This window comes from Agrobacterium sp. ES01, assembly GCF_050320885.1.
GTDB lineage: Bacteria > Pseudomonadota > Alphaproteobacteria > Rhizobiales > Rhizobiaceae > Allorhizobium.
In genome coordinates this window covers 1-57,671 of the sequence record NZ_JBNQTH010000006.1, presented here as the reverse complement: position 1 = coordinate 57,671, position 57,671 = coordinate 1, and the positions used below count along the sequence as shown (strand labels likewise).

At 57.5% G+C, this 57,671-nt stretch carries 52 protein-coding genes (1 of these 52 running past the window's edge); 27 read left to right on the top strand and 25 right to left on the bottom strand.

The annotated features are described in order from the left end of the window. The 4 genes in view from ACQQ2Q_RS17330 to dnaQ are tightly spaced (at most 7 nt apart) and all read left to right on the top strand, a layout consistent with a single transcriptional unit that may run on beyond the window. A protein-coding gene (locus tag ACQQ2Q_RS17330) for a Maf-like protein (RefSeq protein ID WP_428188377.1) crosses the window boundary here: on the top strand, positions 1–79 show its final stretch. Its footprint begins 521 nt before the window's first position; 79 of the gene's 600 nt are visible here — the last part of the coding sequence; the start codon falls outside the window, past its left edge; its stop codon occupies positions 77–79. Then, positions 72–932, top strand: a complete 861-nt coding sequence (locus ACQQ2Q_RS17325; RefSeq protein ID WP_428188376.1) for a shikimate dehydrogenase — start codon at positions 72–74, stop codon at positions 930–932. The genes ACQQ2Q_RS17330 and ACQQ2Q_RS17325 overlap by 8 nt, the downstream gene beginning before the upstream one ends. Then, a complete protein-coding gene (gene coaE, locus ACQQ2Q_RS17320; protein ID WP_428188375.1) occupies positions 929–1,519 on the top strand; it encodes a dephospho-CoA kinase in 591 nt (196 codons plus the stop codon). The genes ACQQ2Q_RS17325 and coaE overlap by 4 nt, the downstream gene beginning before the upstream one ends. A gap of 7 nt (positions 1,520–1,526) precedes the next feature. Further along, positions 1,527–2,231, top strand: coding sequence for a DNA polymerase III subunit epsilon (gene dnaQ, locus ACQQ2Q_RS17315; protein WP_428188374.1), 705 nt, complete (start codon positions 1,527–1,529; stop codon positions 2,229–2,231). Between the two features lie 53 nt (positions 2,232–2,284). Here dnaQ and secB read toward each other — a convergent pair whose 3' ends face one another. After that, a complete protein-coding gene (gene secB, locus ACQQ2Q_RS17310; RefSeq protein ID WP_428188529.1) occupies positions 2,285–2,800 on the bottom strand; it encodes a protein-export chaperone SecB in 516 nt (171 codons plus the stop codon). 51 nt (positions 2,801–2,851) lie between these two features. Then, positions 2,852–3,379 (bottom strand): FxsA family protein, encoded by a 528-nt coding sequence (locus ACQQ2Q_RS17305; RefSeq protein ID WP_428188373.1) that lies wholly within the window; start codon positions 3,377–3,379, stop codon positions 2,852–2,854. Positions 3,380–3,503: 124 nt separating this feature from the next. Here ACQQ2Q_RS17305 and ACQQ2Q_RS17300 point away from each other — a divergent pair, with 124 nt between their 5' ends. The 13 genes from ACQQ2Q_RS17300 (at position 3,504) to ACQQ2Q_RS17240 (ending at position 17,100) form a co-directional block, all read left to right on the top strand. Further along, positions 3,504–4,202 carry a Tim44/TimA family putative adaptor protein gene (locus tag ACQQ2Q_RS17300; RefSeq protein ID WP_428188372.1) on the top strand — a complete coding sequence of 233 codons (699 nt, stop codon included), beginning with the start codon at positions 3,504–3,506 and terminating at the stop codon, positions 4,200–4,202. Continuing rightward, positions 4,199–5,317, top strand: a complete 1,119-nt coding sequence (gene mltA / locus ACQQ2Q_RS17295) for a murein transglycosylase A (protein WP_428188371.1) — start codon at positions 4,199–4,201, stop codon at positions 5,315–5,317. The genes ACQQ2Q_RS17300 and mltA overlap by 4 nt, the downstream gene beginning before the upstream one ends. After that, positions 5,317–5,880, top strand: coding sequence for a Smr/MutS family protein (locus ACQQ2Q_RS17290; protein ID WP_428188370.1), 564 nt, complete (start codon positions 5,317–5,319; stop codon positions 5,878–5,880). Before mltA ends, ACQQ2Q_RS17290 begins: the two co-directional genes overlap by 1 nt. Beyond that, a complete protein-coding gene (locus ACQQ2Q_RS17285; RefSeq protein ID WP_428188369.1) occupies positions 5,877–6,230 on the top strand; it encodes a helix-turn-helix domain-containing protein in 354 nt (117 codons plus the stop codon). The genes ACQQ2Q_RS17290 and ACQQ2Q_RS17285 overlap by 4 nt, the downstream gene beginning before the upstream one ends. Before the next feature lie 162 nt (positions 6,231–6,392). After that, on the top strand, positions 6,393–8,828 hold the full coding sequence (gene gyrB / locus ACQQ2Q_RS17280; RefSeq protein ID WP_428188368.1) for a DNA topoisomerase (ATP-hydrolyzing) subunit B: 2,436 nt from the start codon (positions 6,393–6,395) through the stop codon (positions 8,826–8,828). Between the two features lie 419 nt (positions 8,829–9,247). Further along, positions 9,248–10,525: a polyhydroxyalkanoate depolymerase gene (locus ACQQ2Q_RS17275; RefSeq protein ID WP_428188367.1), complete on the top strand. Its 1,278-nt coding sequence runs from the start codon at positions 9,248–9,250 to the stop codon at positions 10,523–10,525. Positions 10,526–10,664: 139 nt separating this feature from the next. Then, positions 10,665–11,096, top strand: coding sequence for a DUF2852 domain-containing protein (locus ACQQ2Q_RS17270; protein WP_428188528.1), 432 nt, complete (start codon positions 10,665–10,667; stop codon positions 11,094–11,096). 93 nt (positions 11,097–11,189) lie between these two features. After that, positions 11,190–11,942, top strand: coding sequence for a M48 family metallopeptidase (locus ACQQ2Q_RS17265; RefSeq protein WP_428188366.1), 753 nt, complete (start codon positions 11,190–11,192; stop codon positions 11,940–11,942). 74 nt (positions 11,943–12,016) lie between these two features. Further along, entirely contained in the window at positions 12,017–12,691 is a 675-nt protein-coding gene (locus ACQQ2Q_RS17260; protein WP_428188365.1) for a phosphoribosylanthranilate isomerase, read from the top strand. Beyond that, positions 12,688–13,908, top strand: a complete 1,221-nt coding sequence (gene trpB, locus ACQQ2Q_RS17255) for a tryptophan synthase subunit beta (RefSeq protein ID WP_428188364.1) — start codon at positions 12,688–12,690, stop codon at positions 13,906–13,908. The genes ACQQ2Q_RS17260 and trpB overlap by 4 nt, the downstream gene beginning before the upstream one ends. A 4-nt stretch (positions 13,909–13,912) precedes the next feature. Then, positions 13,913–14,752 carry a tryptophan synthase subunit alpha gene (gene trpA, locus ACQQ2Q_RS17250; protein WP_428188363.1) on the top strand — a complete coding sequence of 280 codons (840 nt, stop codon included), beginning with the start codon at positions 13,913–13,915 and terminating at the stop codon, positions 14,750–14,752. A 41-nt stretch (positions 14,753–14,793) separates the two neighbouring features. Continuing rightward, on the top strand, positions 14,794–15,690 hold the full coding sequence (accD, locus tag ACQQ2Q_RS17245) for an acetyl-CoA carboxylase, carboxyltransferase subunit beta (protein WP_428188362.1): 897 nt from the start codon (positions 14,794–14,796) through the stop codon (positions 15,688–15,690). A 66-nt stretch (positions 15,691–15,756) separates the two neighbouring features. Beyond that, positions 15,757–17,100, top strand: a complete 1,344-nt coding sequence (locus tag ACQQ2Q_RS17240; RefSeq protein ID WP_428188361.1) for a bifunctional folylpolyglutamate synthase/dihydrofolate synthase — start codon at positions 15,757–15,759, stop codon at positions 17,098–17,100. 52 nt (positions 17,101–17,152) lie between these two features. On the opposite strand, the gene trxA is transcribed toward ACQQ2Q_RS17240, so the two are convergent. From trxA to ACQQ2Q_RS17180, 12 genes are all read right to left on the bottom strand, one after another. Next, positions 17,153–17,473: a thioredoxin gene (gene trxA, locus ACQQ2Q_RS17235; RefSeq protein WP_428188360.1), complete on the bottom strand. Its 321-nt coding sequence runs from the start codon at positions 17,471–17,473 to the stop codon at positions 17,153–17,155. 74 nt (positions 17,474–17,547) lie between these two features. Next, positions 17,548–21,084, bottom strand: coding sequence for a double-strand break repair helicase AddA (gene addA / locus ACQQ2Q_RS17230; protein WP_428188359.1), 3,537 nt, complete (start codon positions 21,082–21,084; stop codon positions 17,548–17,550). Then, positions 21,077–24,268 (bottom strand): double-strand break repair protein AddB, encoded by a 3,192-nt coding sequence (gene addB / locus ACQQ2Q_RS17225; protein ID WP_428188358.1) that lies wholly within the window; start codon positions 24,266–24,268, stop codon positions 21,077–21,079. The genes addA and addB overlap by 8 nt, the downstream gene beginning before the upstream one ends. A 5-nt stretch (positions 24,269–24,273) precedes the next feature. After that, positions 24,274–25,002, bottom strand: coding sequence for a nucleotidyltransferase family protein (locus ACQQ2Q_RS17220; protein WP_428188357.1), 729 nt, complete (start codon positions 25,000–25,002; stop codon positions 24,274–24,276). A gap of 5 nt (positions 25,003–25,007) precedes the next feature. After that, positions 25,008–26,534 carry a tRNA (adenosine(37)-N6)-threonylcarbamoyltransferase complex ATPase subunit type 1 TsaE gene (gene tsaE, locus ACQQ2Q_RS17215; protein WP_428188356.1) on the bottom strand — a complete coding sequence of 509 codons (1,527 nt, stop codon included), beginning with the start codon at positions 26,532–26,534 and terminating at the stop codon, positions 25,008–25,010. Continuing rightward, complete coding sequence (locus ACQQ2Q_RS17210) at positions 26,531–29,113, bottom strand: ATP-binding protein (protein ID WP_428188355.1); 2,583 nt, start codon at positions 29,111–29,113, stop codon at positions 26,531–26,533. The genes tsaE and ACQQ2Q_RS17210 overlap by 4 nt, the downstream gene beginning before the upstream one ends. Positions 29,114–29,312: 199 nt before the next feature. Next, on the bottom strand, positions 29,313–30,713 hold the full coding sequence (gene ahcY, locus ACQQ2Q_RS17205; RefSeq protein ID WP_428188354.1) for an adenosylhomocysteinase: 1,401 nt from the start codon (positions 30,711–30,713) through the stop codon (positions 29,313–29,315). Between the two features lie 177 nt (positions 30,714–30,890). Beyond that, positions 30,891–31,166, bottom strand: coding sequence for an HPr family phosphocarrier protein (locus ACQQ2Q_RS17200; protein WP_428188353.1), 276 nt, complete (start codon positions 31,164–31,166; stop codon positions 30,891–30,893). A gap of 21 nt (positions 31,167–31,187) precedes the next feature. Then, positions 31,188–31,589 carry a PTS sugar transporter subunit IIA gene (locus ACQQ2Q_RS17195; RefSeq protein ID WP_428188352.1) on the bottom strand — a complete coding sequence of 134 codons (402 nt, stop codon included), beginning with the start codon at positions 31,587–31,589 and terminating at the stop codon, positions 31,188–31,190. A gap of 108 nt (positions 31,590–31,697) precedes the next feature. Beyond that, positions 31,698–32,177 carry an HPr kinase/phosphorylase gene (locus tag ACQQ2Q_RS17190; RefSeq protein WP_428188351.1) on the bottom strand — a complete coding sequence of 160 codons (480 nt, stop codon included), beginning with the start codon at positions 32,175–32,177 and terminating at the stop codon, positions 31,698–31,700. Beyond that, on the bottom strand, positions 32,174–33,889 hold the full coding sequence (locus ACQQ2Q_RS17185) for a stimulus-sensing domain-containing protein (protein ID WP_428188527.1): 1,716 nt from the start codon (positions 33,887–33,889) through the stop codon (positions 32,174–32,176). Before ACQQ2Q_RS17185 ends, ACQQ2Q_RS17190 begins: the two co-directional genes overlap by 4 nt. Before the next feature lie 142 nt (positions 33,890–34,031). Beyond that, a complete protein-coding gene (locus ACQQ2Q_RS17180; protein ID WP_428188526.1) occupies positions 34,032–34,754 on the bottom strand; it encodes a response regulator transcription factor in 723 nt (240 codons plus the stop codon). A 332-nt stretch (positions 34,755–35,086) separates the two neighbouring features. Here ACQQ2Q_RS17180 and ACQQ2Q_RS17175 point away from each other — a divergent pair, with 332 nt between their 5' ends. The 4 genes from ACQQ2Q_RS17175 to ACQQ2Q_RS17160 all read left to right on the top strand — a co-directional run bounded on the left by ACQQ2Q_RS17175 (position 35,087) and on the right by ACQQ2Q_RS17160 (position 38,472). Further along, entirely contained in the window at positions 35,087–36,697 is a 1,611-nt protein-coding gene (locus tag ACQQ2Q_RS17175) for a phosphoenolpyruvate carboxykinase (RefSeq protein WP_428188350.1), read from the top strand. A gap of 125 nt (positions 36,698–36,822) precedes the next feature. Continuing rightward, complete coding sequence (gene arfB, locus ACQQ2Q_RS17170; protein WP_428188349.1) at positions 36,823–37,257, top strand: alternative ribosome rescue aminoacyl-tRNA hydrolase ArfB; 435 nt, start codon at positions 36,823–36,825, stop codon at positions 37,255–37,257. Positions 37,258–37,347: 90 nt separating this feature from the next. Further along, a complete protein-coding gene (gene lysM / locus ACQQ2Q_RS17165) occupies positions 37,348–37,809 on the top strand; it encodes a peptidoglycan-binding protein LysM (protein ID WP_428188348.1) in 462 nt (153 codons plus the stop codon). Positions 37,810–37,845: 36 nt separating this feature from the next. Beyond that, positions 37,846–38,472: an alpha-ketoglutarate-dependent dioxygenase AlkB family protein gene (locus ACQQ2Q_RS17160; protein ID WP_428188347.1), complete on the top strand. Its 627-nt coding sequence runs from the start codon at positions 37,846–37,848 to the stop codon at positions 38,470–38,472. A 15-nt stretch (positions 38,473–38,487) separates the two neighbouring features. Here ACQQ2Q_RS17160 and coaA read toward each other — a convergent pair whose 3' ends face one another. From coaA to hisB, 6 genes are read right to left on the bottom strand one after another with little or no spacing between them, the layout of a single operon-like run. After that, positions 38,488–39,483: a type I pantothenate kinase gene (gene coaA, locus ACQQ2Q_RS17155; protein WP_428188346.1), complete on the bottom strand. Its 996-nt coding sequence runs from the start codon at positions 39,481–39,483 to the stop codon at positions 38,488–38,490. A gap of 5 nt (positions 39,484–39,488) precedes the next feature. Continuing rightward, entirely contained in the window at positions 39,489–39,803 is a 315-nt protein-coding gene (locus ACQQ2Q_RS17150; protein WP_428188345.1) for a phosphoribosyl-ATP diphosphatase, read from the bottom strand. A gap of 23 nt (positions 39,804–39,826) precedes the next feature. Then, entirely contained in the window at positions 39,827–40,603 is a 777-nt protein-coding gene (hisF, locus tag ACQQ2Q_RS17145) for an imidazole glycerol phosphate synthase subunit HisF (protein ID WP_428188344.1), read from the bottom strand. Positions 40,604–40,617: 14 nt separating this feature from the next. Then, a complete protein-coding gene (gene hisA / locus ACQQ2Q_RS17140) occupies positions 40,618–41,355 on the bottom strand; it encodes a 1-(5-phosphoribosyl)-5-[(5-phosphoribosylamino)methylideneamino]imidazole-4-carboxamide isomerase (RefSeq protein ID WP_428188343.1) in 738 nt (245 codons plus the stop codon). A gap of 34 nt (positions 41,356–41,389) precedes the next feature. Further along, on the bottom strand, positions 41,390–42,040 hold the full coding sequence (gene hisH, locus ACQQ2Q_RS17135; RefSeq protein ID WP_428188342.1) for an imidazole glycerol phosphate synthase subunit HisH: 651 nt from the start codon (positions 42,038–42,040) through the stop codon (positions 41,390–41,392). Between the two features lie 21 nt (positions 42,041–42,061). Further along, entirely contained in the window at positions 42,062–42,658 is a 597-nt protein-coding gene (gene hisB / locus ACQQ2Q_RS17130; protein WP_428188341.1) for an imidazoleglycerol-phosphate dehydratase HisB, read from the bottom strand. Positions 42,659–42,859: 201 nt separating this feature from the next. Between hisB and hslV the strand changes: the two genes are divergently transcribed. From hslV to ACQQ2Q_RS17105, 5 genes are all read left to right on the top strand, one after another. Further along, the gene (gene hslV / locus ACQQ2Q_RS17125; RefSeq protein ID WP_428188340.1) at positions 42,860–43,387 is read left to right on the top strand and encodes an ATP-dependent protease subunit HslV; all 528 of its coding nucleotides are present in this window, start codon (positions 42,860–42,862) and stop codon (positions 43,385–43,387) included. A gap of 108 nt (positions 43,388–43,495) precedes the next feature. Continuing rightward, positions 43,496–44,803: an ATP-dependent protease ATPase subunit HslU gene (gene hslU, locus ACQQ2Q_RS17120; RefSeq protein WP_428188339.1), complete on the top strand. Its 1,308-nt coding sequence runs from the start codon at positions 43,496–43,498 to the stop codon at positions 44,801–44,803. Positions 44,804–45,032: 229 nt separating this feature from the next. Then, positions 45,033–45,938 carry a DUF1402 family protein gene (locus ACQQ2Q_RS17115; RefSeq protein WP_428188525.1) on the top strand — a complete coding sequence of 302 codons (906 nt, stop codon included), beginning with the start codon at positions 45,033–45,035 and terminating at the stop codon, positions 45,936–45,938. Between the two features lie 126 nt (positions 45,939–46,064). Continuing rightward, positions 46,065–48,068, top strand: coding sequence for a hydantoinase/oxoprolinase N-terminal domain-containing protein (locus tag ACQQ2Q_RS17110; protein WP_428188338.1), 2,004 nt, complete (start codon positions 46,065–46,067; stop codon positions 48,066–48,068). Between the two features lie 111 nt (positions 48,069–48,179). Beyond that, positions 48,180–50,351, top strand: coding sequence for a malate synthase G (locus tag ACQQ2Q_RS17105; protein ID WP_428188337.1), 2,172 nt, complete (start codon positions 48,180–48,182; stop codon positions 50,349–50,351). Positions 50,352–50,428: 77 nt separating this feature from the next. Here ACQQ2Q_RS17105 and ACQQ2Q_RS17100 read toward each other — a convergent pair whose 3' ends face one another. Next, positions 50,429–51,085 (bottom strand): L,D-transpeptidase, encoded by a 657-nt coding sequence (locus ACQQ2Q_RS17100; RefSeq protein ID WP_428188336.1) that lies wholly within the window; start codon positions 51,083–51,085, stop codon positions 50,429–50,431. A gap of 178 nt (positions 51,086–51,263) precedes the next feature. On the opposite strand from ACQQ2Q_RS17100, the gene ACQQ2Q_RS17095 reads away from it, so the two are divergent. Further along, a complete protein-coding gene (locus ACQQ2Q_RS17095; RefSeq protein ID WP_428188335.1) occupies positions 51,264–51,752 on the top strand; it encodes an MmcB family DNA repair protein in 489 nt (162 codons plus the stop codon). Between the two features lie 5 nt (positions 51,753–51,757). Here the strand turns inward: ACQQ2Q_RS17095 and ACQQ2Q_RS17090 are convergent, their stop codons facing one another. The 4 genes from ACQQ2Q_RS17090 to ACQQ2Q_RS17075 all read right to left on the bottom strand — a co-directional run bounded on the left by ACQQ2Q_RS17090 (position 51,758) and on the right by ACQQ2Q_RS17075 (position 57,198). Then, positions 51,758–52,354 carry an ActR/PrrA/RegA family redox response regulator transcription factor gene (locus tag ACQQ2Q_RS17090; protein ID WP_428188334.1) on the bottom strand — a complete coding sequence of 199 codons (597 nt, stop codon included), beginning with the start codon at positions 52,352–52,354 and terminating at the stop codon, positions 51,758–51,760. A 74-nt stretch (positions 52,355–52,428) separates the two neighbouring features. Next, complete coding sequence (locus tag ACQQ2Q_RS17085; protein WP_428188333.1) at positions 52,429–53,736, bottom strand: ActS/PrrB/RegB family redox-sensitive histidine kinase; 1,308 nt, start codon at positions 53,734–53,736, stop codon at positions 52,429–52,431. A 19-nt stretch (positions 53,737–53,755) separates the two neighbouring features. Continuing rightward, positions 53,756–56,230: an ATP-dependent helicase HrpB gene (hrpB, locus tag ACQQ2Q_RS17080; RefSeq protein WP_428188332.1), complete on the bottom strand. Its 2,475-nt coding sequence runs from the start codon at positions 56,228–56,230 to the stop codon at positions 53,756–53,758. 2 nt (positions 56,231–56,232) lie between these two features. Further along, complete coding sequence (locus tag ACQQ2Q_RS17075; protein ID WP_428188331.1) at positions 56,233–57,198, bottom strand: ornithine cyclodeaminase family protein; 966 nt, start codon at positions 57,196–57,198, stop codon at positions 56,233–56,235. Between the last annotated feature and the right edge of the window lie 473 nt (positions 57,199–57,671).

Here is a 57,671-nt window from a genome sequence, read left to right as displayed (position 1 = left end):
CGATTATTTCACGATCATTGGTTTGCCGTTGATCCCGCTGCTCGACAAATTGCGGGACCTGGGAGAATTGCATGCATGATTCACGTGAAACATTCTTAATGAAAGCTTTCGTTGCCGGCTATCCGATTAAGCATTCGCGGTCGCCGCTCATTCATAGATACTGGCTGGGTCAGCTGGGAATTGCCGGCGACTATGAAGCGGTAGCGGTCGAAGTCACAGATTTCGCCTCCTTTATTGCAAATCTCAAGTCGGGCGAATCCGGCTACCGGGGTGGCAATATTACCATCCCGCACAAGGAATCCGCCTTCCTTCTCGCTGACCGTTGTGACGATTTGGCCATGGAACTGGGCGCCGTTAACACCCTGTGGCTGGAAGATGGGATACTCTGCGCCACCAATTCGGACGGCATCGGTTTCGTTCGCAATCTCGACGAGCGCAGCCCCGGCTGGGATCAATGTAAGACCGCCGTCGTACTCGGGGCGGGCGGAGCAAGCCGCGCGATCATCCAGTCGCTTCGCGAGCGCGGTGTTGCAAATATCCACGTGGTCAACCGAACTGCGCAACGCGCTATCGAGTTGGCAGATCACTTTGGATCTAGCATTCATGGCCATGCACTCGATGCTCTTGACGAGGTGTCGACTGGCGCTGGCCTGTTCGTGAACACCACGTCGCTTGGCATGGATGGACACCCCGTTCCAACATTGCCGCTGTCAAAATTGACGGGCGATGCAGTCGTGACCGACATCGTCTACACACCACTTGTCACGCCCATTCTCGAACAGGCGCAGCGCGACGGCTTTCGAACCGTCGATGGCCTGGGGATGTTATTGCATCAGGCCGGTACCGGTTTTGAAAAGTGGTTTGGCCAGATGCCAGTAGTCACCGAAGAACTGAGGTCTTTGATCATCAGCGATCTGGGGTTGAAGGCATGATCAAGCTCGGCCTCACAGGATCGATCGGGATGGGCAAGTCAACGACGGCACAGTTCTTTCGCGAAGCCGGTATTCCGGTCAATGATGCCGATCAGGTCGTTCACGAACTCTACCGGGGTAAAGCGGTCGCACCGATTGAAATCGCGTTTCCCGGCGTCGCCTCTAACGGCGTGGTTGATCGCCAGAAACTCGCCGATTATCTGTCGAGGAATCCGGCTAAGTTTGCGGAATTGGAGGTCATCGTTCATCCTCTTGTTCGCGCGGAAGAGCAGGCATTCCTGGTGCGCCAGAAAGAGGCTGGCGCGGATCTGGTGGTTCTGGACATACCCCTGTTGTTTGAAACCGGCGGGCAAGACCGCGTGGATTCCATTGTCGTTGTGACCTGCGATCCGGACATTCAGGAAAAAAGAGTGCTTGCGCGACCTGGTATGACGCGCGAAAAATTCGACATGATTCTGTCGCGACAAATGTCGGATAGTGAAAAACGCAGGCGCGCCGATTTCATCGTCGACACGGGACTTGGTTTCGAACCTGCCCGGCAGGCCGTCGACAACATCATTCAGCAGTTGCGGCAACAGAAGGCATAATTCGACAATGCGTGAAATCGTCTTCGATACGGAAACCACAGGCCTTGAGTTCAAGAACGACCGCGTGATTGAAATCGGCGGCATCGAGCTTGAGAATCATTTCCCGACAGGCCGCAGTTTTCATGTCTACATCAATCCCGGTGATAGAAAAGTGCATCCCGACGCCCTGGCGGTTCACGGAATTACAGACGAGTTTCTGGCAGACAAGCCGCCATTCGCTGAAATTGTAGAAGATCTCAAGGCCTTCTTTGAAGGTGCTCGCTGGGTCGCTCACAATGCGACCTTCGATATGAATTTCATCAATGCCGAGTATGCAAGGCTTTCGCTACCGCCGGTGCCGATCGATCTTGTCACGGATACTTTGGCCCTTGCACGCCGCAAGCATCCCATGGGACCCAACTCCCTAGACGCCTTGTGCCGTCGTTATGGCATCGACAATTCGCATCGAAGCAAGCACGGCGCGCTGCTCGACTCCGAATTGCTGGCCGAAGTCTATATCGAAATGCTGGGCGGTCGACAGGGTGCGCTCGGCCTTGCGGTGATCGACGATTCCAAGTCGGACACCCGGTCGGACGAGGATGCCGATGTTGTTGTCCAGATTGGTGCGCGTCCTAACGCACTGCCGACGCGGCTGACCTCCACCGAAATTGGTGCACATGAGAGCGTCGTAAAACGCCTCGGCGACAACGCGATCTGGAAAAAGTTTCAATAAAAAAGCCCGGGTTGTGCCCGGGCATTTTTAAACTTGTCTTTGACGATCGGCTCTTAGTTAGGCGCTGATACCTGCGCTTTGGTGCGCTCCTCGGCCATACGCTGCGCAAACATCTGGGCAAAGTCGATCGGATCGATCATCAGTGGCGGGAAGCCGCCATTGCGTGTGGCATCGGCAATGATCTGTCGTGCGAACGGGAAAAGCAGGCGCGGGCATTCGATGAACAGGACCGGAAGCATGTGCTCTTGTGGAAAACCGACCACACGGAAAACGCCGCCGTAAACGAGCTCAGCTGCGAAAACGGTCTTGTCGCCGTCCTTGGCATCCGCATTCAACGTGAGAACAACGTCGAAATCGGTCTCAGACAATGGATTGGCGTTGACGTTCACATTGATATTGATCGCAGGCGACTTGTCGCGCGACTGAAGCGAACGCGGAGCACCCGGATTCTCGAAGGAAAGATCCTTGATATACTGGGCAAGAATGTTGATCGAAGGGCTTGCTGTTCCCTCTTTTTCTTCGGCCATAGGCTTGTCCTCGTAAGGTTGTGTTTGCAGGCCGTCTATCATTTCGGGCAGGGGCTTACAAGCCTTGCCGAGGTCCATCTGGACTACCGCGTATCAGCGTTTGTCTGACGTATCGTCCAATTTCCAGGGCGAATTCGGATCGCTGTTGCGGCTGTATTCGTCATCATCAAGATCAACCACCGGGCTTGGCCGATTGGGCTCTGCCTTGCCGCCGCGGCTGCCCGGCGAGCGTCCCGATGTGCGGACGAACACAATCCCGGGGCGAACATACGACCAGGCAAGGTCGCGGACAAAAGGAATGAACAACAGAAAACCGACGATATCCGTGAGGAAGCCTGGGATGAGAAGCAGGAACGCTGCAATCAGGATCATCACGCCATGGGTGATTTCCCGCATCGCCTGCCCGTCTGCCTGATTGGCTTCCTCAAGTCTTTTGAGGATACCCAGTCCTTGACGTCTAAGCAGGGCAACACCCAGCAGGCCCGTGGCCACGGTCAGGCCCAATGTCGCCAGAACACCGATCGCTTTTCCAACGACAACGAAGCCAGCGATCTCGGCAAGCGGCAGGAGCAAAAATATAAGGAACCACGGACGCAATGGATTGGTCTCCGTTAGGGTCAAGGTAACTCTGAACAGGCATATGAACAGAGTGCACATAAAGAATGACGCTTCGCTATTTGAATGCGCCGGCAATGACCATTATATGGGAATGCTCAGCAATAATTAAAACGGTGACCGGAAAGCAATGGGATCGAACGAATTTGTAACTCTATTTTTCCTGGTAGCCGCAGTGCTTATCTTCTTGCAGCTCCGAAATGTACTCGGCCGTCGTACCGGAAGCGAGAAACCACCTTTCGATTCGTATAGCCAGCGGGATCTTGCGAAAGGTCCAGGCAGTGAGGATGGAAAGGTCGTCACGCTGCCGAAGCGCGCTCCTGAAGCAGCGGAAAACAGTTTCGCCAATATCGATGCCTACACTCCGGCCGGAACCGAGTTGAATGGCTCGCTTCGGGAGCTTGCCGCAGCGGATCCCAATTTTTCGCCCAAGGAATTCCTCAACGGCTCTCGCATGGCCTACGAGATGATCGTCATGGCTTTCGCCGATGGCGACCGCAAGACGCTCAAGGGTCTTCTGTCGCAGGATGTCTATGAAGGTTTTGAATCCGCGATCACTGATCGGGAGACCAAGGGCGAGACCATCAAGTCCACCTTTGTCGGGATCGAGAAGGCCGATATCATTCATGCCAGCATCAAGGACAGCGAAGCGCATGTGACCGTGCGGATCATCTGCGAACTGATTTCCGCCACCTACGACAAGTCGGGAACTCTGGTCGAAGGAGACGCCGATAATGTTGCGGAGGTCAATGATATCTGGACATTTGCACGCGACCTGCGCTCACGCGACCCGAACTGGAAATTGATCGCGACCGAATCGGAGCAATGAATTTGTCGGCTTCGGGCTACCGGTTTCGCGAGGCCAAATTTGATGAGCTTGAGGGTTGGACCGCTGATGATCCAACCCCGCTCTTTCCAGCCCTTCGAAATTGCATCGATCATATCCGCTCGGTCAAACCCTATCGCAAAGGTGCTCTTGGCCTGAGTGCGGAAGATCTCGTCAGCATTGCTGAAGCTCTTCCGGATAGCCTTCCTGATAATCCGGCAGCCGCCCGGTCTTTCTTTGAGCAGCATTTTCAGCCCTTCTTCATCGAAGAGGCGAATGGTTCGAAGGGGCTAGTCACCGCCTTTTACGAGCCGGAGATCGCTGTCTCGGCAATGCCCGATACCGAGTTCAAATATCCGATCTACGCCCGCCCCGCAGACCTCGTCGATATCGATGACAATCAGGCTGCCGAGCATCTGCAACCCGGCTACCGCTTTGCCCGGTCGAACGATGGTCGTCTCGAACCGTATCCGGATCGCCGCTCTATCGATCTTGGATATCTGGAAGGCAAGGGGCTTGAGCTTGCCTGGGCAAAGTCAAAGGTCGATCTCTTTTTCGTCCATATCCAGGGTGCGGCCCGGCTTCGGTTTCCCGATGGCACCATTTCGCGCATCACCTATTCCGCAAAGGCCGGGCATCCCTTTTCCGCTATCGGCAAATTACTCGTGGACCGGGGGCAGGTCCCCGCCTCTGAAATCTCGATGCAATCGATCCGCAAGTGGTTGGCAGAGCATCCAGATGAGGTAGACGAGGTTCTATGGCACAATCGCTCCTACATTTTCTTCAAGGAAGTCGAGGTCGGTGATCTCACCTCCGGCCCGATTGCGGCTGCAAAAGTCCCTCTCGTTGCCGGACGGTCGCTTGCTGTCGACCGTGAAATCCACACCTTCGGTTTTCCGTTTTTCGTCCACTCAAAGACATTGACGCATCTCGATGACGGACATCCCTTTGGCAGGTTGATGCTGGCGCTGGACACGGGCTCGGCGATTGTTGGTCCGGCGCGCGGCGACATCTTTACCGGATCGGGATTTGCCGCCGGCGAACTGGCAGGTACAGTGCGCAACGCCGCAGACTTTTATATCCTCATCCCCAAGTCGGTGGCTAAGAGGTATCGGTAGTGGCACGTGACCGTAAATTGAATTCGGAAGACCGCATCCTCTGGGGCAAGGTGGCGCGCAGCACGCGTCCCATGCCGGGGCGGCTGGAAGATCTGATCGAATTCGAGGCGGCCTTTATCGAGCCCGAGCCGGAGAACAAAGCGCCTCCGTCGAAGAAGGTCCCTGTTTCCCTTGCGGAAAAAGCGGCCCAGGCGGAAGCGGCAAAGAAAGACAGGCGTGTTCACCATCCATTTGAGCGGCCGGTCAAACGGAAACTGTCGCGTGGCCATCTGCCGCTTGAAGCGCGCGTCGATTTGCACGGTCTCTACCAGAGCGAAGCGCATGGGGTTCTGCTGGATTTTCTGATGCGCGCCCATGATAGGGGAATGCGGCATGTTCTGGTGATCACCGGCAAGGGCAGTTCCATGGGCAGCGAAGGCGCCTTGAAGAGAGCCGTACCCTTGTGGTTTTCAAAGCCTGAATTCAGGAACCTTATTTCGTCCTATGAGCCAGCAGCACAAAAGCATGGGGGCGAGGGTGCCATGTATATTCGCCTGGCGAGACATCGCGGAGAGAACAGATGACGCCATTTGCCGAAACGGTCAGGGATCTGCGCCGGCTCAGGGGCGTGACGCAGAAGCAGATGGCCCTTGCGATTGGTGTCTCACCGGCTTATCTCTCGGCTCTCGAGCATGGTCGGCGTGGCAAGCCCAGTTTCGATCTGCTGCAAAGAGTGGCCGGTTACTTCAATATCATATGGGACGAAGCGGAAGAGCTGTTCAAGATTGCTGAAACGTCAGATCCCCGGGTCGTTGTCGACACCTCAGGACTTCCACCCGCCTACACGCAGATGGCCAATTGTCTTGCCCAAAAGATCCGCTCCCTGCCGCCACAAAGCGTCGAGGAGATCCAGCAGGTTCTAGATGGCGCTTAATGCATAGAAATATGATAACCCTTGCCGGCGAAAGGGCTTGTTTTACAGGGATGATACGCTGACGCGTATTTGGAACTGTAAGCAAACCACTTATAGTCGTCACCAAACGCGCCGCTGATTCGATTAGACGCGGCAAAGCAGAACGAACTGGAAAGATCAACCATGACCGATACCCCGATGAATGAGACCAGTGCCTCCGAAGAGTACGGCGCGGACTCGATCAAGGTGTTGAAGGGCCTCGATGCGGTGCGCAAGCGGCCAGGCATGTATATCGGAGACACCGATGATGGCTCCGGTCTGCATCACATGGTCTACGAAGTCGTGGACAACGCCATCGATGAAGCGCTGGCTGGCCATGCCGATATCGTCACGGTCACGCTGAACGCCGACGGCTCTGTGACTGTCACAGACAACGGTCGTGGTATTCCGACGGACATCCATACCGAAGAAGGCGTGTCCGCTGCCGAAGTTATCATGACGCAGCTTCATGCCGGCGGTAAGTTCGACCAGAATTCCTACAAGGTATCCGGTGGTCTCCACGGCGTTGGCGTGTCTGTGGTGAATGCACTCTCGACAAAGCTCAAGCTGAAAATCCGCCGCGCTGGCCGGATCAACGAGATGAGCTTTACCCATGGTGTCGCAGATGGTCCATTGGTCGTCACCGGAGAATATGAAGGCCGATCCGGTACGGAAGTGACCTTCCTGCCAAGCCCGGAGACCTTCACCAATATTGAATTCGTCTACTCCACACTGGAGCATCGTCTGCGCGAACTGGCCTTCCTGAACTCTGGCGTGCGCATTCTTCTGACCGACAAGCGGCATTCCGACATCAAGCAGGAAGAGATGCTTTACGACGGTGGTCTGGAAGCCTTCGTTCAATATCTCGACCGCTCGAAAAAGCCGCTGGTGGAGAAGCCGGTCGCGATCATCGGCGAGAAGGACGGAATCACTGTTGAAGTGGCCCTCTGGTGGAACGACAGCTATCACGAGAACGTGCTCTGCTTTACCAACAACATTCCTCAGCGCGATGGCGGCACGCATATGGCGGGCTTCCGTGGTGCTCTGACCCGTCAGGTCACATCCTATGCCGATAGCTCGGGCATTATCAAAAAAGAGAAGGTCCAGCTTCAAGGCGAAGATTGCCGCGAAGGCCTGACAGCTGTGCTCTCCGTAAAAGTGCCGGATCCGAAGTTCTCCTCGCAGACCAAGGATAAGCTCGTTTCGTCCGAAGTTCGCCCTGTTGTCGAAAGCCTCGTCAACGAAGCCCTGAGCTCCTGGTTCGAGGAGCATCCAGCCGAAGCCAAGATCCTGGTCGGCAAGGTGGTAGAAGCCGCGATCGCTCGTGAAGCCGCGCGCAAGGCCCGCGAACTGACACGGCGCAAAGGGGCGCTCGACATTGCCTCGCTGCCGGGCAAACTTGCTGATTGCTCCGAGCGCGATCCGTCAAAATCCGAACTCTTCCTCGTCGAGGGTGACTCCGCCGGTGGCTCCGCCAAGCAGGGTCGCTCGCGCGAAAAGCAGGCGATCCTGCCGCTGCGAGGAAAGATCCTCAATGTCGAGCGCGCCCGCTTCGACAAGATGCTGTCGAGCCAGGAAATCGGCACGCTGATTACCGCGCTCGGCACTTCGATCGGCAAGGACGAGTTTAACGCTGACAAGCTGCGCTATCACAAGATCATCATCATGACCGATGCTGATGTCGACGGCGCCCATATTCGCACGCTTCTGCTCACCTTCTTCTTCCGCCAGATGCCGGCGCTGATCGAGCGCGGTCACCTCTACATTGCCCAGCCGCCACTCTATAAAGTGTCGCGCGGCAAGTCGGTGCAGTATCTGAAGGACGAAAAGGCTCTGGAAGATTACCTGATCACAATGGGTCTGGATGACGCCACCCTGACGCTCGGCTCCGGTGAGGTTCGTGCTGGTCAGGATCTGCGCGAAATCATCACAGACGCCTTGCGCCTTCGCTCCTTGATCGACGGCCTGCACTCGCGCTACAGCCGCTCCGTTGTTGAACAGGCAGCCATCTCCGGTGCGCTCAATCCCGATCTCACCGATAACCCAGCCCGCGCGCAAGAGACTGCCGACGACGTGGCACGCCGACTGGATCTGATCTCTGAGGAAACCGAGCGCGGCTGGTCCGGCCATGTGACCGAAGAAGGTGGACTGCGCTTCGAGCGCACCGTCCGAGGCGTCAAGGAAGTTGCAAGCCTGGATGTGGCATTGATAGGTTCGTCTGATGCACGCCATATCGATCAGCTGACGCCACGTCTGAAGGACATCTATGCGGTCCCGCCGGAGCTCTCCCGCAAGGACGGTAATCTGGAAATCTCCGGACCGCGCGCGCTGTTGGATTCTATTTTCGCAACTGGCCGCAAGGGCCTGTCCATGCAGCGCTACAAGGGTCTTGGCGAAATGAACGCCGAGCAGCTTTGGGAAACGACGCTGGATCCGAACGTTCGCTCCTTGCTTCAGGTCAGGATCAACGATGCGACAGATGCGGATAGCCTGTTCTCCAGACTGATGGGTGACGAAGTCGAACCGCGTCGTGACTTCATCCAGGAAAATGCTTTGAGCGTCGCCAACCTTGATATCTGATAATGGCAGCATGGATCACATAAAACGGTGATTCACGTGAAACATTCATGATTCAGTAACGACTTTTCGCGCCCGCTTCCATGCGGGCGCAGCTTTTTCTGTATTCTGCTTTTGCAAATGTTCGAAGGACCGCGCAGCAATCCGACGTCAGTCGAACCCCATGCCGCCGCGACATCGATTTGTCCGAGCCGCTGTAAATTCAGACTTTCTTGACCAGCTTCCGGCGGGAATATTTAACCCGAACATGATATGGCAGACAGCAGCGACAAATGAGTTGCCGCGTCCGCCACCCCCTGCCTCCTTCGCAGGAGCAACAATACGGTTACCACGGCGTTAAACTCTGATAGTTTTGACGCCCGCTGATCCGGCGGACTGAAGACAATGCAATTCTGATACAATCGGAAAAGGTAACTCACCTGATGTTTTATCAAATGTACGAACTGAACCATGCCGCGATGGCACCCGTCCGCGCATCAGTGGACGCCATGCGGATGGCCATTGGAAATCCGTTGAACCCGGTTTCCCATACGGTCTTTGGTCGTACGATGTCAGCCGGGCTGGAAGTGTTCGAGCGTGTCACGCGTCGCTACGCCAAGCCCGAATTCGGTCTTCCGACCACGGAGATCAACGGCAAGACAGTTTCCGTGCATGAGAAGATTGTCTGGCAAAAGCCGTTCTGCAATCTCATCAATTTTCAGCGTGTTCTGCCGCAAGGACATGGCGAAGATCCAAAGATCCTGATCGTCGCGCCGATGTCCGGTCACTACGCAACGCTTCTGCGTGGCACGGTTGAAGCGCTGCTTCCTTCCGCAGATGTCTACATCTCGGACTGGATCGACGCCCGTACAGTACCAGTCACCGAAGGTAGTTTCGATCTCGACGACTATGTCGACTATGTCATCGAGATGCTTCATCACCTCGGACCGAACACACATGTTGTCGCCGTATGCCAACCATCCGTGCCGGTACTGGCTGCGGCAGCCGTGATGGAAAGTGCAGGGGACCCGCTTTCGCCGGCATCCATGACCTTGATGGGTGGTCCGATCGACACGCGAATCAATCCGACTGCCGTCAACGAATTGGCGCAGAACAAACCGCTTCAATGGTTCGAGGATAATGTCATCATGAATGTACCCTGGCCGCTGCCGGGTTTCATGCGTCCGGTCTATCCGGGCTTCCTCCAGCTCTCCGGCTTCATGTCGATGAACCTTGATCGCCACGTGATTGCGCACAAGGACTTCTTCATGCACCTCGTCAAGAACGACGGCGAGCCGGCAGAAAAGCATCGCGACTTCTACGACGAATATTTGGCGGTGATGGATCTGACGGCAGAATTCTATCTGCAAACCGTCGACACCGTCTTCATCAAGCACTCGCTGCCGAAGGGTGAGATGACCCATCGTGGCAAGCTGGTCGACACGTCTGCGATCCGCAATGTAGCGTTGTTGACCGTGGAAGGCGAAAACGACGACATCTCCGGTGTTGGCCAGACCCATGCCGCCCAGACGATCTGCACCAATATTCCGGATCATATGCGCATGCATTATGTGCAGCCGGATGTCGGACACTATGGTGTCTTCAACGGTTCGCGTTTCCGCCGGGAGATCGCACCGCGCATCATCGTCTTCGCCAACGAGCATTCTCAGCATTCGGCGCTTGCCGTGAAACGCGTGATCAAGGGCGGTCGTTCTGCCTGAAATGACCCTCCGATTTAGCCAAGTCTAATCAGGTGTTTGCCCGTTTTGCCGGGCATTCATCTTGAATGGACGGCCCTCAGCGACCACATCAAACTCATCGGGATGCATGTCGCGCCCGAGGAAAAAGAGGTAGTTGATGATGAATCAGTCAGCATTGTTGCGCCCGGATTGGACGCCGGCTACCGTAGCCCTGATGGTGCTCGGTTTCATGGTCTTCTGGCCGCTCGGTCTCGCCATGCTCGCCTATATTCTGTTCGGCGAGCGCTTCAAGGATTTCAAGCGCGAAGCAAATAGCGCTGCCGATGGCATGTTTTCGAAATTCGGTGGCAAATGCCGCAGCGGTCGCGGTTACAACTTCACAGGCAATGTCGCCTTCGATGATTGGCGCAAGAACGAACTCAATCGCATTGAAGAAGAGCGTCGCAAGCTCGATGCAATGCGGGCCGAATTCGATGACTATATGCGCGAACTTCGTCGAGCCAAGGATCAGGAAGAGTTTGACCGCTTCATGCGTGATCGCAACAACCTGAAGCGCAATGACAATACGGGCAACGCCGAAGGCTTTGCATAAGGTCTCCATGCCCTGTCGATGAACAAGGCCGGCATCCAACGATGCCGGTTTTTTTGCGCCTTGATATTGTCTCGAATCGGCTAAAGAGAACACATGGTCTTTCTTCTCAACAGAACTTCCAGACGCCAACCGCCGGTCCTTGATCGCGTCCTCAATCTGGAGGGACGATCTGTGCCGTTGACGGTGCGGGAGAATGCGCGCTCCACACGCATAACCCTTCGCATCGAACCCGGCGGCAGAGCGCTGAAAATGACAATACCGCCGGGCATCGGCGAACGCGAAGTCAGTTCCTTCATCGAGCGCTATCGCGGCTGGATGACCACACGCATTGCCAAACTTGATGTCCATCCCGGACTTGGCGACGGCGCGGAAATCCTGTTGCGAGGCGAAGCTCACCGCATTCATCACACAGGCGGGTTGCGCGGCCTGACCGAGGCGACGGTGATCGACGGTGTCCCGGTCCTCAAGGTCAGCGGGCTTGAAGAGCATATGGGGCGGCGCATTGTCACCTTCCTCAAGAAGGAAGCGCGCAAGGATCTTGAGACACTTGTTACGCGTCACACAAAAGCGGTTGGCCGACCGGCAAACAGTCTTACCCTCAAGGATACCCGCAGCCGTTGGGGCTCCTGTTCCTCGGAAGGCAACTTGAGTTTCTCATGGCGCATTGTCATGGCGCCACCTTTTGTGATCGACTATCTGGCGGCACATGAAGTGGCACATCTCAGGGAGATGAACCACGGACCCGGTTTCTGGTCGCTCTGCCGCTCGCTTTGTCCGGATATGGACAATGGCAAGAAATGGCTGAAGCGCAATGGCTCTGCCCTTCACGCCATCGACTTCGGCTGATCAAGACGTATTCGTGAACCGCCTTTGTCGTAAATTGGCTCGACTCGCGCGCTATTTCGTGCGACTTCGCAGCGATGAAGCCTGACGTCAAAATCTGCGGATTGAAAACAGCGGAAGCGGTGGAACATGCGGTCCATCGCGGCGCGAGCCATATTGGCTTTATCTTCTTCGGCAAAAGCCCGCGCAACATCGAACCAGACCTCGCGGGCGATCTTGCGGATCAAGTTCGCGGCAAGGCCAGGATCGTCGCCGTTACGGTCAACGCCGATGACGAAGAGCTGGATGAGATCATTGCTTTTCTCCGACCAGACATCGTTCAGTTCCATGGTTCCGAAAGCCCGGAACGACTTCTCCATGTGAAGGCCATGTACGGTCTTCCGGCGATGAAGGCTTTTTCGGTGCGCGAAGAGGGCGATCTGAGGCGTGTAGACCCGTTTATCGGCGTTGCCGATCGCTTTTTGTTCGATGCAAAACCGCCTGCAGGATCCGATCTACCCGGCGGCAATGGCGTGTCTTTCGACTGGCGCCTGCTGCGTGGACTTGACGCGGAGGTCGACTACATGCTTTCCGGTGGCTTGAACAAGGACAATATTGCCGAGGCGCTGGCGGAAACCGGCGCGAGAGGTATCGACATTTCGTCTGGAGTGGAAAGTGCGCCGGGCGTGAAGAATTTGCAAATGATCGACGCGTTCTTTGATGCCGTCGATAAAGTGGTGTCCCAGCCGGCACCTGCAGGGAGAGCGAAGTGAACGAGAATCTGAGACCGAATTCATTCCGCGAAGGTCCGGACGAAGATGGCCGCTTTGGTATTTTTGGCGGACGTTTCGTCGCCGAGACCCTGATGCCATTGATCCTCGAACTGCAGGACGAATGGGACAAGGCCAAGAACGATGCGGAATTTCAGGCAGAGCTCGCTCATCTGAATACCCATTATACCGGACGGCCAAGCCCGCTTTATTACGCAGAGCGGCTGACGGAAGAACTCGGCGGCGCGAAGATCTACTTCAAGCGCGACGAGCTCAATCACACCGGCTCCCACAAGATCAACAATTGCCTCGGTCAGATACTGCTGGCCAAGCGCATGGGCAAGACCCGGATCATCGCAGAAACCGGCGCTGGCCAGCATGGCGTTGCCTCGGCAACCGTTGCTGCCCGTTTCGGAATTCCTTGCGTTGTCTATATGGGTGCCACCGATGTCGAACGACAGGCACCGAACGTCTTCCGGATGAAACTGCTGGGCGCTGAAGTGAAGCCGGTCACCTCCGGCCATGGCACACTCAAGGATGCCATGAACGAGGCCCTTCGCGACTGGGTCACCAATGTCGACGACACCTACTACATGATCGGTACTGCAGCCGGTCCGCATCCTTATCCGGAAATGGTCCGCGACTTCCAGTCTGTGATCGGCCGTGAGGCACGCGAGCAGATGGTCGCGGCCGAAGGTCGCTTGCCCGACCTGCTGGTTGCAGCCGTTGGCGGCGGATCGAATGCCATTGGCCTGTTTCACCCGTTTCTGGACGACGAGTCCGTGCGGATGATCGGGGTTGAAGCCGGCGGCAAGGGTCTGGACGGCGAAGAGCATTGTGCCTCTCTGACGGCGGGTTCGCCGGGCGTTCTGCATGGCAACCGCACCTATCTGCTTCAGGATAGCGACGGTCAGATCAAGGAAGGCCACTCCATTTCCGCGGGTCTCGATTACCCCGGAATTGGCCCCGAGCATTCGTGGCTGAAGGATATGGGCCGCGTCGAATATGTGCCGATCATGGATGATGAGGCGCTCGCCGCTTTCCAGATGCTGACCCGCACCGAAGGCATTATCCCGGCGCTCGAACCGTCTCACGCCTTGGCCGAAGTGATCAAGCGCGCGCCGACGATGAGCAAGGACGAGATTATTTTGATGAATCTGTGTGGCCGCGGCGACAAGGACATTTTCACTGTCGGCAAGATTCTCGGCATGGGGCTTTAAGAACATGACCAAACGGATGGATAAACGTTTCGCCGATCTTAAGGCTGCAAACAGACCCGCGCTCGTGACCTATTTCATGGGCGGCGATCCCGATTTTGATACCTCGCTCAAGATCATGAAGGCTCTGCCTGAGGCGGGCTCCGATGTAATCGAGCTTGGAATGCCGTTCTCGGATCCCATGGCCGATGGACCTGCGATCCAGATGGCTGGTCAGCGCGCTTTGAAAGCCGGCCAGACGCTTCAGAAGACCCTGGAGCTGGCACGTCTGTTCCGTGAGACCAATCAGGACACACCGATTGTTCTGATGGGCTACTACAATCCGATCTACATCTACGGCGTCGAGAGATTCCTCGATGAAGCCGAAAGATGCGGCATCGATGGCCTGATCATCGTCGATCTGCCACCTGAAATGGATGACGAACTGTGTGTGCCGGCACGCAAGCGCGATATCAATTTCATCCGCCTGGCAACGCCGACGACCGACGCCAAGCGTTTGCCGATGGTTTTGCAAAACACCTCGGGCTTCGTCTATTATGTCTCGATGAACGGCATTACGGGATCGGCATTGCCGGATACGGGCAAGGTTGCTGGCGCCGTTGGCCGGATCAAGGAGCATACCGATTTGCCGATCTGCGTCGGTTTTGGCGTCAAGACGGCAGAACATGCACGGTTGATCGGCAGCAGTGCCGACGGTGTTGTTGTCGGTACGGCAATCGTCAACCAGGTGGCGCTTACGCTCGACAAGAATGATGCAGCGACCGCAGACACCGTTCAGGCTGTTGCAACCCTCGTGCGGGGCCTCGCAAGCGGCGTCGGCGAAGCGCGTATGGCAGCAGCCGAGTAACCACCCTATATGATGACCAAGGTCAATCAGGAGTAATTCAAGTGAACTGGATCACCAACTACGTTCGCCCGCGGATCAATTCCATGCTGGGCCGTCGCGAGGTCCCGGAAAATCTCTGGATCAAGTGCCCGGAAACCGGGGAAATGGTCTTTCACAAGGATCTGGAAGACAACAAGTGGGTCATTCCCGCCTCTGGCTATCACATGAAGATGCCGGCGAAGGATCGTCTGATCGATCTGTTCGACGGCGGACAGTATGAGGCGCTGCCGCAGCCAAAGGTCGCGCAGGATCCGCTGAAATTCCGTGATTCCAAGAAATATGCCGACCGACTTCGCGACAGCCGCACCAAGACGAACCAGGAGGACACGATGCTCGCCGGCGTCGGCAAGGTTCAGGGCGTCAAGCTGGTGGCTGTTGTCCACGAATTCAACTTCATGGGCGGATCGCTGGGCATTGCTGCCGGTGAGGCCATCGTCAAGGCATTCGAGCGTGCAATCGCTGAAAAGTGCCCTCTGGTCATGTTCCCGGCTTCAGGCGGCGCACGCATGCAGGAAGGCATTCTGTCACTGATGCAGCTTCCGCGTACGACTGTTGCCGTGGATATGCTGAAAGAAGCAGGTCTTCCCTATATCGTGGTGCTTACAAATCCCACCACCGGTGGTGTGACGGCGTCCTACGCCATGCTCGGCGATCTCCACATTGCCGAACCGGGCGCAGAGATCTGCTTTGCCGGCAAGCGAGTGATCGAACAGACGATCCGTGAAAAGCTTCCTGAAGGTTTCCAGACCTCGGAATACCTTCTGGAACACGGCATGGTGGACATGGTGATTCCCCGCCATGAGATTCCATCGACCCTTGCCAGCACTCTGAAAATCATGATGAAGCTGCCAGTAAATGAGAGCAAGACCGTGGTCGTGCCCGAAAGCAACGCAGCCTGAGCATAATGCCCTGACACGCAATCGATCTGTGCTCCTTCAGGGTTGGGGCATGCGGGAACGCCACCCATGACCAAGAACGTATACGACGAGGCGGAGCGAGAGATCGAAAAGCTGATGGGGCTCCACCCCAAGGGCTTCGATCTGTCGCTCGACCGCATCAGCCGACTGCTGGAAACGCTGGGCAACCCGCATCTCAAGCTTCCGCCAATCATCCATGTCGCCGGCACCAACGGCAAAGGTTCGGTCACGGCCTTTTGTCGCGCGCTGCTGGAGGCCTCCGGTCTCAGCGTGCATGTCCACACGTCGCCGCATCTGGTCCATTGGCACGAGCGCTACCGTCTGGGCGTAAGGGGCGGACAAGGGCAGATCGTCGATGACGCGTTGTTTGCCGATGCGCTGCGCCGCGTGGCCGATGCCAATGCGGGTGCAGCGATTACAGTTTTTGAAATTCTGACGGCGGTGACATTCATCCTGTTTTCCGAGCATCCCGCTGATGTGGCTCTGATTGAAGTCGGGCTGGGCGGACGCTTTGATGCAACCAATGTCATCCCCAATCCTGCCGTTTCGATCATCATGCCCATTTCGCTGGACCATGAGGCCTATCTGGGCGATCGCGTCGAACTGATTGCCGCCGAAAAAGCAGGCATCATGAAGAAAGGCGTTCCGGTCGTCATCGGCCACCAGGAGCATGATGCGGCGCGAGACGTCCTTGTCTCGACAGCCGAGCGTCTGGGGTGCCCGCATTATGTCTATGGGCAGGATTTTTCTGCCCATGAGGAAATGGGACGATTGGTCTATCAGGACGAGGATTCACTGTCAGACCTGCCATTGCCGAAACTTCCAGGTCGTCATCAATACGCCAATGCCGCAGCTGCGATACGCGCTGTCAAAGCGGCAGGTTTTCCGGTGACGGATCAGATCGCGGAGCGGGCCATGGCGAGCGTCGAGTGGCCCGGCCGCTTGCAGAAGCTCACCCATGGCGCATTGTTCGATCTGGCGCCCAAGGGTGCTGAGATCTGGGTCGATGGCGGTCATAATCCCGGTGCCGGCGAGGCGATTGCCGAAGCCATGGCCGGTCTTGAGGAGGCGCAATCGAGGCCTCTCTATCTGATCTGCGGCATGATCAACACCAAGGATCCCGTTGGCTATTTCAGTGCCTTCACCGATCTCGCCATCCAGGTGTTCACCGTGCCGATCCGCGGAACGGATGTAGCTATCGATCCTGTGGTTCTCGCGCATTCTGCCTTCGATGCCGGACTGGTCGCAGAGCCGGCAATGACGGTTGGAGAAGCGCTTGAGGCGATAGCCGACCGTATTGACGCGGACGATACGCCGCCGCGCATTTTGATTGGCGGTTCGCTCTATCTTGTCGGCAATGTGCTTGCCGACAATGGCACACCGCCCAAATAAAAGGAGCCCGGCTTTCACCGGGCTCTTTTTCTATAAAGATGTTTTGCGTCTATCAGACGGCGCCGGAAATCCAGCTTGTCAGGGCAGTCTTGGGCGCTGCGCCAACCTTGATGTCGGCCACTTCGCCTGCCTTGAAGACGGCGAGTGTCGGGATCGAGCGAACACCGAACTGAGCGGCAAGCTCAGGATTTTCATCGATATTCAGCTTTGCAATCTTCACCTTGCCAGCCATCTCGTTGGAGATTTCTTCGAGGCTAGGAGCGATCATCTTGCAGGGGCCGCACCATTCAGCCCAAAAGTCCACAACCACAGGCTCTGCGGAATCGAGGACTTCCGTCTGGAAGTTCGCAGTATCAACTTTCACCGTTGTCATCGGGGGAATCCTTTCCGGTATTACGTTGTGCATGAATGTGAGCATGCCGGGTCTGATTTTCAATGGCCTGTATTTCACACTGTCTTGAGCGCGGCAAGCGCATGCGAAAGACAGGCGTCGTCCAATGTGATCAACGATGCATTTTCCGTGTAGACGAGAAGGCACTCAAACGCCTTGCCGGGGAACAACGGCTTCAGGATCTCCCGATAGATTGCAAGCTGGGCGCTATGCGACAGCGGCACGCTTTGAATGTCACGGGGTGGAACACGGTTCGTCTTGTAATCCAGAAGAATGACGCGATCATCGGTCACGGCAAGCCTGTCTATGCGACCGCTGACGGCACGGGGGTGACCGTCGAGTTCCAGCGTGCCCATGATCGAGACTTCAGCTTGTCCCTTGGATGAGAACACCGCCTGAAGGCCCTCATGAGCGAGAACTGCAACTATGCTCGCATGGACCTTGTCTCGTTCCTCCCGGGGCCAGAAACGAGCGGCCCGCTCCAGATAGCGCCAGGCTGCTTCCTCCCTTTCGTCTTGCCGATAGGATGGCAGGACCTGCAGCATGCGGTGAACAAGCCGGCCTTTTTGCAATGCGAGGCCTGCGCTTTCCGTTTCACCGAACAAGGGCGAGCCGATCAGTGCATCGCCGGTGTTGCTCTCGATCAATCCGCCTGCGCCTGATGGGCTCAAGGGCCGTGGCAACTGTTTGGGTTCCGGCAACGGCCGCAGCAACGATTCTGGTAAAGTCTCGGTCTGTTCGGCTTTTTGATTGGCGACCTGTTGCGGGAAGTCGCGGATGTGGCCCGGCTGTTCCCAGATCAGGCCACCCCATTCACCATCGGCGCCGGAAAAGGTGACCTCGCGGCAATGATCGTCCTTCAGTCGCAGCGACTGGGCTATCATCTCGTGCCAAATGCCACCTTGCGGACGCTTGCCTTGGGAGCCACAGACAATCAGCCTGTCGGCCGCACGCGTCATCGCGACGTATAGCAGACGCCTGTATTCCTCTTCGGCCAGCGCTTCCACGCGCGCGGAATCGGCCTGCGTCAGGGAATTGGCCAGATCCTTCGTGGGAATCCAGACGGGCACGGGCGTATCGCCTTGTGCCACTGTCATGATGCGGAATTTGGGCAGGTGGGCACTATTGAAAGGCCGTGTTCCGCCATCGACCAGAAAGACAACCGGAGCCTCCAGCCCCTTAGAGGCGTGCACTGTCATGATCCGCACTTCGTTGCGGGCCTTGTCCAGCTCCCGTTTGATCACCGGCGATTCCAGTTCCAGTGTCGATATGAAGTTCTGCAACCCCGGAAGACCTGTCGTTTCGGAGGACAGGGCAAAGTTCAGGAATTCGTCGAGGATGTCGCTGACCTCGGTGCCGAGGCGCGCCAGAAAGGCGCGCCGACCGCCAAGACTGCCAAGCACGTTGGCGTAGAATTCATAAACGGTGGCGTGTCGCCCAAGAGCGACAAGTTTTTCCAGCCGAGGCACGACGGTTGACCACGGGCCTGCATCCCTGACGGTCTGAAGATGGGACCAGAGGCTTGTGTTTTCAGGCCGGTGCGCCGCCGCATCAAACAGATCATCTTCCGAAAGATCGAAGAGCGGACTCTTGAACAGCGCGGCAAGGGAAAGATCGTCCGACGGCACCAGCACGAAACGTCCCAGCGCCAGAAGGTCCTGAATGGCAATATGTCCGGCAAGCTTCAGGCGGTCGGCACCGGCCACGGGAATATCGCCACGCCGCTTGAGAGAGCGGGTGAGGGAGGTGACAAAGCTGTCGCGCTTGCGCACAAGCACCAGAATGTCGCCCGCCTCGATTGGCCGTTCCACGCCGTGATCGACGATTGTCTCCTGACCCACCATGGCGCCAATACGCTCGGCAATGCGCCGCGCCAGAACGGCGGATGGCGCGCTTTCAGGTGTCGAATCGAACGGGGCTGTCCAGTCGTCGTCCTTCGCACTTTCGGCCGGAGCAATCATGTCCCAGAGCTCTACCTTGCCGGGATGGCCGATGCGGCTCGACATGTGGACAACCGTCTGCGCCTGGTCACCCAGTCCACGCGCGTTGTCTGGAATGGAGAAGACCTGATCGACCGCGCTCAGCACAGACATTGTCGAGCGGAAGGACAGCGGCAAGCGGATTGCGTCAAACAGCGCCCCGCTTTGTAAGACCTCTTGTTCCGTCAGACGGCTCTCTTCGGCAAAGCGTTCCGGACGCGCGCCCTGGAACGAGTAAATCGACTGTTTCTCGTCACCGACGGCAAAAAATGTGCGCAACAATTGTCGGGCGCTCTGGCCCGAGAAGAAGTCATCGCGCAGCGAGCGAATGACAGACCACTGGATAGGGCTTGTATCCTGTGCTTCGTCCACCAGAATGTGGTCGATGCCCTGATCGAGCTTGTAGTGGATCCACGGTCCAGCGTCACTCTTGGTCAAAAGCTCGGCGGTGCGCGCAATCAGATCCTCGAAGTCCAGCTGACTGCGTGTCTTCTTCAACTCCTCATAGTCTTCGATCAGTCGCTCAGCGAGCACGAGCGCCGAGCGCGTCGCCACATACATGCGAAACAACCGGAGCCTGTCGCGGCACTGCAACACATGTTCCTGAGCTTCGAGGAGGCCATCGAGCAAGTGCGGGGAAACCTTCAGCATCGCTGCCGTCATCAACGTCTTGGGGCTTTTGGACATGCCTTGCTTGGTCAGCAACGCGCTCTCGAAATACCCAATGCGAATGAAGGGTTTAGTTTCTTCAACCGCTTTGCGCAGATCCTCGGCAATGGCTTTTGCGGTTACGCCGCCGGTTTGTTCGGCAAGATCGATATAGGCGGAAAGCGCTGGCCCGCTCATACCGTTCAATGGCCAGATGCCCTGTGCAATCACGTCCTCGCTGTCAGTCTCGCTGAAACCGAAGATCTGTCGCAGCCGCGGATCGGTGCCGCCCACGCGTGCGGCTTCGCGCAGGAACGTCCGGATCACTTGGCGATTGCTGACGATATCGTTCAGCAAGGCATCGAGACCGAATTCGTCGGCAATGCTCAGCACATGAGAAAAGGCCTCCGCCAGTTCGGTGTTTTCTTCTGCGGAGGTCGCCGTTAGAAGAGAGCGTCTGGCCTCGGTGAGCACCGTCAGCGCGGTCCGGTCGTCAAGCACGGAGAAATGACCGGCAACATTCGCCTCCAGCGGAAACTGATGCAGCAAGGCCTCGCAGAAGGCATGGATGGTCTGGATCTTCAAACCGCCGGGCGTTTCCAGTGCTTTGGCAAACAATCGCCGCGCTTCCACAATCTTCAGGCGGTCGGGACGCATACCCTCGATCTGGGCAATCCTGTCAGCAAGTGCCTCATCGTCCAGTGTGGCCCAGTCGGCAAGGCGCGAAAACACGCGATTGGACATCTCAGATGCCGCGGCCTTCGTATAAGTGAGGCAGAGAATGGACGAGGGCCGTGTTCCGGCAAGCAGCAGACGGATAACGCGCTGGGTCAGGACATGGGTTTTCCCGGAGCCGGCATTGGCCGAGACCCACGCAGAGCGATCCGGGTCCGATGCCAGAGCCTGGCGTGCCGTCGTCCAGTCAATCGGATCGACCCCTTCTGGGAGGGGAGACAACTCACTCATCACCGGCTCCCTCTTCGGCTTCAGCCGTCGACCATTCAGCGACCCGCGCCAGATGATCGTATTCTCCGCCCAGATCACTTTCCATGAACGGCATCAGGCGTGAAACATAGCCGCGTTCGCCGCTCTGCAGCAGTTTGACGAATCGGATCAGCTGGCCGATCGATTCATGTGCCAGATCGGCAGCGGATTTCGTGTCGTCGCCACGACCCGTCAATTCATTGTTGACCTGATCCACCTTGAAGCGATCGCCGGGACGAAGCCGCACATAGACCAGATTATCGGTCCTCTGCGCACCTACCTTTTTAAAGGCACCTTCGGCAAGCGCAGCGGCTTCAAGTGCAAGCTGCGGGTCGACAAGTGTGCGGGCCTGCTGCGGGCTGGGGTTCAGGCCGGTCTTGTAATCGATGATGTCGGCATGACCAGCACCCTTGAGGTCTATCCGGTCAGCAATACCGGTCAGGCGAATGCCGGCTTCGGCGATTTCCATGCCGGCCGGCACTTCCGTAAAGCTCTGCTGGATTTCCCCTCGTCGGCCCCGTTCCCATGCGAGAAAGGCACGGCCCACGTCCCGGAAACGCTGAAGCCAGACCACTTCGATATGCGGCGGCAGATGTTCGGCTGCAAATTCACGCTGGATAATCGCATCCATGGCAGCGTCAGCGACAAGCGGATCAAGCGAATGCCCCTCGCGCACGAATTGCTCGACAATCCGGTGATAGAGCGTGCCGCGCTCGGCAGCACCGGGATCCTTGTTGAAGTCGTCCAGCGGATCGAGCTTGAGAATGCGGCGCGCATAGATCGAATAGGGATCGCGTCGCAGCCGCCCCACTTCGCTGAAGGAATAGCGTTTTGGCTGCAGGTCCGCCGCCGGTTTTGGAGCAGGACGTTGAGCCGGTTCCTGCCGTTCGCCCAGATCGATCAGCCCGGCATAATGTCGGTAGATCTCGCCGCGTTCGCGCAAGCTTTTGGCAAAGTCGGGGCCCCCGAGCGCCATCAATCGTTGTAGCCAGCGCGAAGCGACCGTCGGGGCTGATCCTTGCCGCATGGCGCGCGAATAGATCAAGCGCCGCGTGCCGTTCGCCATCTCGAAATCATGCGCCAGCTGGCCGATGCGCCGTTCGGGCGGCTCAAGGCCAATACCGGTCTTCATCATCCGCGACAAAAACGGATTATTGGTCGTCTGGTTCGGCCAGGAACCTTCGTTGAGACCACCCAGAATCATGGTGTCGACACTTTGCAGGCGGGCCTCGAGCGATCCGAAGATATAGACACGAGGATGGCGCATGGCCCGAGGCTTCACCGCCTCGCCGGCCATGAAGGCATTCATGATATCGGCCCATTGCGGTCCATCGGCTTCGATCACGCCATCTGTCTCGATGATCTGTCCAAAAAGACCTGCCAGAGCTTCACCCGCTTCGCCAGACCAGAGAATGGCAAGATCACCCCGCGCATCGGCGCATGCCGCCTCCAGCGCCTTACCGGTCCGTTCAGCCCACTCCCGCATGGCAAGCCGCGATGAAAACCGCCCATCGGCATTGCGCCTCATCAAAGCTGTCGTCAAAGGCTCTGCCGCGCGCTGGATGGCCTGTGCGAGCCTGCGAGCGCTTTCAGCCGCACCCTCTGGCAATGAAAGCCGCCACTGCGGCGTATGCCGATCACCCTCCTGAGATTTAAGTTGTGTCTCCAGCAGGGCTTCAAGCCCGTCGATGTCCACGACGCCGAGGCCACCTCGAAGAGCGATAAGTTCAAGCGCCATTGCGGCCGACTGGCAATCCTGCTCATTCATGCCAAAACGCACCAGTGGATGCTTGAGCAGCGAAACGATCACCACGGGATCGCCTGGCCTGAGTGCCGCTTCGAGCAGCAGCATCAACAAGGTGCCTTGCGGACTTGCTGAAAGTGGGGTTCCGGCTGAATCGTCAGCGGTAATGCCAAAACGGGCAAGTTCCGCCTTCACCCGTTTTGCCAGTTCACGGTCCGGCGTAATGAGCGCTGCCCGGCTTTCGCCCGATATGCCCGGCTCTTCAAGAGCAAGTCTGAGAGCGATGGCGATGGCGCAGGCTTCTTCTCGCTCGTTGGCAGCTTCGATCAGACTGACATCGGCGAAGGCGGCCTCAAGACGCGATGCTGAGAAACCCTGTCTCCACACTGTCCAGTCATCCGTCGCTGCAGCCGGTGCCATCGTTCGCGACAACACTTCTGCGCGGTCTTTCAGGTCGTCAGGCGAGGTGGCCAGTGCTTCGACATCGGCTCGAACATATTGAAGACGCTTGAGCAGATGAAACAGGCCGTATTGGGGATGACCTCGGCTTGCCGGGTCGCTGGAAAGCATGTCGCCGTCCTCGGCACCGGCCAAAAGCCAGTGTTCAGGTGGCATCGACTGATCCAGCCCCGGCAGCACCACCACGCCTTCCGGCAGGTTCGCGACCGCGCTGATGAAGTCGGCCGCTGCCGGAATGGAGCCGGTCGAGCCGGCAACAATCACCGGTCCGTTGCCGGGTAGGAACGCGATTCTCTGCGCCTCGGCGCGCAACATGGCATTCCGATGCCGTGAGGGAGACGAGCGGTTCAGTTCCCTCAGCCGTTCGGGCCAGAAGGCGCTGGCAATGCGCAGGAATTCAAGCGTCAATTGCCACCACGAGGCGTAGTTGCCGGCATCCAGCTTGGCGAGATCTGCCCAGTCACGTTCTTCTGTTTCAACGGCATCGATCAACTCGACCAGTGCGCGGGCCAACCACACGGCGTCCGCCGGACTTGCCGGTGCCACAAGTGGTGTGTCCGTGTGAATGCTGCGCACGATATCCGGAAGCTGGTTGCGCCAGGCGAGGATAAGCCGCGCCAGTTCGATCAGCCGCGCGGTATTGCTGATCGGTGGTGCGAGATCGAAGAGTGCCGGCAGATCGGCGTCGAAATAGCTTTCGTCCTCTTCCGTCTCACCCAGCGGTTTGATCACAGGCAGGATCGCCGATCGTCCGCCCAGGAGGTCGACAAATTCTGAACGCATCACGCGCACGGCACGCCGTGTCGGCAGGAAAATCGTCACGCGCGACAGTGATAGCGGATCGTCGGGTTCATAGCGAAAATCGGGCGTCAGCCGACCATCAAGCAGCGACTGAGCCAGTTCCCGGAGGAACGGAATACCGGGCGGTATGGTCAGAATGCGTGGATCACGCCGTTTTTCCATGGTCTTCAACCAGCTTTCTGACGCTCTATTGTGCGCTCGGCTTCGCCGATGGCTTCAGGGGTGCCCACGGTGATCCACTCGCCCTTCAATCGCATGCCGTAGAGCCTGCTGCTGGCAATTGCGCGGTCGAAATAGAGGTTGAGATTGAAGGCATCATCGGGGGCGTCATCGAACAGAGCCGGATTGAGGACAATTGCCCCCGCATAGACCACCGGATCGGCGTCGCCCTCCTGATAGCGGCTCAAGCGGCCATCATGCCCCAGATTGAAGTCGCGCTTCCCGTTGTGGCCGGTAACGTGGTCCATGTCCACGCATAAAAGCGCCATGTCCATGGTGTCGGGATCGAAGGTCGCCGCCAAACGCGCGAGGCTGGACTTTTTGCGATCGTCGTCACCGATCCAGAATAGATCGGCGTTCATGACGAAGACCGGATCTCTGGCTAGCAGCTTGAGACCTTTGACCAGTCCCCCACCTGAATTCATCAACCCGGATGTCTCGTCAGAGATCAAGACCTCAAGCCGGGGATAGTTCTGCAAATGCGGGATCATCTGTTCGGCGAAGTGATGCACATTCACCACAGCGCGCTCCACACCGGCATCGGCCAGAAGATCAAGCGCATAGTCGACAAGCGGTTTGCCTGCTACCCGCACCAGCGGTTTCGGCATTGTTTCGGTGATCGGTCGCATGCGGGTTCCAAGCCCCGCGGCCAGCACCATGGCTTCGGTGATATGCATCGTGTCTACCGTGTTGATTCGACGGAGCCGATTCGAGCCTTTGCACACCAATCCCGCAAGGGGGTAAGGGCAGGATGTTCAAGTGCTGCCTGTAGATAATCGAGCGTGCGGGGCATATGCCGCATATAGGCCGGTTTTTGATCACGCTGCATGAGCCGCACCCACAGTCCTGCCAGCTTGCAGGACCGCTGCGCCGCCATGATGTGCCACGATCTCATGAAAGCCGCCTCGTCAAATCCGGGGGTCTCGGCGCGGAGGGTGAGATAGCGCGTCATCAATCGTGTCGCCAGGGGCTGATCGATTGTCACTCTGGCATCCTGAACGATCGACACCAGATCATAGGCGGAAGGTCCGATCATCGCATCCTGAAAGTCGATCAGGCCGATTTTGCCGATGCCGGTCTCATCTTCTCTCCAGATGATATTGGGGGAGTGGAAATCTCGCAAAACAATGGAGGTATCGGCATCTGCAAGGTCATCGATCAGACCATCCCAGATTGCCAGATAGCTTAGGCGCTCCTCGTCGCTCGCAACCTCACCGGAGCGTGACCACGGCAGATGCCAGTCGACCAGCAATTCTGCTTCCATCTTCATCGCCACCCGGTCGAAATCAGGAATGCGGTGAACGCGCTCTTCGGGCAATCGAATGTCCCGCTCGATCGGCGTGTCGTGCAACCGGGCGAGGCAGGCAACGCTCGCCTCGTACCGGTCAGCATTCGGTTGGCCATCCGGTTCAAGGATGCCCTCGGTCCCCAGATCCTCGATCAGCAGAATGCCGGCTTCGCCATCCGATTCGATGATCTCAGGCGCAGCAAAACCCTTGTCGCGCAGCATCGCGTCGATTGCCATGAAGGGGTAAACGTCCTCTGCCAGATTCACGATCTGTGAATAGGGCTTTCCATCCCGGATAGGCGGGCCATTCGGCTTTCGAGGCGCATCCATCAGGATACGGCGCGGCTGCCCGTCGGCATAGATATATTCATAGGCCCGCGATGAGGCGTCGCCGGTCAGGAAACGACGACGAGCATCGCCGAAACCATGATCTGAGAGAAAGGCACGGATTGCCAGAACACGCTCAATCCGGTCCAGTTTGGCAACAGGACCTTCAACCTCGACCCGTCGTCCATCTCCGTCAAAGGCCATGTGAAGGGTGATCTGGTCATCGGGCAGGGCACCGTCGGCCCGCTCCGGCCACTCGACCAGACCGATCCCATGCTCCAGCACTTCGTCAAAACCCAGTTCGTCGAGCTCGGATGGATCGCTCAGGCGATAAAGATCAAAATGCGCGACCGGATATCGAAGCTCGTATTGCTGCACCAGGGTGAAGGTCGGGCTTGGCACCTCAAGGGTCTGGTCATCGGCCATGGCTCTGAGGAAGGCGCGCGCGAGTGTGGATTTTCCTGCACCCAGATCACCGTGAAGGGCCAAACAGTCGCCACGCCCAAGCGCCAGCGCCAGATCTTCACCAAGTTTGGCCGTTTCGGCTTCACCCGGCAGCAGAAGGCTCAGCGCCCGTCGCTCCGACGCCTTCATTCTGCGGCTACTGCACTCGACAAGCTGGCGGACGGTATTTGGCACACGACCGTCGTACCCTTGCCCGGGCTGCTGTCGATTGAGACTTTACCACCATGCAGGCTGACGAAGCTTTCAACGATGGAAAGACCGAGACCTGCGCCGCTGCGTTTGCCGCCCTTGCCACTGGCAGAGAAGCGGTTGAACACGCTATCCAGCATATCCTTCGACATCCCACAGCCACTATCGGTAACGGAGAACACGAAATCACTGTCCTCGCGCCAGCACTTCAAGTCGACCGAAGAACCATCCGGAGCGAAATTCACGGCATTGGTGAGGATCTTGATCAGAATTTGCTTCAGCCGCTGCTGATCTGCCACCAGCTGGCCCAGTTGGGTCGGCGCGGCAATCTCAAGCGTCACATTGCCTTCCTGCAGACGATCGGTCATCTGCATTGACACATCGTCCAGAAGGTCGTCGAGATCGATCGGCTCGAGATTGAGCTGCATGATACCTGCATCGACCGTCGCAAGGTCGAGAATGTCATTCACGATTGTCAAAAGCACGGACGAGGATGTCGAGATATGGTCGAGATACTCTGCCTGACGATCGTTCAATTCCCCGATGGTCGGCGTCTTCAGAAGATCGGTGAAGCCAATGATGTTGGTGAGAGGCGAGCGCAATTCGTAAGAGACATGCTGGACGAATTCGTTTTTCAGTTCGTCCGCCTTGCGAAGCGCCTCGTTCTTTTCCTTCAGCGCACGCTCGGCCCGCACATTGTCGGTCATGTTGACGAATGTGAGCATGGTCTGGGCATTGGGAAGCGGGATGACAGCGTAATCCAGCACCAGTCCGGAATAGAGCTCGAGTGTACCCTGACGGGAAGGGCGCTCATCGTCGAAGCTGGTGATCAGCTGGGCAAAGCTCTTCCAGCCATCCGGCTTGTCGTACGATTCCAGGCAAGCGCTTTCGATTGCCTGGATATGCGTTCCAGGCGTCGCCTGCACTTCGGTAATGTTCCACAGTGTGCGGAAGGCCGGATTGCAAAGCTGGATGCGTCCATCGGGGCCGAAAACGGCAACACCTTCCGACAGATGGTCAATCGTCTCACCCTGGACACGCAACAGAGTATTGTAGCGCGTTTCCAGATCCACCTGTTCGGTAAGGTTTTCAAACACCCATGTCGCACCGCCTTGCGGATGCGCCGAGGCGATGACGCGAAGGGTCTGACCGTTTGGAAGATGCCAAAGATCCGTCTTGGTATCCGGTTCCCGGTAGACGGAGAGCGCGGTCTCTTTCCAGTTCTTCCAGTTGAGCGGTTCGGGAAGTCTGCCCTCTGAACGCAGCCGGTCAAGCAGTTCGCTGTTGTCCGGATGGGATTCGAGGAACGGCAAATCCAACTGCCAGAGCTGTACGAAGGCCTGATTGTAGAACTGAAGCTTGCGTTCGCCGTCGAAAATGGCGACGGGAGTTGCCAGATGATCGAGCGTCTCAGCATGGCTCTTGAGCGTCCGGGTCAGCTGTTCGCGCAGCGCCTCGGCCTGGCTGGTATCGATGGCCATGCCGGACGAGCCAAACGCACTTCGCGCATCGACCACATCCAGGAACGCCCTGTTGCCGCGAACGACGGTCGAGACGGTATCGCTATAGGGAGACTCGAGCGTCGCGCTCGCTTTGATGCATTCCCGTGCCACAGATCCCAGCAATTCGCGCTGTTCCTGGATGACAACGGAGGGAGACGTCGCCTCGACGGCTTCGCTATAGGCATGGTTCACCCACACCAGTTGGCCATGATTGTCGCGCCGCCAAACGGGTTGTTCAATCGAATCCAGAAGCGCCTCGAATGTCGAAATCGACGACATCAGTCGGGTCTTTTCTATTTTCAGCTCGGCAAGTTCGGCGCGCAGATTGTTCAGTGCAACGAAGCGGGCAAAGGCGCGACCACCGGACAATCGCCCCTGGACTTCAAGCACTTCACCGCGTTGGGTTTCAACCACAACGTCAAAGCTGCGTGCATCGTAGCGTAGACCCTCGATCGAGCGTTCCAGTTCGATCGCCGACGGTGCCTTCAACCATCTGCCGAAGGCCAGGAAGTCTGAATTATTTTGCGGAGCACCTGTTTCACCGGGAAGCTGGCCCAGGAATTCGGGCTTGCCTGTCCGGCCATCCCAGACCACGATCCTGCGGTTCTTGTCAGCGATAAGCGCTTCGTAGCGAGAGATTTCCTGTCGCGCATCTGCCAGTGCAGAGCGAAGCTCAAGTCGTTCGCTCTCGATGTTTCCCCTCTGCCGTACGAGCCAGACCGCCGACAACAGCGTCGCGGAGAAAAGCCCGATGACGAGAGAAAAGCCGATTGTCTCTGCTGAAGAAAACAGGCGTGTCGTATCGCCAATCAGGGTTTCCGATTGCGCAAATGCGCTCTGGGAAAGCGTTGCAAGCGCCGTACCTGCTGCAAAGAGTCGTTTTAGCGCCACAACGCAGATTCCTCCGCCATGGCGCGCATAAACGTGTGCTCCAGGCTGCCAGAATCCCCGATTGGCGACGTGTGCGACCTCGTATCGCACCTGCCGCTTTGGCAAGTCATATTGTTCTACCGACATACTCGGTCTGTCTCCGTCCTATGTGCCGCATCGTCGACAAGACATCCGATTTCACGCTTCCGCCCGCCTGCGGAAGCAACGAATCAAGTGCTAAAACAATACCTTTTAAGGGATTCTGCGGAAAGAGCGCTGACCAAAAAAAGACCGCAGCCCTTGTCAAGGCTGCGGCCACAAGATGTTGTGGATATTTCAGTGCCGATTAATAGCGATAGTGTTCCGCCTTGAATGGGCCCGTCGGCGACACGCCGATATAGCTGGCCTGTTCTTCGGAAAGCTCCGACAATTTCACACCAAGCTTCTCCAGATGGAGGCGTGCAACCTTCTCGTCGAGATGCTTGGGCAGAATGTAGACCTTGTTCTCGTATTGATCGCCCTTGCTGAACAGCTCGATCTGGGCAAGCACCTGATTGGTGAACGACGCAGACATCACGAAGGACGGATGACCGGTTGCGTTGCCGAGGTTCAAAAGGCGACCTTCGGACAGCAGAATGATGCGGTTGCCCTTCGGAAACTCGATCATGTCGACCTGAGGCTTGATGTTGGTCCACTTCTGATTGCGCAGTGCAGAAACCTGGATCTCGTTGTCGAAATGGCCGATATTGCCAACGATCGCCATGTCCTTCATCGCCCGCATATGGTCGATCCGGATGACGTCCTTGTTACCAGTCGTGGTCACAAAGATATCGGCTGAGGAGACAACGTCCTCAAGCTGGACCACTTCAAATCCGTCCATCGCTGCCTGAAGGGCGCAGATCGGATCAACTTCTGTTACCTTTACGCGTGCGCCAGCACCGCTCAACGAAGCGGCAGAACCCTTGCCCACGTCGCCGTAACCGCAAACCACGGCAACCTTGCCGGCCATCATGACGTCGGTCGCACGACGGATGCCGTCGACGAGCGATTCCTTGCAGCCATACTTGTTGTCGAACTTGGACTTGGTGACGCTGTCGTTCACGTTGATGGCAGGGAAGGGAAGCAGACCCTTCTGGCTGAGCTGGTAAAGACGGTTCACGCCAGTGGTGGTTTCTTCGGTCACACCCTGGATCGAATCGCGCTGCTTGGTGAACCAGCCCGGTGACGCTGCCATGCGCTTCTTGATCTGTGCGAACAGAATTTCTTCTTCTTCCGACTGCGGGTTGCTCAACACGTCTTCACCGGCTTCTGAGCGAGCGCCGAGCAGGATGTACATGGTAGCGTCGCCACCATCGTCGAGGATCATGTTGGATGCGCCACCGTCGGCCCACTGGAAGATCTGGTCCGTATAGGTCCAGTATTCCTCAAGGCTCTCCCCCTTGACCGCATAAACCGGAATTCCGGAAGCAGCGATTGCAGCCGCCGCATGATCCTGGGTGGAGAAGATGTTGCAGGACGCCCAGCGGACATCGGCACCAAGGGCAACCAGGGTTTCGATCAGAACCGCGGTCTGGATGGTCATGTGGAGCGAGCCGCTGATACGTGCGCCTTTCAGCGGCTTTGTTTCACCGAATTCAGTGCGGCAGGCCATCAGGCCAGGCATTTCGGTTTCGGCGATGTCCAGTTCCTTGCGACCGTAATCGGCAAGCGAAATGTCCGCTACGACATAATCATTCGTGGTGCTCATAAAGATCTCCAGCCTTGAATCAGGGCCCGCATCGCAAAAGATTGCACGAATGCCGAATACGCGCCGTCAAGCGCCTGTCCCCAGAGAACAGGCTTCCTGCAAAGGCGTTTAGCAGTGTTGAGCGAAAATGACAATATCGATATAAAGAAGTCTTTATGTCTTTATGTGATGTGGTTATCAGATTTCTTCGCCGAACTTGTCGGCGATCAATTGCTCAAGTGCCGCAAGCGCTTCCGTGGCCTGCGGCCCCTCGGCTGAAACGAGAATGCTGCAGCCGGGACTGGCGGCCAGCATCATCAGGCCCATGATCGACGTCCCACCGACGGTGGTGCCATCCCTCGTGACGGAAACCTGTGCATCGAAACTGCCAACCAGCTGCACGAACTTCGCCGATGCCCGCGCATGCAGGCCGCGCTTGTTGATGATCAGCAGTTCACGAGAGTTCGAATCCATGCAGCCGTCTTCCGAAGGGTCCTATTTGCCACTCAAGACGCGGCTCGCCACGTTGATGTATTTTCGCCCCGCTTCGGATGCTTCGGCCAGCGACTTTTCCATATCGTTTTCGCCACGAACGCCTGCAAGCTTGATCAGCATCGGCAGGTTCACACCGGCAATGACTTCAATTCGACCGCTGTTCATCACCGAAATGGCAAGGTTGGAGGGTGTGCCTCCGAACATGTCGGTGAGAATGATGACCCCGTGACCGTCATCCGCTCTGAGCACCGCGTCGAGGATGTCCTGGCGGCGCTGGTCCATATCGTCTTCGGGGCCGATAGATACCGTTTCGACAAACTTCTGCGGACCAACAACATGCTCCACAGCGTGATGAAACTCTTCAGCCAGCCTGCCATGAGTGACAAGCACAAGTCCGATCATACTTTTTCCGTCCCTTTGCACACGCAAACATTTGGCCAGTTAACGCAAAGCGGTCAAGCCGTCCACCGGTGGCAGGTCATCTTGGCGATGTAAATTCCAAGCGCAAGTTCAAAATGTTTCACCCGTAGGTCTCTGCGCTCCACTTCGCGTCCTCATCAGAGCATCCAGGAAGGCAAGAGGGCGAGGTGTCTGCGACGGTATCCGCAAGAGCGGAACATCCGCTCCGCCATCGAATACGAGCGTTTCGTTCTCAGGCGGAAGCCTTTCTGCTGAAACGGGATCCACAATCAGGGCGCCGCAGTGGATCACTGCCTTGGCCTGACTTTTGCGTGAGACAATACCGCCATATCGCAATTCCATCAGGTCACGAATTGTCTCGGGCCGTGAGGCGATAACGTGCGAATCACATGTTCGTATGTCGACGCGGTCATCTGCGATAAGGGCTGCAAATTTGCCTGCCGCCAGAGCCTCTTCCATACAGGTAAACGCCAGAGACGTTTTGCCACGTCCGGACGGACCGACAAACAGAATGCCGCGCGTGCCTGCGATGATTGCGGTTCCATGGACATTGGCACCGCTCAGCTTCATGAAGGGTTCTCGACGGGCAGCGACAGCACGAAACGGGCGCCCTTGATCTCGCCGGTCTCAGCGTCGATGACATTTTCTGCCCTCAGACTGCCGCCATGGGCCTCGGCGATTTGCCGACTGATGGAAAGGCCCAGGCCGGAATTTTGTCCGAAACTCTCGATTCCCGGTCGATCTGTATAAAACCGCTCGAAGATCCGGTCGATATTCTCGGCCTGGATGCCCGGGCCATTGTCCTCGATCTGGATCACACAGCGCCCCCGTGAACGGGAGAGCTTGACGGTCAATCTGCCGCCCTTTTCCGGAACGAAGGAGCGTGCATTCTCGATCAGGTTGGTAACGATCTGGCCGAGACGCAGGTCGTGTCCGTTCACGACAAACCCGGCCTTCGCGCCCGGTCGCTTGTCGATCAAAAGCTCGATCTCGATCGGTTTCTTGCTGGAGCGGATCTGTCGGGAGACATCAACCAGATTGGTGACAAGGTTTTCCAGATCGACCGGACGTGCATCCGAGCGCGCCAGTTCCGCATCCAGGCGAGAGGCATCAGAGATGTCGCTGATCAATCGGTCCAGCCGCCTGACATCATGCAGGATCACATCCATAAGCCGTTTCTGCGAGGTTTCGTTGCGCGCGAGCGGCAGCGTCTCGACCGCGCTTCGAAGAGACGTCAGAGGATTTTTCAACTCGTGGCTGACATCGGCCGCAAAACTCTCGATTGCATCGATTCGGTCGTAAAGGGCCGTCGTCATCTCGCGAATGGCGACAGACAGGTTGCCAATTTCATCCTGACGCGCCGAAAAATCCGGAATTTCCTGTCTTTCCTTGGCTCCGCGGCGAACGCGGATGGCTGCCGCAGAAAGTCGTCGCAGCGGATTGGCGATGGTCGACGACAGAAGAAGCGACAGAACCACGTTCACCAATGTGGCGACACCGAAGACGCGAAGGATCGCCAGTCGTTCGGCGTGGACGATCTTGTCGATGTCGCCTGCCTGGGTCGATAGCAGCAGAACACCCAGAACTGCACGGAAACGCTGAACGGGAACGGCCACTGAGACAATCAACTCGCCCTTGTTTGTCACCCGCACCACCGCGCCGCGAACACCGGTCAGAGCATTCATGACCTCAGGATAGATCGAGCCGTCTCCCCCAGGCGCTTCCTTGTACTGCGGCAGGTTGCCCGGTTGCAGGATGCGATTGAAGAGGCGCGAGAAACTGTCCGACCAGGAGCTGCTGTCATTGTCGAGAGGTGGCAGATCGAACCGCAAGACCTGACCGCGCGAATACAAGTGGCGTGAATCAAGAAGCAGGTTGGCATCCGCATCGAAGAGGCGAGCACGCGTCCGCGTTGGCGAAATCAGGCGGCGAAGCACCGGTGCCACACGCTCCGGATTGATCGGGAATTCCAGATCCTCGTCGTTCGGTACAGGCGTTATGCTTTGACCCGCCTGCAGTTCCAGAAGCTTTTGCGGATCGATGGTGATCGAATTGGTATCAACCGACGCAGACGCAGAGATCGCACCGGCAATAATTTCGCCCTGGGTCAGAAGGCTTTCGACACGTGCATCAATCAATCCCTCGCGGAACTGATTGAGATACATGATGCCACCTACCAGCACGAAGATAGCTGCAAGGTTGAAGAACACGATGCGGCGCGTGAGGCTGGAAAAGAGCGCATTGCCGAAAATACGACGGATCAGCGTAAACGGATGGGCCATGAGGTTTGGCGGCGCGACGGCACTGTCGAGCTCATCAAGTTCCCATTCCGAAAGCTTTTCCGCCAACTATCAAACCTTCCGCGCCCACTGTCACGGCTCTGCATTCCGTATTTGTCTGGCGGCTATTCCAGCCGCCAGCCGTTCAGGCTGCTTCCCGGAAGCGATAGCCCACGCCGTAGAGCGTCTCTATCATGTCGAAATCGACGTCAACCATTTTGAATTTCTTGCGCAGGCGCTTGATGTGACTGTCGATCGTCCGGTCATCAACATAGACCTGTTCGTCATAGGCCGCATCCATCAGTGCATCGCGGCTCTTCACGACACCGGGGCGCTGCGCCAAAGACTGAAGAATCAGAAATTCGGTGACTGTGAGCGTGACCGGATCGCTCTTCCAGGTGCAGGTATGGCGCTCCTGATCCATCACAAGCTGGCCCCGCTCAAGGGTTCGTGCCTGCAGTTCGCCGGCGGTTTTGGCAGTGCCCGTGGTCGCCGCACCTTCGCGATTCGCCGCGCGACGAAGAATGGCCTTGACCCGCTCGACCAGCAAACGCTGCGAGAACGGCTTGGTGATGAAGTCATCGGCGCCCATCTTGAGACCGAACAACTCATCGATCTCTTCATCCTTGGAGGTCAGGAAGATCACCGGGATATCGGACTTCTGTCGCAATCGGCGCAGAAGCTCCATTCCGTCCATCCGCGGCATCTTGATGTCAAAAATGGCGAGTTGCGGGGGACGGGCAACGAGCCCGTCAAGCGCAGATACACCGTCCGTGTAGGTCTCGACCTTATAACCCTCAGCCTCAAGCGCAATCGACACTGAGGTCAGGATATTGCGGTCGTCGTCTACGAGCGCGATTGTCTGCATAGTCATGCTCTCCGTCATCTTTGCGGCTCCTGGCTTTGCCCGCCCAGCCCTTGGCGTCAAGGAGCGCTTATTGAGGATAAAGGTGGAACAAATTGTGGCAAAGATAAAGAGCCGCCCGAGCCGTTGCCGATATTTGCGGCCAAACACCGCCAAAACGATCTATGCCAATTGCCCTCTTCTAACCGATTTAAACCAGAGGTAAGGAATTTAAATCGATTAAATAATTGATATTATTGAATGTTTTTGAATTTTGCTCTTGCGTTGACTGATTGTGCCCTCTAGTTTCTCGAAAAATTCAACGGCTATCGGCCCTGGAGTAAAGGATGCTGTCGATGGATGAGCTAGGTCTTAGAAATCGCGAAAACGATATAGCGGCGATTGGTCTCGGTGATGCGGCGCGAGTCCATTACAATTTCAATCCCGGCCAGCTCTATGAAGAAAGCATTCGCCGTGGCGAAGCTGTGCTGACAGCCGACGGTGCGATTTGCGCCGACACCGGACAGCACACCGGTCGTTCGCCGAAAGACAAGTTTGTCGTGCGCGACAACAACACAGATCCAACGATCTGGTGGGACAACAACAAGCCCATGACGCCAGAGAATTTTGCGCTTCTGCATCAGGACATGCTGGCGCATGCTGCCGGCAAAGATCTCTTCGTGCAGGATCTGATCGGCGGTGCAGACGCTGAAAATGCCTTGCCGACGCGGGTCGTAACCGAATATGCGTGGCATTCGCTGTTCATCCGCAACCTGCTGATCAGGCCTGAACGTGCGGCGCTCACCACCTTCCAGCCGAAGCTGACAATCATCGACCTGCCCAGCTTCAAGGCTGATCCGGCGCGTCACGGCTGCCGCTCGGAAACAGTGATCGCCTGTGACCTGACCAATGGCATCGTTCTGATTGGCGGCACGTCCTATGCCGGCGAGATGAAGAAGTCCGTGTTCACCGTCTTGAACTACCTTTTACCTGCCAAGGGCGTCATGCCCATGCATTGCTCTGCCAATGTCAGCGCCGAGGGTGATTCGGCCGTGTTTTTTGGCTTGTCCGGCACTGGTAAGACAACGCTGTCGGCCGATCCAAACCGCACTCTCATCGGAGACGACGAACATGGTTGGGGCCAAGGCGGTATCTTTAATTTCGAAGGCGGCTGCTACGCCAAGACCATTCGCCTGTCGGCGGAAGCAGAGCCCGAAATCTATGCGACCACGAAGCGTTTCGGCACGGTTCTGGAAAATGTCGTCTTGAACGAAGATCGTGTTCCCGACTTCGACGATGGCTCGAAGACCGAAAACACGCGTTGCGCCTACCCACTGGATTTCATCCCCAACGCATCTGCTACCGGCATTGCGGGGCATCCAAAGACAATCATCATGCTGACCGCCGACGCCTTCGGTGTCATGCCGCCGATTGCCCGGTTGACACCCGAGCAGGCCATGTACCACTTCCTGTCCGGCTACACCGCCAAGGTTGCCGGCACGGAAAAAGGTGTGACCGAGCCGGAAGCAACCTTCTCGACCTGTTTCGGTGCGCCGTTCATGCCGCGACACCCGGCAGAGTACGGACGTTTGCTGCGGGATCTCATCGCAAACCATGAGGTTGATTGCTGGCTGGTCAACACCGGTTGGACCGGCGGTGCCTACGGAACGGGAAACCGCATGCCAATCAAGGTCACGCGTGCGCTTCTGAACGGTGCCTTGAGCGGTGAACTGAAAAGTGCGGAATTCCGGACCGACGCGAATTTCGGTTTCACTGTGCCGGTTTCTGTTGACGGCGTAGAATCGCAGATCCTCGATCCACGCTCGACCTGGGCGGATGGTGGAGCCTATGATGCTCAAGCCCAGAAGCTGGTCGGCATGTTCATTGCCAATTTCGAGAAGTTCGAAAGTCATGTGGATGGCAAGGTGCTGGAAGCCGCGCCAAGCATTCGCCTGGCCGCCGAGTAAGCCGCTGCAATTATTCTGAATTTGAAAACCCGGCGATCCGATCGCCGGGTTTTTCGCATCCAGGGCCTTGAACCTGTTTCCCGAAGCGCTCTGTTGTGAAATAGAAAAGCCCGGAGACAGGATCGATGGCCAGCGACGCACTGCATATCAATAACCGCATCACGATCGCCGGGTGGGAACTCACGGAGCAGTTCGTGCTGGCTGGAGGCCCGGGCGGGCAAAACGTCAATAAGGTCTCGACGGCTGTTCAACTCTTTTTCAGTATAACCGGATCGCCCTCGCTTCCGGATCGCATCAAGGCAAACGCCCTGAAGCTTGCCGGACGGCGCGCTTCCAAGGAGGGTGTGTTGATGATCGAGGCCAATCGCTTTCGCAGCCAGGAGCGCAATCGCGAAGATGCGCGCGAACGCCTGAAGGAATTGATCCTGAAGGCTGCGGAACCGCCGCCGCCGCCGCGCAGGAAGACCAGGCCAAGCCGGTCATCCATCGAGCGCCGGCTGAAGGAGAAGGCGGGTCGCGGTGAAATCAAGAAGATGCGCACTCGCCCCGATAATGACTAATTCAGCAATTGGTTTTTTAGAATTCCCCTTGTTTTTTCCAGAAAGCTGCCGTCATCTGCCATCAGAAATGGATAACAGGGAGATTGCAGTATGGGTTTGTTCAGCTTCATCAAGAATGCCGGAAAAAAGCTTGGCATCGGTGGTGATGACGATGCTCCGGATGTCGAGGCAGTCAAGAAGGAACTGGCGTCCCATGACCTCGGAACCGACAAGGTCGAAGTCGAAGTCGTGAATGACAAGGTCGTCTTGAAAGGCGTGGTCGAAGACCAGTCGATTTTCGAAAAGGCGATTGTCGCTGTCGGCAACACGCTCGGTATCTCATCGGTCGAAGCAGGTGAGCTCAAGATTTCCGACGCCGGCGTTGCGGCCAAGGATCCGGTCTTCTATACCGTGAAGAAGGGCGACAATCTCTGGAAGATTGCAGAAGAACAATATGGCAAGGGCAAGGGTGCCAAACACACTGTCATCTTTGAGGCCAACCGGCCGATGCTGTCCCATCCGGACAAGATTTATCCCGGTCAGGTTCTTCGTATCCCCGATCTCGAAGACTGATCCTTCTCGATCGCGGTTGGAACGGAGGGGCAAGCAATGAGCAAGGCTCCCTCTGTTCCCGAAGGTCTCGGTTTCTTTCCAGGCTATCTGGACCGCAGAGAGCAGGAACGTCTGGTCGAAACAATCCGCTCGGTCGTTGCCTCTGCGCCCCTCTACACGCCTGAAATGCCAAGAACCGGAAAGCCGATGTCTGTACGCATGACGAATTGCGGCGCATTGGGCTGGGTGACGGATCGGGATGGTGGCTACCGCTACCAGAAGACCCATCCGCGCACCGGAGCACCATGGCCACCGATACCGGAGCGCCTACTGGGGATCTGGCGGGACGTGTCCGGGGACGAGCAGCTTCCAGAGGCGTGCCTCGTCAATTTTTACGATGATGACGCGCGTATGGGCTTGCATCAGGACAAGGACGAACAAAATCTTGTCGCGCCGGTCGTCTCCATTTCGCTCGGGGACGCGTGTCTCTTTCGCATCGGGGGAACCGAACGAAAAGACCCGACGAAGTCATTCAGGCTGGAGAGCGGCGATATTGTCGTCCTAGGTGGAGCGAGCCGGCTGCGCTTTCACGGCGTCGACCGCATCTATCCTTCAACTTCAACGCTTTTGAAGAATGGTGGGCGTATCAACCTGACCCTGCGGCGGGTTGGTTTAAATACATAGCCTACGATACATAGCCTACAGTTTTCTCAAGGCGACCTTCTCGATGAGATGGTTCTCGCCTTTCTGTAGAATGAGGTCGGCACGCGGACGCGTGGGAAGGATATTCTCCCTTAAGTTCCGCAGGTTAATATTCTCCCAAAGATCCTCGGCCACCCCCAGAGCATCGCTTTCACTGATATTGGCATAGCGCTGAAAGTAGGAATTTGGATCGCGGAACGCCGTCTCTCTGAGCTTCATGAAACGCGTCACATACCAGCGATGGATCAGCGCATCCTCAGCGTCGATATAGATCGAGAAGTCGAAAAAGTCGGACACCATCGGCACGATTTTTCCGTCGGCCGGCAGGTCACCGGACTGAAGAACGTTAATGCCCTCGAAGATCAGGATGTCGGGACGGTCGACCAGTTTGAATTCATCCGGCAGCACATCATAGGTGAGGTGAGAATAGCTCGGCGCTTTGACATTGGGACGGCCTGCCTTGATCGCTGACAAAAAGCGAAGCAGGGCAGCCGTATCGTAGCTCTCTGGGAAGCCCTTGCGGTTGAGAATGTTGCGCTCAACCAGAGTGGCGTTCGGATAAAGAAATCCGTCAGTGGTGACGAGATCGACCTTCGGGCTTGAGGGCCAGCGGGCCAACAATTCCTTCAGCACGCGCGCGGTCGTCGATTTGCCGACAGCAACGGAACCCGCAATCCCGATGACGAAGGGCGTCTTGGTGATGTCGGACAGGCTCAAAAAGCGGTTGCGCTGTTCAAACAGCAATTGCGACGATTCCACATGTGCAGACAGAAGGCGAGAAAGCGACAGATAGATCTTGCGCACTTCGTCCAGATCGATCGGGTCACCGATCGACCGCAGCCGCCGCACTTCATCGCCGGTCAATGTGAGGGGCGTGTCCGCACGGAAACGAGCCCACTCCTCCGACGTAAAGAAATGGTAGGGCGAAAAGTCATTCGCCTGGAAGTGATCGAGCGGCTCCAGCTGCTCCATGTCCCTGCTAGCTATCGTCATGGCTTCTAACGGCTGGCCTTCTCGTTGAGCCCGGACTGGCCGGTGCGCCTATGAAGCTCGTCCATCACAGTGTCTAAAGGGATATCTGCTATTTTCAATACGACCAAAAGATGAAAGAGCAGATCGGCGCTTTCGTAGATCAGGTTTGCCCGGTCGTTTGTGATCGCCGCCATGACGGTTTCTATGGCCTCTTCGCCCAGCTTCTTGGCTGCCTTGGATTGTCCGCTGGCAACGAGTTTTGCCGTCCAGGATTCATCCGGGGACGCACTGGCGCGCTTGGCGACAATCTCTTCGAGATGCTCAAGAGTGAATTCGCTCATCGGTTTCCTCCCTGGGCGGGCAATCAGTCCAGCCGCATGGCGATGCCATGCTCGGACATGTAATTTTTGGCTTCGGCGATCGAATAGGTACCGAAGTGAAAGATCGAAGCGGCGAGCACGGCCGTCGCATGACCGTCGCGAATTCCGCACACCATGTCGTCGAGATTGCCAACGCCGCCTGAAGCCACAACCGGCACCGGCACGGAATCGGCAATCGCTCGCGTCAGCGCGATATCGTAACCACTCTTGGTGCCGTCACGATCCATGGAGGTGACGAGAAGCTCGCCAGCACCGCGGTCTACCACCTTGCGGGCGAACGCGATTGCATCGATACCGGTCGGCTGGCGACCGCCATGGGTGAAGATTTCCCAGCGGTCAGCCTCGCCATCGATGGAGACCTTTTTCGCGTCGATGGAGACGACGATACATTGATCTCCAAATTTGTCCGCAGCCTCTGCAACGAAATCTGGATTCTTGACGGCGGCGGAGTTGATGGAGACCTTGTCGGCGCCGCACAACAGCAGCTTTCGGATATCAGCGGTCGTTCGAACACCGCCACCAACCGTTACCGGCATGAAGCAGTGATCGGCAGTCTTGGCCACCACATCGAAGATTGTGTCGCGATTGTCGGACGAGGCCGTGATGTCGAGAAAGCAGAGCTCATCGGCGCCAGCTGCATCATAAGCCTTGGCCGCTTCTACAGGATCTCCGGCATCGATCAGGTCGACGAAATTGACGCCTTTGACGACGCGACCGTCCTTGACGTCGAGACAGGGGATTACACGCGCTTTCAGGGTCATGGGAAAATCCTTCGTTAGCCGCGTTGCGCCGCTTTGATCAGGGCGAGCGCTTCTGCTGGATCGATACGCCCATCATAGAGCGCACGACCCGAAATGGCGCCTTCCAGCTTCGTCGCATCGGGTTCCAGCATGCGTTTCACGTCATCAAGCGAGGCAAGCCCGCCTGATGCGATTACCGGAATGGAGACCGCTTCGGCAAGCTCCAGCGTCGATGCCCAGTTGATCCCGGCCAGGATCCCGTCCCGATCAATATCGGTATAGATAATGGCCGAAACACCCGCGCCCTCGAATTTCTTCGCAAGCTCGACCACGCCAAGTTCCGATGCCTCCGCCCAGCCTTCTACCGCAACCTTTCCACCCTTGGCATCAATGCCGACGGCAATCTTGCCGGGGAAGGTGCGGCATGCCTCGATCACGAGGGCGGGATCGCGAACGGCAACAGTGCCGAGAATTACGCGGCTCAGGCCGCGCGACAGCCAGTTCTCGATATGCTCCAGCGTACGAATACCGCCCCCGAGTTGAACCGGGTTTCTGGTTGCCTTGAGGATGTCATCGACGGCTGAGCCATTGACGCTTTCGCCGGCAAAGGCCCCATTCAGGTCGACCACATGCAGCCATTCGAAACCCTGGTCTTCGAAGGCTTTCGCCTGAGCGGCCGGGTCGGCGTTGTAGACCGTCGCCTGGTCCATATCGCCAAGCTTCAGCCGCACGCACTGGCCGTCCTTCAGGTCGATGGCGGGAAAAAGGATCATGTCTGCGGGTCCATGCTGTTGGAGTGCTGCAAGCTCAGGGCTTCCAGGCAAGAAAATTGGCGAGCAGTTTCAGCCCCAGGCTCTGGCTTTTCTCCGGATGAAACTGCGTGCCGACCATATTGTCGCGTCCTACCGCCGCCGTAATCGGTCCGCCATAATCGGCAGTGGCGATAACGTCGTCGGCCTGCTCTGCGGCCAAGTGATAGGAATGGACAAAATAGGCGTGAAGGCCGGATGGACCGGTCTCGATGCCATCGAATAGCGGGTGAGGGTGCTTCAAATCGAGTGTATTCCACCCGATCTGCGGGATCTTCAGATCGGCATCGTCAGGGGTCATCAAAACAACGTCGCCCTTGATCCAGCCAAAACCCTCGGTCACGGTTTTTTCCAGTCCGCGAGAGGACATCATCTGCATGCCGACGCAGATGCCAAGAAAGGGACGACCTTTTGTCTCGACAGCCTCAAGCAGCGCCTGTGGCATACCGCTCACGGCATTCAATCCCCGCCGGCAATCGGCATAGGCGCCGACACCCGGAAGGACGACTCGATCGGCAGAGGCGACCGCTTCCGGCTTGTCTGTCAGATCAATGGTGGCGTCGAGGCCGGCTTCGCGGGCTGCACGCTCGAAGGCCTTTGTGGCCGAGCGAAGATTTCCGGATCCATAATCGATAATCGCTACGCGCATTCTAATTCCAGTCTGCCGGGTTCAGACGAGGGTACCCTTGGTCGAAGGAACCCTGTTTGCCTGTCGGGGATCGATTTCGGTGGCCGTGCGCAATGCGCGGGCAACCGCCTTGAAGCATGTCTCGGCGATATGATGGTTGTTGGCGCCGTAATGGTTCAGCACATGGAGCGTGATGCCGGCATGCTGCGTCAGCGCCTGAAAGAATTCCCGCACCAGTTCGGTATCGAAGGTGCCGATCTTGGGGGCGCTGAAGTCCACATTCCAGACGAGGAACGGGCGACCTGACACATCGACTGCCGCCTTGGTCATGGTTTCATCCATGGCGAGGTCGATAGAAGCATAACGGGTTATGCCTTTTCGATCGCCGAGAGCTTTGGAAAGCGCCTGCCCAATGGCGATCCCGGTGTCTTCCACTGTGTGATGGTCGTCGATATGCAGATCGCCCTTGGCCTCTATGTCCATGTCGATGAGCGAATGGCGGCTCAACTGGTCCAGCATATGGTCAAAAAAGCCGACGCCCGTTGAGATCCGCGACGCTCCGGTGCCGTCAATATTGACCGCCACGGAGATCGCGGTTTCGTTGGTTTTGCGGGAAATCTCGGCCTTGCGTTCCGCCATGGGAATACTCCACTGGAAAATCTGGGCGTTCCTTATCAGCCGGTGCAACAAATATCCAGAAGTTAGAGCAGCAAGCCGGAGGGGCCTGCTCGCCCTCCAGAACCTGCATCTGATTGCAATCACGAAAAGCGCGCTTACATAAGTCGGCAACGGCCATCCGGGCCAGGAACAAACGCCCAATCCTGGGCAAGCAGGTGATTTATGACGACGATTGTTACAGTGCGTAAGGGTGGTTCGGTTGTCATGGCCGGCGATGGTCAGGTCAGTCTGGGTCAGACCGTCATGAAGGGTAATGCCCGCAAGGTTCGCCGTATCGGCAAGGGGGGCGAAGTGATCGCGGGCTTTGCCGGCGCAACCGCAGATGCCTTCACGCTGCTCGACCGACTGGAAAAGAAGTTAGAACAGTATCCAGGCCAGTTGATGCGGGCATCCGTCGAGCTCGCCAAAGACTGGCGCACCGACAAATATCTGCGAAACCTGGAGGCCATGATGCTGGTCGCCGACAAGACGATCACGCTCGCCGTCACCGGAAATGGTGATGTGCTGGAGCCGGAGCATGGTGCCATGGCAATTGGCTCCGGTGGCAATTATGCGCTCGCGGCAGCACGCGCGCTGATGGACACCGACAAGTCGGCGGAAGAAATTGCGCGTCGCGCGATGGAGATCGCAAGCGAAATCTGCGTTTACACCAACGGCAGCACTGTCGTGGAAAGCCTTGATGAAGAGTGATCAGGATTGATCAGGACAGCAATCCTTCGTGGGTCGATTGACGTCACGAAACAACAAAAGACGGTGGCGCAGCGTTAGCAAACACGCTGGAGCGCCAGGAGTGACAAGATGACCAATTTTTCTCCCAGAGAGATCGTATCGGAACTCGATCGCCATATCATTGGCCAGCAGGATGCCAAGAGGGCGGTGGCGATTGCGCTTCGCAACAGATGGCGCCGGCAGCAGCTGGACGACAGCTTGCGCGACGAAGTCATGCCGAAGAATATCCTGATGATCGGGCCAACCGGTGTGGGCAAGACGGAAATCTCCCGCCGTCTGGCCAAACTTGCCGGCGCGCCGTTCATCAAGGTCGAAGCCACAAAGTTCACCGAGGTCGGCTATGTCGGTCGCGACGTCGAACAGATCATTCGCGATCTCGTTGAAATCGGCATCGGCTTGCAGCGTGAAAAGAAGCGCGCCGAGGTTCAGGCCAAGGCCCATGCCGGTGCGGAAGAACGCGTGCTGGATGCGCTTGTCGGCGCAACTGCGTCGCCAGCGACACGGGACAGCTTCCGCAAGAAGCTGCGCTCCGGCGAGATGGACGACAAGGAAATCGATATCGAAGTCGCCGATACCGCCGCCGGCATGCCGGGTCTGGAAATTCCAGGCATGCCCGGCGCCAATATCGGTGTGCTCAATCTTTCGGAAATGTTCGGGAAAGCCATGGGCGGTCGCACCAAGAAGGTCCGCACGACCGTGAAGGCATCCTATAGCGACCTGATCCGGGATGAGTCCGACAAGCTGATCGATAATGAACTGATCCAGCGCGACGCTATTCGATCCGTCGAAAACGACGGTATCGTCTTCCTCGACGAGATCGACAAGATCGCTGCCCGTGATGGCGGCATGGGCGCGGGTGTCTCGCGTGAGGGTGTTCAGCGCGATCTTCTTCCCCTGGTCGAAGGCACGACCGTGTCAACCAAATACGGGGCGGTCAAGACCGACCATATCCTGTTCATCGCCTCTGGCGCTTTCCACGTGTCGAAGCCCTCCGACCTTCTGCCCGAATTGCAGGGCCGCCTGCCCATCCGTGTCGAGTTGAAGCCGCTCAGCAAGGAAGACTTCCGACGCATCCTCACGGAAACGGAGGCCAGCCTCATTCGTCAATACAAGGCATTGATGGAAACGGAAGAATTGCACCTCGACTTCACCGAGGACGCCATAGATGTGCTCGCCGAGATTGCAGTTCAGCTTAATGAATCCGTGGAAAATATCGGTGCACGCCGGCTTCAGACGGTCATGGAACGTGTTCTCGACGAGATTTCCTTCAATGCACCCGACAGAGGCGGCAGCGACGTGACGATCGATGCCGAATATGTACGCAAGCATGTGGGCGACATTGCAGCCGACACCGATCTGTCGCGCTATATCCTCTGAACCAGGCCCATCGCCCGATCTCGCCATTTTGAGCGGGGTCGGGTCGACGCAGACGCGTTGCTTCTATAAGGAGATCGCGGAATAAATCCGCGGCGGCGGCACTTTTCGGCCATTGTTGTCGATAAAAGAACTGCTCTGAGCGGAGCAATGAGAGAATCGAAACATGCGCAACCTGCGACACTGGCTTCTGGCAGCAACTCTTGTGTTTTCGGCGTCGACCTATACCGAAATGCTGAATGCACCCGCTGAGGCAGCCCAGATCAAGGTGGTCCCGTCAGGCAACAGGCATAATGAGCAGCCGCCAATTCCCGGCGCTTCGGTTCGCCGAACCAAGGCCGGTAAGACCACGTTCGATCGCAAATATGAAAAGGTGCGCGACCTTTTGGCGACCGACACGCGCCTTATGTCCAAGATCAAGAAGACAGCTTCCGCCTATGGCATCGCTCCCATTCATATGATCGGCGCGCTGGTGGGCGAGCATACCTATAATGTCGACGCCTATGACCGGCTGCAGAGCTATTACGTGAAAGCCGCGTCCTATGCCGGCGATAGCTTCAATTTCTCCTATGACGGCGAAGCGATCAAGGACTTCATTGCAAGACCGGAATTTTCCAGTTGCAACGCGGGCGCCGATTCCTACACGCTCTGGAACTGCCGCGAAGCCGTCTGGGAGAAATCCTTCCGCGGTAAGACAGTAGGCGGCAAGAGTTATCCCGATAACCGTTTTAGTGCGGTCTTTTTCCAGCCATTCTATGCTGGCCAAACCTTTGGTCTTGGCCAGATAAACCCGCTGACGGCCCTGATGCTGACGGATCTCGTTCACAAGAAATCCGGTTATCCAAAGCTCGATGAGAACAAGGCTGCAGACGTCTACAAGGCCATCATGGAGCCTGATATTTCGCTGGCCTATATGGCCGCAGTTATCAGAAAATCCATCGACGACTACAAGCAATATGCGGATATGGATATCTCGAATAACCCGGGCATCACCGCGACCCTTTTCAATCTGGGTGACACGGTTGGTCGTGCGAAGGCACTGGCGCGCAAGAACGCCGGTGGAACGACCTGGCCAGAAGAAAACTACTATGGCTGGCTGATTAATAACCGGTTGAACGAGCTACAAGCTCTCCTTTAAGCCCAACCACACTGCTTTCTGGTGAGCGAAAGCGCCTGATTATGCCGCAGCTTAACTGGTGCAAGCTCCCGAAATCATGCCATAACCTCGCGTCGAAGGCTTATGATCTCGTCGGGGGCAGTGCGCGTGGCGTCGGATATAATGTTGGGCATAGATACCGGCGGGACCTATACCGACGCGGTCCTCTACAATGAAACGCAAGGCTTGATCGCCAAAGCCAAGGCTCTCACAACGCGCCATGACCTGGCAATCGGCATCTCCGGTGCCGTTGACTCGGTGTTTTCCCAGTCAGGTGTCGAGCCTGCCCGCATTGGCCTTGTGTCGCTGTCGACCACCCTTGCCACCAATGCCCTGGTGGAAGGGCAGGGCGGCCGCGCCGCATTGATCATGATCGGCTTTGAGCCAGATGATCTGAAGCGCGATGGACTGGCCGAGGCACTGGGCTCCGACCCCGTTATCTTTCTGCCCGGCGGCCATGATGTTCATGGAAACGAAAAGCCGCTGGATCTGACCTTGTTGGCAGGCCAATTGCCACTGCTTTCTGACACGGTCTCGTCATTTTCGGTAGCCGGCTATTTTGCCGTTCGTAACCCGTCTCACGAAATCCGGGTACGCGATTTCATCCGTGAACACACCAGTCTTCCAGTCACCTGCAGTCATGAACTTTCTTCCAAGCTGGGCGGACCGCGCCGTGCACTCACCACGCTACTCAATGCGCGGCTGGTCTCGATGATCGACAGGCTGATCGGTGCTTGTGAGGGATTTATGCATGTCCGTGGCATCGCTGCGCCCATGATGGTGGTGCGCGGCGATGGGGCGCTGATCTCTGCGGCGCAGGCCCGGGAACGGCCGATCGAGACCATCCTCTCCGGCCCGGCTGCAAGTCTCGTCGGCGCGCGTCACCTGACAGGCCTCGACAATGCCATCGTCTCCGATATCGGTGGGACCACGACGGACATTGCCGTGCTGGATAATGGACGACCAAGACTGGACGTCGACGGTGCCGTTGTCGGTGGCTATCGCACCATGGTCGAGGCCGTGGCGATGCGAACCTATGGTCTGGGCGGTGACTCGGAAGTCCGGATCGATGATCGCGGCCTGGCGGCCAGGGTCCATCTTGGTCCGCGTCGGGCCGTGCCGCTCAGTCTGGCTGCAACACTTCACGGCGATAGCATCAATGCGGAGCTTGAGCGACAATTGCGCAGCGGCCAGATCGGCCGCCACGATGGTCGCTTTGCCGTGCTCACCGGTCTGCCGGATCGTTATGCCGCGGGACTGGAACCGAAAGATGCCGAACTCTACGCGCGGATACACGCCACGCCGGTGCCGCTCGCAGACCTTTTGACCTTTGGCCCCCAGAAAGCAATCCTCGATCGCCTTGTTGCTCGCGGACTGGTGCATATCTGTGCGGTCACGCCGTCTGATGCCATGCATGTGCTAGGCAGGCAGAACCAGTGGAGCGGTACCGCAGCCGAACTTGGTCTGCGGCTGATGGCGCGCCAGCGCGATGGTGCCGGGCGGGCCATTTCTGCAGATGCGACAGCGATGGCCGAGATGATACTGGCGCGGCTGACGCGGCATTCTGCGGAAATCATCCTTGGCTCTGCGCTTGCCGAAGACGGCTTGCCCGAAATCGATCCTGCCAAGTCGGTGCTGATCGAACGCGCCTTGGACCGGGCCGAAGGAACAGTTCAGTTTTCAGTCAGCCTCGACCGTCCATTGATCGGCCTCGGTGCCTCAGCACCCGTCTATTATCCATCCATCGCGTCCATACTCTCGGTGGAACACGCCATTCCGTCAGCAGCCGATGTTGCCAATGCGGTGGGGGCAGTGGTTGGACAGATCAGGGAGGTGGTGAACCTGCTTATTACCACGCTCGAGGAAGGACGTTTTGTCTTGTCGGGCGCTGGCGAAATTATGATCTTCTTTGACGAGGAACAGGCGATTGATGAGGCCAGACGACGTGCAGGCGAACTGGCTTTGGCCCGGGCAAAGGCAAATGGCGCCGAAGATGCCGTCGTCAATGTCGAGGTCAGCAGCGACGCGCCGGAGGTTGAAGGCTCGCGCAAATTGATCGAAGCGCGCATTATCGCGACTGCCACCGGCCGACCAAGGATCACAAATGGATGATTGTTCTCAAATTGGAATAAATCTTTCGAATTGTGGACCAATTGACAGAAAATACAAACAGGCCTTACCTGCGGCAACGCATCTTAAAGCCTGCGCTACAGGAGAAGAAACATGGCTCGCATCGAAAAATATGGACTGGGCATAGATCGGCAGCTCCACGATTTCATCGTGGAAAAGGCGCTGCCTGGCACCGGTGTCGAGGCGGAGCAGTTCTTTTCCGGCCTTGCCACCCTGTTTGCAGACCTGGCACCGAAAAACAGCGCCCTTCTGGCCAAACGCGATGACTTGCAGGCGAAGATCGATCATTGGCACCGCGACAACGGTGCACCGTCCGATCTTGCGGCCTATGAGACCTTCCTGCGGGACATCGGCTATCTGTTGCCCGAAGGTGGTGATTTTTCCGTCGCCACCGAAAATGTCGATCCTGAGATCAAGGCGATTGCCGGACCGCAGCTTGTCGTTCCGGTCATGAACGCCCGCTACGCGCTTAATGCGGCCAATGCCCGCTGGGGTTCGCTCTACGACGCACTTTACGGAACGGATGTAATTGCCGAGACAGACGGAGCGGAAAAAGGCAAAGGCTACAATCCGCAGCGCGGCGAAAAGGTCATTGCCTGGGCGCGCGATTTCCTCGATCAGTCGGCCCCTCTGTCGGGTGCGAGTTGGAAGGATGTGACTTCCTTCCGCGTCCAGGACGGCGCACTGTTTGTGAACCTTGAGAACGGCAACAAGACCGGTCTATCCGATCCGTCGCAATTTGCCGGCTATCGCGGTCAGCCTGCGGCTCCAACCGCCCTTGTTCTGACCCGCAATGGTCTGCATGTCGAGGTCCGTATCGACGCAGAAGCGCCAATCGGCAGCACTGACAAGGCATATATTGCCGATGTGGTCGTCGAATCGGCGATCACCACGATCATGGATTGCGAAGACTCCGTCGCCGCGGTCGATGCGGAAGACAAGGTTGTCGTCTATTCCAATTGGCTGGGCCTGATGAAGGGTGATCTCACAGAAGAGGTGACGAAAGACTCAAAGTCTTTCACCCGCAAGCTCAATCCGGATGTCACCTTCACAGGATCAGACGGAAGCGATGTTTCCATTCCGGGGCGCTCGCTTATGCTGATCCGCAATGTCGGGCATCTGATGACCAATCCGGCCATTCTGGACCAGAACGGCAATGAAGTTCCGGAAGGGATCATGGATGCCGCAATCACAGCGCTGATCGCACTTCATGATGTCGGACCCAATGGCCGCCATCTGAATTCCCGCGCCGGTTCCATGTATGTGGTAAAACCGAAGATGCATGGCCCGGAAGAGGTGGCCTTTGCCTGTGAGATCTTCGCGCGCGTTGAGGCCCTTGTGGGTATGAAGCCAAACACTATGAAAATGGGCATTATGGATGAGGAGCGCCGCACCACGGTCAACCTCAAGGAATGCATCCGTGCAGCCCGTGATCGTGTGGTCTTCATCAACACCGGTTTCCTCGACCGTACCGGAGACGAGATTCATACCTCGATGGAAGCCGGCCCGATGATCCGCAAGGGCGACATGAAACAGGCGGCCTGGATCAGCGCCTATGAAAACTGGAACGTCGATGTGGGTCTGGAATGCGGGCTGTCCGGTCACGCGCAGATCGGCAAGGGCATGTGGGCCATGCCGGATCTGATGGCAGCCATGCTGGAGCAGAAGATCGGCCATCCGAAAGCAGGCGCCAACACTGCCTGGGTCCCGTCACCGACCGCGGCAACGCTGCACGCCACCCATTACCACAGCGTCAACGTGGCGGATGTTCAGGCGAGCCTCAAGAGCCGCCCGCGCGCAAAGCTCGGCGACATCTTGTCTGTTCCGGTTGCCCCACGCCCCAACTGGACGCCGGAAGAAGTCCAGCACGAAATTGACAACAATGCGCAGGGTATTCTGGGCTATGTCGTGCGCTGGATCGACCAGGGCGTCGGATGCTCCAAGGTTCCGGACATCAACGATGTCGGCCTGATGGAAGATCGCGCGACCCTCCGTATATCTGCCCAGCACATGGCCAACTGGCTTCATCATGGCGTTGTGACCGAAGCACAGATTGTGGAAACGATGAAGCGCATGGCAGCGGTCGTTGACCAGCAAAATGCCGGGGATGCCGCCTATAGCCCCATGGCAGCCAATTTTGATGATTCAGTCGCCTTTCAGGCAGCGCTTGAACTGGTGCTGAAGGGACGCGAGCAGCCGAACGGTTACACTGAACCGGTTCTGCACCGCCGCCGCCGCGAGCTGAAGGCAAAGCTGGCGGGCTAAGCAGAGTGCCTCTCCAAACAAAAAACCTCCGGCACGCGCCGGAGGTTTTCTTTTGATCTCGACAGAATGGATGCGGATTACTGAATAACCACGACCTTGGAGTTCTTGCCGGGGCGAACCCGGTTATAGAGGTCAATGACGTCCTGATTCATCAGACGGATGCAGCCGGACGAAGCGGCTGTGCCGATCGACTGCCACTCGGGCGTGCCGTGAAGGCGAAACAGCGTATCCTGACCTTTTTCATTGAAAAGATACATCGCGCGCGCGCCCAGCGGGTTACGCAGGCCCGGGCCCATGCCGTCTTCGACATATTTGGTCAGCTCAGGTTTGCGGACCGCCATTTCCTTAGGCGGGTGCCAGCTCGGCCATTCCTGCTTCCAGGCCACATAGGCATTCCCGGACCAGGCAAAACCTTCTTTGCCAACGCCGATACCATAACGCATCGCGCGACCATTCGGCATGATGTAATAGAGGTAGCGCTCGCGCGTATTCACGATGATTGTGCCTGGTGCCTCGCTTGTCCTGTAGGAAACGATCTGGCGGTGGAACTTCTTGTCCACGCGGTTGATCGGCACCGCAGGCAGGGTATAGCCGGCGTCGGTCACCGTGCCGTAGGAATCCGTGAAAATCTGCGCCGTCTCAACCTTCCCGCCTTCGGGCGAGGTGGTTGTGCAACCGGTAAGCGCGATGGCGGCCACAAGGCCGAAAAGGGGCAGTGCATTGCGAAGACGCATGGAGGGCTCTTGCTCGTGAGGGGATGCGATGGTCATTGGAACCATCATCGATTATGGTTTATTTGTAATTATGTGAGTCTTGGCAAGGGCTGGTGGCATTGCGAGCCCGTGACTGCGAGCAAATTGAATCCGCATTGCTTTTTTGCAACATGGCTGGCGATGCGCGCGGATGTTACGAATGACTATCTTTTCTGTTACGGTCGCCAATCCGTTAATCGATGGACGACAGTCTGAAAACGCGATGCTGGTGCGTCGCGGCGTGCAAACGCTGTTGCATGACATGCGGCTGGCGGTACTCCCCGAACTGCAATTGGCCAGCGGTCGCCGTGCCGATCTGGTCAGCCTCTCCGACAAGGGCGAGATCTGGATCATCGAAATCAAGTCATCGATCGAGGATTTTCGCGTCGACAAGAAGTGGCCGGACTACCGTCAGCATTGCGACCGGCTGTTTTTCGCGACGCACCGCGAGGTGCCGCTCGAGATTTTTCCGCAGGATTGCGGCCTTATACTGTCAGATGGATACGGGGCCCATATGGTGCGCGAAGCGCCACTCCACCGGCTGGCTCCCGCGACCAGAAAATCGGTGACGCTTCAATTTTCCCGCACGGCGGCCCAGCGTCTTATGCTGGCGGAATGGGCGGCAGCCAAGACGCCGCTGATCGAATAGACGCTTTATTTGGGTGCGCGTTTTGCCAGAATGCGCTGCAAGGTGCGGCGATGCATGTTCAGCCGTCTTGCGGTCTCAGAGACATTGCGCTCGCAGATCTCATAAACGCGTTGAATATGTTCCCAGCGCACGCGGTCCGCCGACATCGGATTTTCCGGAACCTCGGCCTTTTCGCCTGGTCGCTGCGTCAAGGCGTTGAACACGTCGTCCGCATCCGCCGGCTTTGACAGATAGTCGAGCGCACCGAGCTTGACTGCCGTAACTGCAGTGGCGATGTTGCCGTATCCGGTCAATACCACGATTTTTGTATCGTCCCGGCGCTGCCGTATGGCCTCGATCACATCAAGACCATTGCCGTCCCCCAATCTCAGATCGACGACAGCATATTTCGGTGGCGCAGCTTTTGTCTTGGCAATGCCTTCGGCTACAGATGCGGCAATCTCGACGGTGAAACCGCGCGTCTCCATGGCACGCGCCAGGCGGCGCAGGAACGGTCCATCGTCGTCAACGATCAACAGGCTCGGGTCTGAGCCAATATGGGCGTCGTTGGATTGGCTCTGTAGAGGAACCTGATTGGATTCGGCTTGATTTGCTTCATTCATGATTGACATCCCTACGGCGCATTCATGTCATTTCGGTTGGACCGGTTATGGACAGGAATGATTGGCCGGTAAAGTTAATTCGTTGACTGTGCTTCTATCAGGTTCCGCGGCCAGCTGATGGTGACCCGTGCTCCGTGTTTGCTGGTGTCGCGGTTCTCAAACCGGAGCGCCGCTCCCGAGCGCTCCAGCAGCGTCTTGGCAATAAACAGACCCAGACCCAGACCGCCAGCGCGTTCGTTTCCCGGCCGTGTTGTAACATAGGGCTCACCAATGCGGCCCAAAATGTCCTGCGAATAGCCTTGCCCGTCGTCTTCGATCATGATCGAGATCTTTTCCTTGTTGTGGGACACGGTCAGTGTGACTTCTTCGCGGGCAAAGTCGACGGCGTTTTCGATCAGATTGCCCAGACCGAACATGACGCCGGCATTGCGCATGCAGATCGGCTCCTTTTCGCCCACATTCCGGTCTGCCAGGACGATGCGAATGCCGAACTCGCGATGCGGGGCCACTACTTCCTCGATCATGGATGAAAGCGGCAATCGGCTCATATGCGCTTCGCGTTCCGACGGCAGTGATGTCAGGCGCCGCAGAATATCCCGACAGCGCTCGCTTTGGCTTCGAAGAAGTTGCACATCCTCGCCAAAACGCTCGTCATTGCCAAGTTCCCGCTCCATTTCCTTGGCAACCACGCTGATGGTGGCAAGCGGAGTGCCCAGTTCGTGGGCTGCAGCAGCAGCCAGCCCATCAAGCTGCGATAAATGCTTTTCACGCTGGACAACAAGCTCCGTTGCCGCAAGCGCTTCTGCCAACAACGATGCCTCCTGTGAGACGCGATAGGCATAGAATGCGGCAAATCCGGTCATCGAGATAATCGCGCTCAGGGTTGCAAACTGCATGACCGGCAGCATCAACAGCGTCTCGCCCTCATACCATGGCAGCGGAAAAGGAGAGATCACCAGCGCGGATATCGCAAGTATGGCCAGAACCATGAGCCACAGGGAATATCGCAAGGGTTGCGACGCAAAGGATATGATCACCGGGACGCACAACAAAGGTGCAAACGGGTTTGCAATTCCGCCGGTGATGAAAAGCAGGGCGGCAAGCTGCACCAGATCGAACCCGAGCAGACAAAGTGCCGAAAAGGGCTCAAGTCTGTGTGTGGGCGGAAACCGGATCGACAAGGTGACATTCGCGATCACCAACGCGCCGATCAGAAGTCCGCAGGCAACCAGAGGCAGCGGAAACGCCAGCCAGAAGCTGACCAGCATCACCGTGGCGGTCTGGCCGGCGACAGCAAGCCATCTGAGGCGCATCAGTGTTTGAAGTCTCAGCCTGCGGCTTGAATGATCGAACCTCTTGTTGATGACCGCAGCATTCGTCATTTGGACCACAATCGCGGCCTCACGTTCCCCGCGGTTTTGCTCGGGTCGTCGGCTGCGCCTCGGCGGGATTTTCCGGCCATTCGTGTTTCGGGTAACGGCCGCGCATATCCGCGCGCACGTCCTTCCACGATCCCGCCCAGAAACCGGGCAAGTCGCGTGTTTTCTGGATAGGACGGTGGGCAGGCGAGGTCAATTCAATCAGCAGCGGCAGATTGCCACCTCTGATGGCGGGATGTTGCCTGAGACCATAGAGCTCCTGGACCCGGATTGAGACGACCGGCTCATCTCCATCATAGGCAATCGGGTGGCTCTGCCCGGTCGGTGCAATAAAATGTGTCGGCACAAGCTTGGCCAGATCCCTTTGCAGATTGTGCGGAACCAGCGACATCAATCCATCGTGAAGACTGCTCGCCGAGATCGAGCTCAGGTCCCGCGCAGTGCCTTGGAATGGAATGAACCATTCATCCAAGCGATCCATCAGAGCACGATCCGACATGTCGGGCCATGGTTCGCCGATGCTCTGGTGAAGGAAGCTCACTCTTTGGCGCAGCTGTCGTGTGCTCTTTCCAAGGGGAAGCGCCGACAGGCCCAACAGGCGCACCCCGTCCGCGAGCGCCTGCGCAAGTGTCTCGCCGGATGGTGCGGGAAGCGGTGTCTCTTCAAGAATGATCGCGCCAATGCGAACGACCCGCCGCGCCCGGACCTTGCGGCTTTCTGGGTCAAAGAAGCCCTCTTCCTGCCGCAGCAAAAGGTTGGGCATTTCGTCTTCGACATCTGCGCGGCTGATTTCAGCTGCAGCGAGAATGCGTGCCTGCACGGCACGGCCTGTCATATCGGCAACCACCAGCATGCGCGCATTGGCAAGTCGATCCGTATCCTGAACCTGGGCACCTCGACCATTGGACAGCACAAACCTGCCTTTTGCTGCTCTTGCGAAGGCGATCCTGTCCGGAAAGGCGTGCATAAGATAAATCCCGGCAGACAATGTCTCGGCCGATGACGGTTGTTTCATTGCCAGATGTTCGAGATCGGCGGCAAGCCGGGCTGCAAGGGTGCGGGCCGATTTCGCCCGCGGACTGTTGTCCTGGCGAAAACGCCGCAATCGCTCATCGAGATCGATGTCATTGCCCCCCAATCCCTGTTCGCCCAGGAGAACGGCGAGAAGGCTCGCCTCGCGCGCCAGACCGCGTTCCGCCGACGTCACCACCATGGCGGCGAGCCGCGGCGACAGACCAAGGCCGCGCATCATCTTTCCACGCTCGGTCAAACGTCCATGGAGATCAACGGCGCCCAGAGACTGCAAAAGCGCGCGCGCCTCCTTGAAGGCAGCAGCAGGTGGTTGGTCGATCAAGGCAAGCGATGACGGGTCGCTGACGCCCCAATGCGCCATATCGAGAACGAGGCCCGACAGATCGCTTGCCAGGATTTCTGGCGGAGAGAAAGGCGGCAGACCCGCAGTCTGCCCCGCATGCCAGAGGCGAAGGGCAATGCCGGGTTCTGTTCGTCCGGCACGACCGGCCCGCTGATCCGCCGAGGCGCGCGAGGCTTTTACGGTTTCCAGACGGGTAATGCCGGTGGCAGGCTCGAACACCGGCAGCCGCTGCTGCCCGCTGTCGATCACGATACGGACGCCGTCAATGGTAATCGACGTTTCGGCAATGGAGGTGGCAAGAACGATCTTGCGCGTACCACGCGCTGCCGGGCGAATGGCCGCATCCTGTTCGCTCTGGTCCAGATTGCCATATAAAGGCGTCACATGCGTAGCGACGGGCAGGCGTCCTTCCAGTCGCTCGGCAACACGGCGAATTTCCGCCTGCCCGGGCAGGAAAGCCAGGATCGAACCGTCTTCCGTCGCATGCATGTCGAGGATCGCATCGGTCATGGCGTCCTCGATCCGCATACTGCCCGGCCTGTCTCGATACCGAATGTCGACCGGATAGCTGCGTCCATGGCTTTCGATCACCGGAGCACCCACCAACAGCTCGGCTATACGCGCGACATCTAGCGTAGCCGACATGACCACGAGCCTCAGATCCGGGCGCAGGGCAGATTGGACATCGAGTGCCAGTGCAAGACCGAAGTCGGCATCGAGAGAACGCTCGTGGAACTCGTCGAACAGCACCGCCGAGACGCCAGACAATTCAGGGTCGTCGAGGATCATCCGCGCAAACACACCCTCGGTGACCACTTCGATGCGGGTTCTGGTCGAGATCCTGCTGTCGAGACGCATCCGGTAGCCAATGGTCTCCCCAACCGCCTCTCCGAACAGAAAGGCCATTCGCGCGGCTGCCGCACGGGCCGCCAGCCGCCGTGGCTCCAGGACAATAATCTTTCCATTGGCCAGCCAATCCTGTTGCAGAAGGTAAAGCGGCACGAGCGTTGTCTTGCCGGCTCCGGGTGGGGCCGACAGAATGGCACGATTAGCCGCAGCAAGTGCCGAACCAAGGTCTGGCAGGACGGCGGTAACAGGAAGGTCGGGAAGCTGAAAGGGCATGCTCAGGGCTTTGACGGACCGTCAATACCGGCAACCGTTTCATAGGCGAGGATGGCGCCAGCCAGATCTTCGCAGGCCGCACCAACCGATTTGAACACGGTGATCTGCCGATCATCCGTGCGTCCCTTGACGTCTCCGGTCACCAGTCGACGCAGGTCACCTTGGATATCGTCTTTCGTGATGGCACCGCTCTCCATGGCCTGAATGACATCACCGGCTTCATGCAGCGCGCCCTCCATCGTATCGACATAGAGATCGGCCCGCCGCATGGCCTCATCGTCGCTTTCGCGCATGCCGGCTTTGAAGGCCCCGATCAGATCAAGATGCACGCCAGGCTTCAGCCAGTCTCCATGAACAAGCGGTGTGGTCGAAAGCGTGGCACAGGAAATGATATCGGCTGTGCGGGCGGCGGCCTCCAGGTCAGCGCAAACTGATGCATTGAAGCCAAGCGCGCGCGCCTCCTTGGCCGTCGCTTCAGCCTTGTCCGGCGAACGGCCCCAGACGGAGATCCGTTTCAAGGGCCGCACGCTGGCATGGGCCTGCATCAGATTAAGGGACAGTCTGCCAGTCCCCACCATCAGCATGTGTTCGGCCTCTGCGCGGGCCAGATAGCGCGCGGCAAGCGCTGAGGCTGCAGCCGTGCGCCTCGCCGTCAATTCGCCGCCTTCTATAATGGCAAGAGATTCACCGGTCTTTCCGGAAGACAGGAGGTAACTGCCAAAGATTGCCGGAAGCCCACGTGTGTGGTTGTCGGGAAAGACCGACACCTGTTTCACGCCGATATAGCGATCGGCAAGCCAGGCCGGCATGAGCAGCAATGTCGCCGCCGCTTCGTCTCCGGGCATGGCGATATCGTGATGGTGCCGGGCCGGCATGCCGCAGTCGCTGGCAAACATGGCGGCGATGGCATCGATCAGGGCGGGCCAGGCAAGGGCCCGGGCGGTCTCGGCGGCATTGAGAACAAGCATGAATTGACTCCGGTTATGTGCGCCAGACACTAACAAGAAGCAGAGCTCTTTCAATTGGCAATTGGCTGAATGCGTGCAATTGCGAAGGATCGCATGGCGATCGCGGCGCTGATCTGTTTTGGTTGGCTGTTCATCCGGTTTTGCGAAGAATGTGCGTAACGACGCATATGCAGAATCTTGTCTGCCGCATCATTGGGCGTAGAATACTATTTAATTTCAACAGGTTGAAATTTGTTGCCGTTTTTTGACGCATTTGCTGTTGACTTCATGTCGGTGTAGCTCTAGAACCCGCTCACCGAACGAGAGGGGCGGCGCTTCTGGCGACGGACTGCTTTGTTTCGGTTAACTTCATTCGAGATTGGCTGCGATGCTGGTTTTGGCCCAGGGCTTTATGTGTTTGGGCATTGAAGGTTTGACGCTTTTGAATGAGTGTCGGTTATTTGACAATTGAATATGGAAGAAAGAGAAACGTG

Bases quoted from the DNA above. Each gene is read 5' to 3' on its own strand.
- ACQQ2Q_RS17180 (WP_428188526.1), bottom strand. From the start codon at position 34,754: ATGCAGACAATCGCGCTCGTAGACGACGACCGCAATATCCTGACCTCA.
- ACQQ2Q_RS17185 (WP_428188527.1), bottom strand. From the start codon at position 33,889: ATGGCCCATCCGTTTACGCTGATCCGTCGTATTTTCGGCAATGCGCTC.
- ACQQ2Q_RS17265 (WP_428188366.1), top strand. From the start codon at position 11,190: ATGGTCTTTCTTCTCAACAGAACTTCCAGACGCCAACCGCCGGTCCTT.
- ACQQ2Q_RS17100 (WP_428188336.1), bottom strand. From the start codon at position 51,085: ATGCGTCTTCGCAATGCACTGCCCCTTTTCGGCCTTGTGGCCGCCATC.
- ACQQ2Q_RS17210 (WP_428188355.1), bottom strand. From the start codon at position 29,113: ATGTCGGTAGAACAATATGACTTGCCAAAGCGGCAGGTGCGATACGAG.
- ACQQ2Q_RS17200 (WP_428188353.1), bottom strand. From the start codon at position 31,166: ATGGATTCGAACTCTCGTGAACTGCTGATCATCAACAAGCGCGGCCTG.
- coaA (WP_428188346.1), bottom strand. From the start codon at position 39,483: ATGACGATAGCTAGCAGGGACATGGAGCAGCTGGAGCCGCTCGATCAC.
- arfB (WP_428188349.1), top strand. From the start codon at position 36,823: ATGGCCAGCGACGCACTGCATATCAATAACCGCATCACGATCGCCGGG.
- ACQQ2Q_RS17195 (WP_428188352.1), bottom strand. From the start codon at position 31,589: ATGATCGGACTTGTGCTTGTCACTCATGGCAGGCTGGCTGAAGAGTTT.
- ACQQ2Q_RS17190 (WP_428188351.1), bottom strand. From the start codon at position 32,177: ATGAAGCTGAGCGGTGCCAATGTCCATGGAACCGCAATCATCGCAGGC.
- ACQQ2Q_RS17150 (WP_428188345.1), bottom strand. From the start codon at position 39,803: ATGAGCGAATTCACTCTTGAGCATCTCGAAGAGATTGTCGCCAAGCGC.
- hrpB (WP_428188332.1), bottom strand. From the start codon at position 56,230: ATGCCCTTTCAGCTTCCCGACCTTCCTGTTACCGCCGTCCTGCCAGAC.
- secB (WP_428188529.1), bottom strand. From the start codon at position 2,800: ATGATAGACGGCCTGCAAACACAACCTTACGAGGACAAGCCTATGGCC.
- ACQQ2Q_RS17160 (WP_428188347.1), top strand. From the start codon at position 37,846: ATGAGCAAGGCTCCCTCTGTTCCCGAAGGTCTCGGTTTCTTTCCAGGC.
- addA (WP_428188359.1), bottom strand. From the start codon at position 21,084: ATGAGTGAGTTGTCTCCCCTCCCAGAAGGGGTCGATCCGATTGACTGG.
- trpA (WP_428188363.1), top strand. From the start codon at position 13,913: ATGACCAAACGGATGGATAAACGTTTCGCCGATCTTAAGGCTGCAAAC.
- hslU (WP_428188339.1), top strand. From the start codon at position 43,496: ATGACCAATTTTTCTCCCAGAGAGATCGTATCGGAACTCGATCGCCAT.
- ACQQ2Q_RS17085 (WP_428188333.1), bottom strand. From the start codon at position 53,736: ATGACGAATGCTGCGGTCATCAACAAGAGGTTCGATCATTCAAGCCGC.
- dnaQ (WP_428188374.1), top strand. From the start codon at position 1,527: ATGCGTGAAATCGTCTTCGATACGGAAACCACAGGCCTTGAGTTCAAG.
- lysM (WP_428188348.1), top strand. From the start codon at position 37,348: ATGGGTTTGTTCAGCTTCATCAAGAATGCCGGAAAAAAGCTTGGCATC.
- tsaE (WP_428188356.1), bottom strand. From the start codon at position 26,534: ATGAAGGCGTCGGAGCGACGGGCGCTGAGCCTTCTGCTGCCGGGTGAA.
- coaE (WP_428188375.1), top strand. From the start codon at position 929: ATGATCAAGCTCGGCCTCACAGGATCGATCGGGATGGGCAAGTCAACG.
- addB (WP_428188358.1), bottom strand. From the start codon at position 24,268: ATGGAAAAACGGCGTGATCCACGCATTCTGACCATACCGCCCGGTATT.
- hslV (WP_428188340.1), top strand. From the start codon at position 42,860: ATGACGACGATTGTTACAGTGCGTAAGGGTGGTTCGGTTGTCATGGCC.
- hisF (WP_428188344.1), bottom strand. From the start codon at position 40,603: ATGACCCTGAAAGCGCGTGTAATCCCCTGTCTCGACGTCAAGGACGGT.
- ACQQ2Q_RS17220 (WP_428188357.1), bottom strand. From the start codon at position 25,002: ATGCATATCACCGAAGCCATGGTGCTGGCCGCGGGGCTTGGAACCCGC.
- hisH (WP_428188342.1), bottom strand. From the start codon at position 42,040: ATGCGCGTAGCGATTATCGATTATGGATCCGGAAATCTTCGCTCGGCC.
- ACQQ2Q_RS17175 (WP_428188350.1), top strand. From the start codon at position 35,087: ATGGATGAGCTAGGTCTTAGAAATCGCGAAAACGATATAGCGGCGATT.
- ACQQ2Q_RS17105 (WP_428188337.1), top strand. From the start codon at position 48,180: ATGGCTCGCATCGAAAAATATGGACTGGGCATAGATCGGCAGCTCCAC.
- ACQQ2Q_RS17260 (WP_428188365.1), top strand. From the start codon at position 12,017: ATGAAGCCTGACGTCAAAATCTGCGGATTGAAAACAGCGGAAGCGGTG.
- ACQQ2Q_RS17115 (WP_428188525.1), top strand. From the start codon at position 45,033: ATGCTGAATGCACCCGCTGAGGCAGCCCAGATCAAGGTGGTCCCGTCA.
- ACQQ2Q_RS17270 (WP_428188528.1), top strand. From the start codon at position 10,665: ATGAATCAGTCAGCATTGTTGCGCCCGGATTGGACGCCGGCTACCGTA.
- ACQQ2Q_RS17090 (WP_428188334.1), bottom strand. From the start codon at position 52,354: ATGAATGAAGCAAATCAAGCCGAATCCAATCAGGTTCCTCTACAGAGC.
- ACQQ2Q_RS17095 (WP_428188335.1), top strand. From the start codon at position 51,264: ATGACTATCTTTTCTGTTACGGTCGCCAATCCGTTAATCGATGGACGA.
- ACQQ2Q_RS17300 (WP_428188372.1), top strand. From the start codon at position 3,504: ATGGGATCGAACGAATTTGTAACTCTATTTTTCCTGGTAGCCGCAGTG.
- hisB (WP_428188341.1), bottom strand. From the start codon at position 42,658: ATGGCGGAACGCAAGGCCGAGATTTCCCGCAAAACCAACGAAACCGCG.
- ACQQ2Q_RS17240 (WP_428188361.1), top strand. From the start codon at position 15,757: ATGACCAAGAACGTATACGACGAGGCGGAGCGAGAGATCGAAAAGCTG.
- ACQQ2Q_RS17285 (WP_428188369.1), top strand. From the start codon at position 5,877: ATGACGCCATTTGCCGAAACGGTCAGGGATCTGCGCCGGCTCAGGGGC.
- ahcY (WP_428188354.1), bottom strand. From the start codon at position 30,713: ATGAGCACCACGAATGATTATGTCGTAGCGGACATTTCGCTTGCCGAT.
- gyrB (WP_428188368.1), top strand. From the start codon at position 6,393: ATGACCGATACCCCGATGAATGAGACCAGTGCCTCCGAAGAGTACGGC.
- hisA (WP_428188343.1), bottom strand. From the start codon at position 41,355: ATGATCCTTTTTCCCGCCATCGACCTGAAGGACGGCCAGTGCGTGCGG.
- trxA (WP_428188360.1), bottom strand. From the start codon at position 17,473: ATGACAACGGTGAAAGTTGATACTGCGAACTTCCAGACGGAAGTCCTC.
- mltA (WP_428188371.1), top strand. From the start codon at position 4,199: ATGAATTTGTCGGCTTCGGGCTACCGGTTTCGCGAGGCCAAATTTGAT.
- ACQQ2Q_RS17075 (WP_428188331.1), bottom strand. From the start codon at position 57,198: ATGCTTGTTCTCAATGCCGCCGAGACCGCCCGGGCCCTTGCCTGGCCC.
- ACQQ2Q_RS17325 (WP_428188376.1), top strand. From the start codon at position 72: ATGCATGATTCACGTGAAACATTCTTAATGAAAGCTTTCGTTGCCGGC.
- ACQQ2Q_RS17275 (WP_428188367.1), top strand. From the start codon at position 9,248: ATGTTTTATCAAATGTACGAACTGAACCATGCCGCGATGGCACCCGTC.